The 53,931-nt window shown below is 67.3% G+C and carries 55 protein-coding genes (2 of these 55 running past the window's edge); 19 read left to right on the top strand and 36 right to left on the bottom strand.

The features are described from left to right. The 6 genes from ACNFIA_RS23095 to ACNFIA_RS23070 form a co-directional block, all read right to left on the bottom strand. Positions 1 to 881 carry the 5' portion of an NADH:flavin oxidoreductase/NADH oxidase gene (locus ACNFIA_RS23095; protein ID WP_259756749.1) on the bottom strand. 226 nt of this gene lie to the left of the window's left edge, so only the first 881 of its 1,107 coding nucleotides appear in the window; the start codon lies at positions 879 to 881; the stop codon falls past the left edge of the window. Between the two features lie 473 nt (positions 882 to 1,354). Continuing rightward, the gene (locus ACNFIA_RS23090; RefSeq protein ID WP_259756750.1) at positions 1,355 to 1,663 is read right to left on the bottom strand and encodes a ferric uptake regulator family protein; all 309 of its coding nucleotides are present in this window, start codon (positions 1,661 to 1,663) and stop codon (positions 1,355 to 1,357) included. 20 nt (positions 1,664 to 1,683) lie between these two features. Continuing rightward, positions 1,684 to 2,304 (bottom strand): hypothetical protein, encoded by a 621-nt coding sequence (locus ACNFIA_RS23085; RefSeq protein ID WP_416788998.1) that lies wholly within the window; start codon positions 2,302 to 2,304, stop codon positions 1,684 to 1,686. A 753-nt stretch (positions 2,305 to 3,057) separates the two neighbouring features. Next, positions 3,058 to 4,773 (bottom strand): single-stranded-DNA-specific exonuclease RecJ, encoded by a 1,716-nt coding sequence (recJ, locus tag ACNFIA_RS23080; RefSeq protein WP_416788996.1) that lies wholly within the window; start codon positions 4,771 to 4,773, stop codon positions 3,058 to 3,060. 157 nt (positions 4,774 to 4,930) lie between these two features. Further along, positions 4,931 to 5,470 (bottom strand): YaeQ family protein, encoded by a 540-nt coding sequence (locus ACNFIA_RS23075; RefSeq protein ID WP_259756753.1) that lies wholly within the window; start codon positions 5,468 to 5,470, stop codon positions 4,931 to 4,933. 61 nt (positions 5,471 to 5,531) lie between these two features. Next, on the bottom strand, positions 5,532 to 6,710 hold the full coding sequence (locus tag ACNFIA_RS23070) for a diguanylate cyclase (RefSeq protein ID WP_416788992.1): 1,179 nt from the start codon (positions 6,708 to 6,710) through the stop codon (positions 5,532 to 5,534). A 260-nt stretch (positions 6,711 to 6,970) separates the two neighbouring features. Between ACNFIA_RS23070 and ACNFIA_RS23065 the strand changes: the two genes are divergently transcribed. Beyond that, positions 6,971 to 8,170, top strand: coding sequence for a CaiB/BaiF CoA transferase family protein (locus ACNFIA_RS23065; RefSeq protein ID WP_416788990.1), 1,200 nt, complete (start codon positions 6,971 to 6,973; stop codon positions 8,168 to 8,170). 448 nt (positions 8,171 to 8,618) lie between these two features. On the opposite strand, the gene ACNFIA_RS23060 is transcribed toward ACNFIA_RS23065, so the two are convergent. Then, complete coding sequence (locus ACNFIA_RS23060) at positions 8,619 to 9,305, bottom strand: GntR family transcriptional regulator (protein WP_416789084.1); 687 nt, start codon at positions 9,303 to 9,305, stop codon at positions 8,619 to 8,621. A 72-nt stretch (positions 9,306 to 9,377) separates the two neighbouring features. Beyond that, positions 9,378 to 10,112, bottom strand: coding sequence for an SDR family NAD(P)-dependent oxidoreductase (locus ACNFIA_RS23055; RefSeq protein WP_259756757.1), 735 nt, complete (start codon positions 10,110 to 10,112; stop codon positions 9,378 to 9,380). A 304-nt stretch (positions 10,113 to 10,416) separates the two neighbouring features. On the opposite strand from ACNFIA_RS23055, the gene ACNFIA_RS23050 reads away from it, so the two are divergent. The 3 genes from ACNFIA_RS23050 to ACNFIA_RS23040 all read left to right on the top strand — a co-directional run bounded on the left by ACNFIA_RS23050 (position 10,417) and on the right by ACNFIA_RS23040 (position 13,967). Next, entirely contained in the window at positions 10,417 to 11,445 is a 1,029-nt protein-coding gene (locus ACNFIA_RS23050) for an ABC transporter substrate-binding protein (RefSeq protein WP_259756758.1), read from the top strand. A gap of 114 nt (positions 11,446 to 11,559) precedes the next feature. Beyond that, positions 11,560 to 12,648 carry a phosphotransferase gene (locus tag ACNFIA_RS23045; protein WP_259756759.1) on the top strand — a complete coding sequence of 363 codons (1,089 nt, stop codon included), beginning with the start codon at positions 11,560 to 11,562 and terminating at the stop codon, positions 12,646 to 12,648. Continuing rightward, complete coding sequence (locus ACNFIA_RS23040; RefSeq protein ID WP_416788987.1) at positions 12,645 to 13,967, top strand: aspartate aminotransferase family protein; 1,323 nt, start codon at positions 12,645 to 12,647, stop codon at positions 13,965 to 13,967. Before ACNFIA_RS23045 ends, ACNFIA_RS23040 begins: the two co-directional genes overlap by 4 nt. Positions 13,968 to 14,057: 90 nt before the next feature. On the opposite strand, the gene ACNFIA_RS23035 is transcribed toward ACNFIA_RS23040, so the two are convergent. The 3 genes from ACNFIA_RS23035 to ACNFIA_RS23025 form a co-directional block, all read right to left on the bottom strand. Beyond that, a complete protein-coding gene (locus ACNFIA_RS23035) occupies positions 14,058 to 14,516 on the bottom strand; it encodes a sn-glycerol-3-phosphate transporter (RefSeq protein WP_259756762.1) in 459 nt (152 codons plus the stop codon). A 14-nt stretch (positions 14,517 to 14,530) separates the two neighbouring features. Continuing rightward, positions 14,531 to 14,995, bottom strand: a complete 465-nt coding sequence (locus ACNFIA_RS23030; RefSeq protein ID WP_416788985.1) for a glycine zipper 2TM domain-containing protein — start codon at positions 14,993 to 14,995, stop codon at positions 14,531 to 14,533. 115 nt (positions 14,996 to 15,110) lie between these two features. Next, the gene (locus ACNFIA_RS23025; protein ID WP_416788983.1) at positions 15,111 to 16,040 is read right to left on the bottom strand and encodes a LysR family transcriptional regulator; all 930 of its coding nucleotides are present in this window, start codon (positions 16,038 to 16,040) and stop codon (positions 15,111 to 15,113) included. A 93-nt stretch (positions 16,041 to 16,133) separates the two neighbouring features. Between ACNFIA_RS23025 and ACNFIA_RS23020 the strand changes: the two genes are divergently transcribed. Then, positions 16,134 to 16,733 (top strand): short chain dehydrogenase, encoded by a 600-nt coding sequence (locus tag ACNFIA_RS23020; RefSeq protein WP_416788980.1) that lies wholly within the window; start codon positions 16,134 to 16,136, stop codon positions 16,731 to 16,733. A 188-nt stretch (positions 16,734 to 16,921) separates the two neighbouring features. Here the strand turns inward: ACNFIA_RS23020 and ACNFIA_RS23015 are convergent, their stop codons facing one another. Next, positions 16,922 to 17,320, bottom strand: a complete 399-nt coding sequence (locus tag ACNFIA_RS23015; RefSeq protein ID WP_259756766.1) for a DUF488 domain-containing protein — start codon at positions 17,318 to 17,320, stop codon at positions 16,922 to 16,924. A gap of 75 nt (positions 17,321 to 17,395) precedes the next feature. Between ACNFIA_RS23015 and ACNFIA_RS23010 the strand changes: the two genes are divergently transcribed. Beyond that, positions 17,396 to 18,064, top strand: coding sequence for a COG3650 family protein (locus ACNFIA_RS23010; RefSeq protein ID WP_259756767.1), 669 nt, complete (start codon positions 17,396 to 17,398; stop codon positions 18,062 to 18,064). A gap of 463 nt (positions 18,065 to 18,527) precedes the next feature. Here the strand turns inward: ACNFIA_RS23010 and ACNFIA_RS23005 are convergent, their stop codons facing one another. The 11 genes from ACNFIA_RS23005 to ACNFIA_RS22955 form a co-directional block, all read right to left on the bottom strand. Beyond that, positions 18,528 to 18,779 (bottom strand): hypothetical protein, encoded by a 252-nt coding sequence (locus tag ACNFIA_RS23005; RefSeq protein ID WP_259756768.1) that lies wholly within the window; start codon positions 18,777 to 18,779, stop codon positions 18,528 to 18,530. Beyond that, positions 18,776 to 19,480 carry an aspartate/glutamate racemase family protein gene (locus ACNFIA_RS23000; protein WP_416789082.1) on the bottom strand — a complete coding sequence of 235 codons (705 nt, stop codon included), beginning with the start codon at positions 19,478 to 19,480 and terminating at the stop codon, positions 18,776 to 18,778. The genes ACNFIA_RS23005 and ACNFIA_RS23000 overlap by 4 nt, the downstream gene beginning before the upstream one ends. Before the next feature lie 17 nt (positions 19,481 to 19,497). Further along, a complete protein-coding gene (locus tag ACNFIA_RS22995) occupies positions 19,498 to 20,598 on the bottom strand; it encodes a PLP-dependent cysteine synthase family protein (protein WP_416788977.1) in 1,101 nt (366 codons plus the stop codon). Between the two features lie 38 nt (positions 20,599 to 20,636). Next, positions 20,637 to 21,542, bottom strand: a complete 906-nt coding sequence (locus tag ACNFIA_RS22990) for a DMT family transporter (protein WP_416788975.1) — start codon at positions 21,540 to 21,542, stop codon at positions 20,637 to 20,639. A 653-nt stretch (positions 21,543 to 22,195) separates the two neighbouring features. Further along, positions 22,196 to 22,525: a Na+/H+ antiporter subunit G gene (locus ACNFIA_RS22985; RefSeq protein WP_416788972.1), complete on the bottom strand. Its 330-nt coding sequence runs from the start codon at positions 22,523 to 22,525 to the stop codon at positions 22,196 to 22,198. Then, positions 22,522 to 22,791 (bottom strand): K+/H+ antiporter subunit F, encoded by a 270-nt coding sequence (locus ACNFIA_RS22980; protein WP_259756776.1) that lies wholly within the window; start codon positions 22,789 to 22,791, stop codon positions 22,522 to 22,524. The genes ACNFIA_RS22985 and ACNFIA_RS22980 overlap by 4 nt, the downstream gene beginning before the upstream one ends. After that, positions 22,776 to 23,276 carry a Na+/H+ antiporter subunit E gene (locus tag ACNFIA_RS22975; RefSeq protein WP_416788970.1) on the bottom strand — a complete coding sequence of 167 codons (501 nt, stop codon included), beginning with the start codon at positions 23,274 to 23,276 and terminating at the stop codon, positions 22,776 to 22,778. Before ACNFIA_RS22975 ends, ACNFIA_RS22980 begins: the two co-directional genes overlap by 16 nt. After that, positions 23,273 to 24,769 carry a monovalent cation/H+ antiporter subunit D gene (locus tag ACNFIA_RS22970; RefSeq protein WP_259756780.1) on the bottom strand — a complete coding sequence of 499 codons (1,497 nt, stop codon included), beginning with the start codon at positions 24,767 to 24,769 and terminating at the stop codon, positions 23,273 to 23,275. The genes ACNFIA_RS22975 and ACNFIA_RS22970 overlap by 4 nt, the downstream gene beginning before the upstream one ends. Then, positions 24,766 to 25,110 (bottom strand): Na+/H+ antiporter subunit C, encoded by a 345-nt coding sequence (locus tag ACNFIA_RS22965; RefSeq protein WP_416788968.1) that lies wholly within the window; start codon positions 25,108 to 25,110, stop codon positions 24,766 to 24,768. Before ACNFIA_RS22965 ends, ACNFIA_RS22970 begins: the two co-directional genes overlap by 4 nt. Further along, on the bottom strand, positions 25,110 to 27,908 hold the full coding sequence (locus tag ACNFIA_RS22960) for a monovalent cation/H+ antiporter subunit A (protein ID WP_416788965.1): 2,799 nt from the start codon (positions 27,906 to 27,908) through the stop codon (positions 25,110 to 25,112). Before ACNFIA_RS22960 ends, ACNFIA_RS22965 begins: the two co-directional genes overlap by 1 nt. Positions 27,909 to 28,164: 256 nt before the next feature. Continuing rightward, positions 28,165 to 28,629, bottom strand: coding sequence for a glycine zipper 2TM domain-containing protein (locus ACNFIA_RS22955; protein ID WP_416788962.1), 465 nt, complete (start codon positions 28,627 to 28,629; stop codon positions 28,165 to 28,167). Positions 28,630 to 28,821: 192 nt separating this feature from the next. On the opposite strand from ACNFIA_RS22955, the gene ACNFIA_RS22950 reads away from it, so the two are divergent. Beyond that, positions 28,822 to 29,058 carry a hypothetical protein gene (locus ACNFIA_RS22950; protein WP_259756785.1) on the top strand — a complete coding sequence of 79 codons (237 nt, stop codon included), beginning with the start codon at positions 28,822 to 28,824 and terminating at the stop codon, positions 29,056 to 29,058. Here ACNFIA_RS22950 and ACNFIA_RS22945 read toward each other — a convergent pair. The 6 genes from ACNFIA_RS22945 to dinG form a co-directional block, all read right to left on the bottom strand. After that, positions 29,043 to 30,182 carry a glycerate kinase gene (locus tag ACNFIA_RS22945; protein WP_416788959.1) on the bottom strand — a complete coding sequence of 380 codons (1,140 nt, stop codon included), beginning with the start codon at positions 30,180 to 30,182 and terminating at the stop codon, positions 29,043 to 29,045. The two genes, ACNFIA_RS22950 and ACNFIA_RS22945, sit on opposite strands and share 16 nt — an antisense overlap. 334 nt (positions 30,183 to 30,516) lie before the next feature. Continuing rightward, complete coding sequence (pdxH, locus tag ACNFIA_RS22940) at positions 30,517 to 31,164, bottom strand: pyridoxamine 5'-phosphate oxidase (protein WP_259756788.1); 648 nt, start codon at positions 31,162 to 31,164, stop codon at positions 30,517 to 30,519. Positions 31,165 to 31,272: 108 nt separating this feature from the next. Next, positions 31,273 to 32,067, bottom strand: a complete 795-nt coding sequence (locus tag ACNFIA_RS22935) for an OmpA family protein (RefSeq protein WP_416788957.1) — start codon at positions 32,065 to 32,067, stop codon at positions 31,273 to 31,275. Between the two features lie 248 nt (positions 32,068 to 32,315). Further along, the gene (locus ACNFIA_RS22930; protein WP_416788955.1) at positions 32,316 to 33,461 is read right to left on the bottom strand and encodes a serine hydrolase domain-containing protein; all 1,146 of its coding nucleotides are present in this window, start codon (positions 33,459 to 33,461) and stop codon (positions 32,316 to 32,318) included. Positions 33,462 to 33,578: 117 nt separating this feature from the next. Beyond that, the gene (locus ACNFIA_RS22925; protein ID WP_416788953.1) at positions 33,579 to 35,858 is read right to left on the bottom strand and encodes a beta-galactosidase; all 2,280 of its coding nucleotides are present in this window, start codon (positions 35,856 to 35,858) and stop codon (positions 33,579 to 33,581) included. Between the two features lie 204 nt (positions 35,859 to 36,062). After that, positions 36,063 to 38,207: an ATP-dependent DNA helicase DinG gene (dinG, locus tag ACNFIA_RS22920; RefSeq protein WP_259756792.1), complete on the bottom strand. Its 2,145-nt coding sequence runs from the start codon at positions 38,205 to 38,207 to the stop codon at positions 36,063 to 36,065. A 122-nt stretch (positions 38,208 to 38,329) separates the two neighbouring features. Here dinG and ACNFIA_RS22915 point away from each other — a divergent pair, with 122 nt between their 5' ends. Next, entirely contained in the window at positions 38,330 to 38,794 is a 465-nt protein-coding gene (locus ACNFIA_RS22915; RefSeq protein ID WP_045209867.1) for a CopD family protein, read from the top strand. 62 nt (positions 38,795 to 38,856) lie between these two features. On the opposite strand, the gene ACNFIA_RS22910 is transcribed toward ACNFIA_RS22915, so the two are convergent. From ACNFIA_RS22910 to ACNFIA_RS22900, 3 genes are all read right to left on the bottom strand, one after another. Then, a complete protein-coding gene (locus ACNFIA_RS22910) occupies positions 38,857 to 39,621 on the bottom strand; it encodes a collagen-like protein (protein ID WP_416788949.1) in 765 nt (254 codons plus the stop codon). After that, positions 39,614 to 39,901, bottom strand: a complete 288-nt coding sequence (locus ACNFIA_RS22905) for a DUF1145 domain-containing protein (protein WP_416788947.1) — start codon at positions 39,899 to 39,901, stop codon at positions 39,614 to 39,616. Before ACNFIA_RS22905 ends, ACNFIA_RS22910 begins: the two co-directional genes overlap by 8 nt. A 120-nt stretch (positions 39,902 to 40,021) precedes the next feature. Beyond that, positions 40,022 to 40,654 carry an OmpA family protein gene (locus tag ACNFIA_RS22900; RefSeq protein WP_259756798.1) on the bottom strand — a complete coding sequence of 211 codons (633 nt, stop codon included), beginning with the start codon at positions 40,652 to 40,654 and terminating at the stop codon, positions 40,022 to 40,024. A gap of 140 nt (positions 40,655 to 40,794) precedes the next feature. Here ACNFIA_RS22900 and ACNFIA_RS22895 point away from each other — a divergent pair, with 140 nt between their 5' ends. The 3 genes from ACNFIA_RS22895 to ACNFIA_RS22885 all read left to right on the top strand — a co-directional run bounded on the left by ACNFIA_RS22895 (position 40,795) and on the right by ACNFIA_RS22885 (position 42,509). Continuing rightward, the gene (locus tag ACNFIA_RS22895) at positions 40,795 to 41,283 is read left to right on the top strand and encodes a DUF6231 family protein (RefSeq protein ID WP_416788945.1); all 489 of its coding nucleotides are present in this window, start codon (positions 40,795 to 40,797) and stop codon (positions 41,281 to 41,283) included. 2 nt (positions 41,284 to 41,285) lie between these two features. Continuing rightward, positions 41,286 to 41,759, top strand: a complete 474-nt coding sequence (locus ACNFIA_RS22890) for a YchJ family protein (protein WP_416788942.1) — start codon at positions 41,286 to 41,288, stop codon at positions 41,757 to 41,759. Between the two features lie 123 nt (positions 41,760 to 41,882). Further along, the gene (locus ACNFIA_RS22885) at positions 41,883 to 42,509 is read left to right on the top strand and encodes a trimeric intracellular cation channel family protein (RefSeq protein ID WP_236174736.1); all 627 of its coding nucleotides are present in this window, start codon (positions 41,883 to 41,885) and stop codon (positions 42,507 to 42,509) included. Here ACNFIA_RS22885 and ACNFIA_RS22880 read toward each other — a convergent pair whose 3' ends face one another. After that, positions 42,510 to 43,043, bottom strand: a complete 534-nt coding sequence (locus tag ACNFIA_RS22880) for a hypothetical protein (protein ID WP_416788940.1) — start codon at positions 43,041 to 43,043, stop codon at positions 42,510 to 42,512. 122 nt (positions 43,044 to 43,165) lie between these two features. Between ACNFIA_RS22880 and ACNFIA_RS22875 the strand changes: the two genes are divergently transcribed. The 4 genes from ACNFIA_RS22875 (at position 43,166) to ACNFIA_RS22860 (ending at position 47,325) form a co-directional block, all read left to right on the top strand. Beyond that, positions 43,166 to 43,651 carry an LEA type 2 family protein gene (locus ACNFIA_RS22875; RefSeq protein ID WP_259756806.1) on the top strand — a complete coding sequence of 162 codons (486 nt, stop codon included), beginning with the start codon at positions 43,166 to 43,168 and terminating at the stop codon, positions 43,649 to 43,651. 8 nt (positions 43,652 to 43,659) lie between these two features. Continuing rightward, positions 43,660 to 43,860: an SEC-C metal-binding domain-containing protein gene (locus ACNFIA_RS22870; RefSeq protein WP_017521040.1), complete on the top strand. Its 201-nt coding sequence runs from the start codon at positions 43,660 to 43,662 to the stop codon at positions 43,858 to 43,860. Positions 43,861 to 44,044: 184 nt separating this feature from the next. Beyond that, the gene (locus ACNFIA_RS22865) at positions 44,045 to 46,585 is read left to right on the top strand and encodes a penicillin acylase family protein (protein WP_416788937.1); all 2,541 of its coding nucleotides are present in this window, start codon (positions 44,045 to 44,047) and stop codon (positions 46,583 to 46,585) included. A 197-nt stretch (positions 46,586 to 46,782) separates the two neighbouring features. Continuing rightward, positions 46,783 to 47,325, top strand: coding sequence for an AAA family ATPase (locus ACNFIA_RS22860; RefSeq protein WP_416788934.1), 543 nt, complete (start codon positions 46,783 to 46,785; stop codon positions 47,323 to 47,325). 150 nt (positions 47,326 to 47,475) lie between these two features. Here the strand turns inward: ACNFIA_RS22860 and dcd are convergent, their stop codons facing one another. The 3 genes from dcd to apbC form a co-directional block, all read right to left on the bottom strand. Continuing rightward, positions 47,476 to 48,042, bottom strand: coding sequence for a dCTP deaminase (gene dcd, locus ACNFIA_RS22855; protein ID WP_254471607.1), 567 nt, complete (start codon positions 48,040 to 48,042; stop codon positions 47,476 to 47,478). A 96-nt stretch (positions 48,043 to 48,138) separates the two neighbouring features. Next, entirely contained in the window at positions 48,139 to 48,750 is a 612-nt protein-coding gene (locus ACNFIA_RS22850; protein ID WP_416788929.1) for a hypothetical protein, read from the bottom strand. Positions 48,751 to 48,765: 15 nt separating this feature from the next. Then, entirely contained in the window at positions 48,766 to 49,860 is a 1,095-nt protein-coding gene (gene apbC, locus ACNFIA_RS22845; protein WP_259756812.1) for an iron-sulfur cluster carrier protein ApbC, read from the bottom strand. A gap of 286 nt (positions 49,861 to 50,146) precedes the next feature. Here apbC and metG point away from each other — a divergent pair, with 286 nt between their 5' ends. The 4 genes in view from metG to ACNFIA_RS22825 are tightly spaced (at most 31 nt apart) and all read left to right on the top strand, a layout consistent with a single transcriptional unit that may run on beyond the window. Beyond that, complete coding sequence (gene metG / locus ACNFIA_RS22840; RefSeq protein ID WP_416788926.1) at positions 50,147 to 52,180, top strand: methionine--tRNA ligase; 2,034 nt, start codon at positions 50,147 to 50,149, stop codon at positions 52,178 to 52,180. Between the two features lie 31 nt (positions 52,181 to 52,211). After that, on the top strand, positions 52,212 to 53,003 hold the full coding sequence (locus ACNFIA_RS22835; RefSeq protein WP_416789080.1) for a DUF4349 domain-containing protein: 792 nt from the start codon (positions 52,212 to 52,214) through the stop codon (positions 53,001 to 53,003). A gap of 2 nt (positions 53,004 to 53,005) precedes the next feature. After that, positions 53,006 to 53,341, top strand: coding sequence for a hypothetical protein (locus ACNFIA_RS22830; RefSeq protein ID WP_259756816.1), 336 nt, complete (start codon positions 53,006 to 53,008; stop codon positions 53,339 to 53,341). Then, positions 53,341 to 53,931: the 5' portion of a glutathionylspermidine synthase family protein gene (locus ACNFIA_RS22825; protein ID WP_416788923.1), read on the top strand. 525 nt of this gene lie beyond the right edge of the window; the window shows 591 of its 1,116 coding nt (coding positions 1-591); the start codon lies at positions 53,341 to 53,343; the stop codon falls past the right edge of the window. Before ACNFIA_RS22830 ends, ACNFIA_RS22825 begins: the two co-directional genes overlap by 1 nt.

Here is a 53,931-nt window from a genome sequence, read left to right as displayed (position 1 = left end):
ACGCCCGCCTCCTTGCGCACCCGCTCGGCGAACTGCGTCTGGTAGCCCGGCCCGACGGGAATCTCGGCGTTCACCGCGGTGCCGCCGGAGGACACGTCGATCAGGTCCACGCCCAGGTCTTTCAGGCGGCGCGCCAGTTCCACGGTCTCGTCGGGGTTCCAGCCGTCCTCCACCCAGTCGGTGGCCGACAGGCGCACGAACAGCGGCAACTCCTGCGGCCACACCGCCCGCACGGCCTGAGTCACTTCCAGAAGGAAGCGGATGCGGTTCTCGAAGCAGGTGCCGTACTGGTCGCGGCGCTGGTTGGAAAGCGGCGAGAGGAACTGGTGCAACAGGTAGCCGTGGGCCGCATGGACCTCGGCGATCTTGAAGCCGGCGGCCAGCGCGCGCTCGGCGCCTCGCACGAACTGCTGCTTGATGGTCGCCATCTGCTCTTCGCTCAGGGCGATGGGCACGGTGTGCTGCGGGTCGAAGGCGATGGCCGAAGGCGCCACGGGCGTCCAGCCGCCCTCGCTGATCGGTACCGAGCCGTGCTTGCCCAGCCAGGGCGCCCAGGTGCTGGCCTTGCGCCCGGCGTGGGCCAGCTGGACCCCGGCCACCGCGCCCTGGGATTCGATGAAGCGGGTGATCCGCCGCAGCGGCTCGACCTGCTCGTCATTCCAGATGCCCAGGTCCTCGGCGCTGATCCGCCCTTCCGGCGCGACCGCCGTCGCCTCGACGATCACCAGGCCGGCGCCGCCGACGGCGCGGCTGCCCAGGTGCACCAGGTGCCAGTCGTTGGCCAGGCCGTCCTGGGCGGAGTACTGGCACATGGGGGAAACGGCGATGCGGTTGGACAGGGTCAGTTGGCGCAGGGTCAGGGGCTCGAACAACTGGCTCATGGTGGCACTCCCTTGGTTCTTCAGAACGTGTCATTTCAACTGTAGACCGGGATCGCCTAAGGATAGGTTCCGATGATCGATGGCAGCCGTCGCTGACTGACGGAGCGGCCTGAAGGCGGCCACGGGCATGGCCCGTTCCTACAGGGAGAATCGGCGCAGCTGCTCCTGTAGGAGCGGAGCTTCTCCGCGAAATCCCGGCGTAGCCGGGACAGGCGACCGAGCCCCAAATCGGCCTACCGGCCGGATCGCGGATGAATTCGCTCCTACATCAATTCTTGCTTCGGAGCGGGACGGCAGCGCGCCTTGCGCGCGGTCACGGGCATGGCCCGTTCCTACAGGGAGAGTCCGCGCTGCTTTTGTAGGAGCGGAGCTTCTCCGCGAAATCCCGGCGCAGCCGGGACAGGCGACCGAGCGCCAAGCCGGCCTGCCGGTCGGATCGCGGATGAATCCGCTCCTACGGGGATTTTGTCCCCTTAGTGCAGCTCGCTCGACTCGCCCATCACCGCTGCCGCGCCCGCCGCCAGGCTGTAGCGCTTGCTGCGGTCGCGCTCGAGCAGGCCGGACAGGTGCAGCCGGCGCAGCGTCTGGCTGACGCAACTGAGGGAGATGGGCAGCCCCGGTTCCTCCAGGTAGGCGTGCAACTCGACCGCGGTGGCCTTGCCGCAGATGACCAGCGCATCGAGGATGGTCAGCCGCGGCAGGCTGCTGCGCAGGCCGGCATGTTCCAGCAGTTGGCGGGCCGGGCGCGGCAGACGCGGCTGTACCGGCGCAGTGGCTTTCATCGCAACGCGTGGTGAAGCCCTCATTTGCGCACCTCGAAAGACAGCGTTGAAACGTGGATCACGCTGTCGTAGCGCTTGCCCTCGACACTGGCGCCGCCATTGACCTGCGCGGAAACCTCCAGCACGTAGCGCGCCGGGAACGGCGTGACCAGGGTGACCGTGCCGTCCGCCGCCGGTTTCAGGCTGCGGGTCCATTGCTCGGAGGTGTACACGTTGACCTGCGAGGCCGGCACCACGGTGCCTTTCCAGTACAGGGCGAAGGTGTTGCCGCCGGGCGTGGTAGGCACCAGTTCCAGATCATTCTGCGGCCGGGTTTCGCTTCGCCCTTCGCGCGCCTGATAGAGGGTCAGGGTACTGCCCTGCTCGCGCTGGGCGGCGACGCGCAGGTCGCCCGGCGGTGCATCCTCGATGGCGAAGGAATCGACGCCGGCCTTCATCGGCGCGGTCTTGCCGTCGCCCAACACAACGCGAGGATTCTGCAGCTGAGCCACCGGCAGATGCTCGCCGGGTTGCAGGTCGCTGAAATAGCTTTTCGCCCCCTGGCCGGCACTGCGCTCCAGCCACAGGTAATCCGCGCCGGCCACGGGCGAAACACTCAGCGCCAGGGCCAGCAGCACTGGCTGGCGAAGGGAAAGGTTCATGCGGGGTTCTCCTGTCTGGGCGCCGCTCGCCTCCGTTGCGAAACGGGCGCCTTCACATAACAAGACGGATGAGCCGTGGAAAATACGCAGCGAAAGTGTGTAAAGAAATCGAAAAGGCCACCCAGCGCGCCCCGAGCCATTGCTCTGCCACGGGAGACGGCCGGTATCCGATTTCATCCGTCCTGGCACCGCGGACACCGGTGCAACGGGTGTCCGCGCTCCGCCGGCTTGGTCTAGCGGGACGCTTTTTCTTTTGTCCCCGTTGCGCGGCTCAAATTCCCCTGGCCACGCAATCCCGCATCAACGCCTGCTTCGTGGCCACCGCTGGCTGGCGCTGCCCAGCGGTAGGAGCAACTGTCGTTCTCTGAAAGTTCGTGCCGGGGCCTGCCCTCTCCCCCGCCCTCTCCCTGAAGGGAGAGGGAGTTGTCCGTGCCGGCTGACGCCGTGGATTCCTCCTGCACCGATCCGGCCCCTCTCCCTTCGGAGGGGGCGCGTAGCCAGGGCGGCGGAGAGGACAGGCCCCGGCAGGAGCGGGCCCTGCGCGCGCTCACGGGCATGGCCCCCTCATGACGCGTATACCGGCGTAGGAGCGGACTCTGTCCGCGATGGTGTCCAGCGCGATGCGGGCTATCACGAACGGAGCCCACTGCCTACGCAGCAGCCCCATGTAGGAGCGAGCTTGCTCGCGAACCCGCCCAGACAATGGAGCAAACCGGCGAGTTCGTTCGCGAGCAAGCTCGCTCCTGCAAAGGCTCAGCGCGGCGCGATATGCGCCACCATCAACTGCACGCTTTCGTTACCGCGGAACTCGTTGACATCCAGCTTGTAGGCCACCTCCGCCCAGCGCACGGTGGGGTTCGGCCAGATGTCGCGGTCGATGTTGAAGGCGATGGCGTCGAGCTGCAGCGAACCGCATTCGGTCTTGAGCACCAGTTTCAGGTGACGCTCGCCGACCACCCGCTGCTGGACGATCTGGAAGATGCCGTGGAACAGCGGCTCGGGGAAATGCTGCCCCCAGGGACCGGCCTGGCGCAGGGCGCGGGCCAGTTCCAGGTGGAATTCCTCGGCGCCCAGCTGGCCGTCGGACAGCAGGCGGCCGGTGAGGTCGTCTTCGTCCAGCTGGCGGCGCACTTCGGCATCGAACGCGGCGGCGAAGGCGCCGAAGTGCTCCTGCGGCAGCGACAGGCCCGCGGCCATCGCGTGGCCGCCGAACTTGCTGATCAACCCCGGGTGGCGCGCGGCCACGGCGTCCAGCGCATCGCGAATATGGAAGCCCGGCACCGAACGCGCCGAGCCCTTGAGGGTACCGTCACCGGCGTCGGCGAAGGCGATGGTCGGGCGGTGGTAACGCTCCTTCAGGCGCGAGGCGAGGATACCGATGACGCCCTGGTGCCATTCCGGGTCGAACAGGCACAGGCCGAAAGGCATCTCTTCCACCGGCAGTTCCTTGAGCTGCGCCAGCGCTTCGCGCTGCATGCCCTGCTCGATGGCCTTGCGGTCCTGGTTGAGCTGGTCGAGCTGCACCGCCATGTCGCGGGCGAGGCTTTCGTCCTCGCAGAGCAGCAGCTCGATCCCCAGGGACATGTCGTCCAACCGCCCGGCGGCGTTCAGGCGCGGGCCGAGGATGAAGCCCAGGTCGGTGGAGGTGATCCGCCGGCAATCGCGCCCGGCCACTTCCAGCAGCGCGCGAAGGCCGGGACGGGCGCGGCCGGCGCGGATGCGCGCAAGGCCCTGGTGCACCAGGATGCGGTTGTTGGCATCCAGCGGCACCACGTCGGCGACGCTGCCCAGGGAGACCAGGTCGAGCAGTTCGGCAAGGTTGGGCTCGGCGATGCCGCGTGCGGCGAACCAGCCGCGTTCCCGCAGGCGGGCGCGCAGGGCGAGCATGACGTAGAAGATCACCCCGACGCCGGCCATGGCCTTGCTGGGGAACTCGCAACCGGGCTGGTTCGGGTTGACGATGGCGTCCGCCGCGGGCAGTTCGGGCCCCGGCAGGTGGTGGTCGGTGACCAGCACGCGCAGGCCGGCGGCCTTGGCGGCAGCGACGCCGTCGATGCTGGAGATGCCGTTGTCCACGGTCACCAACAGTTCCGGGCGCTTCTCCAGCGCCACGGCGACGATTTCCGGGGTCAGGCCGTAGCCGTACTCGAAGCGGTTGGGCACCAGGTAATCGACCCAGGCCGCACCGAGCATGCGCAGCGCCAGCACGCCGACGCTGCTGGCGGTGGCGCCGTCGGCATCGAAGTCGCCGACGTAGAGAATCCGCTGGCCCTTCTCCAGCGCATCGACCAGCAGTTCCACCGCCGCGTCCACACCCTTGAGCTGCTGGTACGGAATCAGCCGCGCCAGGCCCTTGTCCAGCTCGGCGGCGCTCTGCACGCCTCGGGCGGCGTAGAGACGGGTCAGCAGCGGCGGCAGGTCGCCCAGGTCGGGCAGGGTTTGCGGGAGGGGGCGGGATTCGATGCGCATCAGGCTTCCAACTATTCCTTTCTCGACTCTTGTCTCGCGCCTTGCGAGCTAGAGCACGGCAAGGCGGAAGTAGGCACGGGCGGCGGAGTTTACTTTAGTAAATGAGCACGCCCGGGCCTACTTCCAACGCAGCCGGGCCGACGCGCAGCTAGCGCGATTAACGTTCGCCCATCAGCCACTCGACTTGCAGCTCATGCTGGCCGCGCTCGTCGGTGACGAAAATGGTCCCTTCGCTGATCATCACGGTCCAGTTGATCGAGCGCGGCAGGTCGCGGGAGATTTCCTCCAGCGGCTCCTGGGGCAAGGCGACGACGTTGAGATTCTTCAGATGGCGCACGCTGTCGAGCACCTTGGTGGTCCACACGCGCAGGTTGCCGTAGGCGACGAGGGTCAGCTTTTCGCAGCGCCGCGAGCACCAGGTCAGGCGCTCGGCGTCGGGCTGGCCGACTTCGATCCAGTGCAGCACCCGGTCGTCCAGGCTCTTTTCCCAGAGCGAGGGCTCCTCCACGTCCGACAGGCCACGGCCGAAGGCCAGTTGCTCGTTGTACCAGATGACGTAGGCGAGCAGGCGCACCGCCAGGCGTTCCTCGGTTTCCGAAGGATGGCGGGCAACGGTGAAGCGCAGGGTCTCGTAGACCCCGCGGTCGAGGTCGGTCAGGCTGATATCGGCTTTGTAGGGCGTGGCGGACAGGGCCATGGGCATTCCCGGCGAATTTTCGAAGGCGGCAAGTCTACCGCGAAAGCACCTGCGCCGTGGCTCAACTACGTGGACGCCGGTCGGCTCCAGGCTCCGGCGCGGCCAGTTCGATGCGGTTGCGGCCCTTGGCCTTGGCGGCGTAGAGCGCCTGGTCGGCCAGCGACAGCAGGCGCAGCAGGTCATGCCCGGCCTCGCGCGTGGTGGCGATACCAATGCTGACGCTGAGCTGGCCCTCGGCCATGAACGGCAGCTCGGCGAACTCGCGGCGCACCCGTTCGGCCACCTGGCAGGCACCCTCGGTGTCGGCGGCGACCAGCAGGCAGGCGAACTCTTCGCCGCCGATGCGGGCGAACTGGTCGTGCTTGCGCATCCGCGAGGCGATGATGCGGCTGAACTCCACCAGCACGCGGTCGCCGGCGGGATGGCCGAAGGAGTCGTTGAGGCGCTTGAAGTTGTCCAGGTCGCAGAGCAGCAGCGAGGCCTGTTCGCCACGCTCGGCGCATAGGCGCAGCAGGCGCTCGCCGGTTTCCATGAAGGCGCGGCGGTTGCCCACGCCGGTCAGCGGGTCGCTCAGGGCAGCGCTGCGGAACTGCAGCTCGGCGCGCTCCTTGACCATCGCCAGGGTGGCGAAGGCGATACCGATGGCGAAGAGCATCGTCTCGAAGACCAGGAAGGTGAAGAAGGTCGAGCCCTCGCCATTGTTCGCCACGCTGGCGAACGGCATGCCGCGGTCCACCACCAGCCGCACGCCGTAGACCAGCGTGTGGAAGGCCAGCAGTATCAGGGTCGGGCGCAGCTCCACTTCCAGCTGGCGGCGGCTGCGCCAGAGTTCGGAGAGCGACGCCAGGCAATAGAGGATGGTGATCGCGGTGCTGACCAGCACCCGCGCGGCGAGGGACTCGTAGAACGCCGGGACCAGGCAGAGCACCGCCCACAAGGCGGCGCCGGCCGCGATCAGCGGCCAGTTCGCCACGCGGCCGGCGAAGACCCGCATGGAGGTCCAGGTCATCGCCGCACACAGGTGCAGGATGACGTTGCCGACCAGGATGGCCACCCAGTCGACGCCGATGCCGCGCAAGGTTCCCAGGAACGTACCGAGGGCGCCCAGCAGCAGCGCAGCGCTCATGCAGCCCAGGGTCGGTTCGCGTCGGCCGCTGTGCCAGGCAAAGGCCATCAGCACACCGACCAGGGTCAGGACGTAAAGGTCGACGACCACCAGCGTCGGCAGGTTCAACGTCATGCAGCCCCCTCGCCACCCACCTGCGCGCATTCGTCGGGGAATGCCGCCAGGCCTGCGGGCTGTCTGCAAATGGGCGAGCGCATCACGGTGTACCTGTCCGAAAACCGGAGAGCTGGAATAAGAAACGTCCTTGAATGTCGCTACTCTACGCGCGCCAAAGGTCGGCGCAAAGCACCGCTGCCGGACGTCTGCTCGGCGGCCTGTTCGAAGCGGCGCACACGCGTTAGAGTCCGGCGATTACCTTCTGATCGGACAGACCGATGAACAGCACCGCCAAACCCCTCGCCGGCCTCAAGGTCATCGAACTGGGCACCCTCATCGCCGGCCCCTTCGCCTCGCGCCTGTGCGCGGAATTCGGCGCCGAGGTCATCAAGGTCGAATCGCCCGATGGCGGCGACCCGCTGCGCAAGTGGCGCAAGCTCTACGAGGGCACCTCGCTGTGGTGGTTCGTACAGGCGCGCAACAAGCGGTCGCTGACCTTGAACCTCAAGCACGAGTCCGGCCGCGAGGTACTCAAGAAGTTGCTGGCCGAGGCCGACATCCTGATCGAGAACTTCCGCCCCGGCGTGCTGGAGAAGCTCGGCCTGGGCTGGGACGTGATCCACGCGCTGAACCCGAAGCTGGTGATGGTGCGCCTGTCCGGCTTCGGCCAGAGCGGCCCCTACAAGGACCAGCCGGGCTTCGGCGCGGTGGGCGAGTCGATGGGCGGGCTGCGCTACATCACCGGTTTCGAGGACCGCCCGCCGGTGCGCACCGGGATTTCCATCGGCGACTCCATCGCGGCGCTGTGGGGGGTGATCGGCGCGCTGATGGCACTGCGTCACCGCGAGGTGAACGGCGGCGCCGGGCAGGTGGTGGACGTGGCGCTCTACGAAGCGGTGTTCGCCATGATGGAGTCGATGGTGCCGGAGTTCGACGTGTTCGGCTTCATCCGCGAACGCTCCGGCAACATCATGCCCGGCATCACGCCCTCCTCGGTGCACACCACGGCCGACGGCAAGCACGTGCAGATCGCCGCCAATGGCGATGCCATCTTCCGCCGCTTCATGACCGCCATCGGCCGCCTCGACCTTGCCGAAGACCCGACCCTGGCCAGCAACGACGGCCGCGATGCCCGCCGCGACGAGCTGTACGGCATCATCGACCGCTGGGCGCGCTCCGAATCGCTGGACGCCGTGCTGAAGGTGCTCAACGACGCCGAGGTGCCGGCCAGCCGCATCTTCTCCGCCGAGGACATGTTCGCCGACCCGCAATTCCTCGCGCGGGAGATGTTCCTCTCGGCCAAGTTGCCCGACGGCAAGCCGTTCCGCATGCCCGGCATCGTCCCCAAACTCTCCGAGACGCCCGGCAGCGCCGAGTGGATCGGGCCCAAGCTGGGCGAACATACGGACGAGCTGCTGTCCGGGTTGGGGTACGACGCAGCGGCCATCGCGGCGCTGCGCAAGGATGGCGCGGTCTGAGATTTTGCTTTTCGTAGGAGCGAGCTTGCTCGCGAACACTCTCGTCGGCCAACTCGGTACGATGCGGTTCGCGAGCAAGCTCGCTCCTACAGACACCCCTGACTTCGGCGCCGAACCTGTAGGAGCGGGCCATGCCCGCGATCACGGGCATGGCCCGTTCCTGCAGGGAGCAATCAGCGCCCAGGGCGCACAGCGCGCCAATCGTTATCCGCCGCGAGTCCATCAGCGGCGACCCGCTCAGGGGCATCCGCCCTGCGGTGCAGCTCTTCGTAGGAGCGGAGCTTCTCCGCGAAATCCCGGCGCAGCCGGGACAAGAGCCACCAGCCTGACGGCCGGATCGCGGATAAGATCCGCTCCTACAGCCCCCCTGACTTCGGCGCCGACACTGTAGGAGCGGGCCATGCCCGCGATCACGGGCGTGGCCCGTTCCTACAGGGAGCAATCCGCCTCAGCCGGCTTCCTGCGCCGGTACTTCGCTCTGGGCGATGAATTCCAGCATCTTCTCGCTGCCGTCCAGCAGGTCGGCATGGATCGCTTCGCGAGCCGCGGCGCCGTTGCGTTCGCGCAGGGCGTGCAGGACGTCCCAGTGGTGCTCGATGGCCATGCGTTCGTTGAAGTCGGCGTAGGCCTGGGCGATCAGCGGGCCGGTGCGCATCCACAGGCTGTCGAGGAAGGCGCGCAGCAGCGGCATGCCGGCGATGTCGGCCAGGGCGAAGTGGAAGGCCTGGTTGAGCTTGAGCGCCAGCACCAGATCCTGGGCATGAATCGCGGCGAGGTTGTCGCGGATGTTGGCTTCCAGTTCGTCCAGCTGCGCGTCGCTGGCGCGCTCGGCGGCGGTCTGCGCAGCGAGGCCTTCGAGCGCCACGCGGATGCTGCGAATCTCCAGGTACTGCTCGCGGGTGAGCAGCGGCACGCGGATGTCCCGCGGAGTCTTGAGCACCAGCGCCTGTTCCTTGGCCAACTGCAGGATGGCGTCGCGCACGGGGGTGACGCTGGTGCCCAGTTGCTGGGCCAGGTCACGGATGCGCAAACGGTCGTCCGGCTTGAAGCGACCGGTGATCAACGCCTCGCGCAGCAACGCATAGACGCCGCTGCCAAGGTAGGAGTGATTCAGGCCATCGATCGGGTAGTTCATCGCGTTGTCGTCCGGTGCTGCGGCATTGCCGGCGCGCATGATGCGGATTGCGCGCGGGAGATGCCAGCGCGGTCACACATGCTGGCCGCCGTTGACGTGGATTTCCGCACCATTCACGTAGGACGCGCCGCTGGTGCAGAGGAAGTGGATCAGCGAGGCGACCTCCTCCGGCTTGCCCAGGCGGTGCAGGGGAATGTCGCGCTCGACGATCTGCTCGGTGCCCGAGGACAGGATCGCCGTGTCGATCTCCCCCGGCGCGATGGCGTTGACGCGCACACCGTGCGGCCCGAAATCATGGGCCATCTCGCGGGTGAGTGCCGCCAGCGCCGCCTTCGAGCAGGCGTAGGCGGCGCCGGCGAACGGATGCACGCGGGAGCCGGCGATGGAGGTGACGTTGATCACCGAGCCCCGGGCCGCCTTCAGCTCCTCGAACAGTCCGCGCGCCAGCAGCGCGGTGGAGAACAGGTTGACGTTGAACACCTTGAGCCAGGTGGCGTAGTCACTGCTCAGCACCCCCAGCCGCTCGCCCTCCGGGCCCTTGGGCGAGATGCCGGCGTTGTTCACCAGCGCGTGCAGGCTGCCGCCCAGCTTCTCGCGGATCATCGGCAGGCTGGCCTGGACGCTGTCGATGTCTTCCAGGTCCAGGTGGATGTGGTTGATCAGCCCTTCGGCCCAAGGGCATTCGGCGCTCCAGTCCTGGCGCGAGGCGGTGAAGACGCGCCAGCCGGCGGCGTTGAAATGCTTCACCGTGGCGTGGCCGATGCCGCGGCTGGCGCCGGTGAGCAGCAGGGTTCGGGTCTGGTTCATGGGGCATCCCTCTCAAGTCTGAACGCGCGATCGGTGAACATCCGTGAAGCGATGGCGCCCATAAAAACATGATGCATCATATTTTGGAAGGTGCTTTAATCGATCCGCCTGGTCCTGACCGGCTGTCCGAACAACAACAAGAAACGGAGCACCCCTGATGATCGACTTCACCCGTTCCGCCCGTTCCTCTCCCTGATGTCCGAGGGCGTACCCGCCGGTCTGCCAGCTTGGCCCGGCGCAGCGCCCCACTCTTGAAGCTGCCCTCTTATTCATGGGCCGGATTGGCCCGCTCAGGAGTCATCGCATGTTCAAGAAAGCCGTAGCACTGATGATGCTGGCCGGCGGCGCCGCCCAGCTGCATGCCGAAACACTCACCGTGGTGTCCTTCGGTGGAGACAACAAGGTGGCCCAGGAAAAGGCCTTCTACAAACCCTTCGAGCAGCAGGCGAAGGTCACCGTCCAGGGCGCCGAGTACAACGGCGAGATGGCCAAGATCAAGGTCATGGCCGACACCGGCAAGACCAGCTGGGACGTGGTCGAGGTGGAGTCCCCGGAATTGATGCGCGGTTGCAGCGAAGGCCTGTTCGAACAGCTCGACTGGTCGAAGCTGGGCAAGCGCGAGGACTTCCTCGACGCCGCCGTGAGCGATTGCGGCGTGGGCATTTTCATTTGGTCCACGGTGCTGACCTACGACGCCAAGAAGCTCGCCAGCGCGCCCACCGGCTGGGCCGACTTCTGGGACGTGAAGAAGTACCCGGGCAAGCGCGGCCTGCGCCGTGGCGCCAAGTTCACCCTTGAATTCGCCCTGGAAGCCGACGGCGTGAAGCAGGCCGACCTGTACAAGGTGCTGGGCACCAAGGAAGGCGTGGACCGCGCGTTCAAGAAGCTCGACGAGATCAAGCCGTACATCCAGTGGTGGGAAGCCGGCGCGCAACCGCTGCAGTGGCTGGCGGCCGGTGACGTGGTGATGACCAGCGCCTACAACGGCCGCGTCGCCACCGCGCAGAAGGAAGGCCGCGACTTCACCATCCAGTGGAATGGCAGCATCTATGACCTGGACCACTGGGCCATCGTCAAGGGCAGCCCGAAGAAGGACCTCTCCGAGCAGTTCATCGCCCTGGCCAACAAGCCCGAGCACCAGAAGGTCTTCGCCGAGAACATTCCCTATGGCCCGACCAACAGGAACACCATTCCGCTGATCGACCCGGCCATCGCGCCAAAGCTGCCCACCGCGCCGCAGAACCTTGCGAACGCACGCGCCATGGACACCGAGTTCTGGATCGACCACGGCGAGGAACTGGAACAACGCTTCAACGCCTGGGCGAGCAAGTAAGCCCGGCGCTCCTGCCCGGCGCCGCGCCGGGCGGGAGCAACCCTCGCCCGACCACCGCTCTACTGTTGCACCGCTGGAACTGTTGGACCCGCTGAACCCGTTGGAGAAGTACCCGTGCCCCTCAATACCGCTCCCGTCCACGATCACCTGCTGGAAGCGGCCCCCGCCCAGGTGAGCGACGCCCAGGCCGCTGCCATCGCCGAGGAATACTTCGGCCAGCGCGGCACGCTGCACCGCCTGGCCGGTGAACGCGACCTGAACTTCCACATCGCCCACGGCCATGGCGAGGACCGCCTGCTGAAGCTCTCCCACCCGCTGGAAGATCCGCAGGTGGTGGACTTTCAGACCCGCGCTCTGCTGCGCGTCGAAGCCCGGGACCCGACCCTGGCGGTGCAGCGCGTCTACCCTGCGCTGGACGGCGAACACCAGATTCCCCTGGTCGTCGACGGCCAGCCGATGATTGCCCGGCTGTTCTCCTTCGTCGATGGCGTCCCGCTGCACCGCGTGCCGCGACGCAGCCGCGCCCTGCGCGAGCACCTGGGCGACAGCCTGGCTCGCCTCGGCCTGGCCCTCAAAGGCTTCGAGCACCCGGCCACCGCCGGCCACGAATTGCTCTGGGACCTCAAGCACGCCTCGCGGCTGCGCAACCTGCTGCCCTACCTTGAAGATCGCGACCAGCGTGCGCTGGTCGAGCGCTTCCTCGACAACTTCGAGCGCCACGCCCTGCCCCGCCAGGGCTCGCTGCGCGCCCAGGTCATCCACAACGACCTCAACCCGCACAACGTCATCGTCGATGCGCGGCACCCGGACCAGGTGCGCAACATCCTCGACTTCGGCGACATGGTGCATGCCCCGCTGATCAACGACTTGGGAGTCGCCGCCGCCTACCAGGTGGGCGAACGGGACGCGCCACTGGCCACCGCGTGCGAGATGATTGCCGCGTACCACCGGCGCTGCCCCTTGCTGGCCGAGGAACAGGAAATCCTTGCCGACCTGATTGCCACGCGGCTGATCATGACCCTGAGCATCACCGCCTGGCGCGCCAGCCTGCATCCCGAGAACCGCGACTACATCCTGCGCAACACCCGCCACGCCTGGCAGGCCCTGCAAGGCCTGGCCGGCCTTACCCGGGAACAGGCGCAGGAGCAGATCGCCACCGCCTGCGCCCCGCACCCTGCGCATCACCAGGAGCCCCGCCCATGACCATGCCCAATGGCTTCAGCGCCGCCGACGCCGAGCGCCTGAGCGAACAGGAACGCCATCTGATCGAGCGCCGCGCGCGCCTGCTCGGCCCGGCCTACCGGCTGTTCTACGAGCGCCCGCTGCACACCGTGCGCGGCGAAGGCGTATGGCTCTACGACAACCAGGGCAACCGCTACCTGGACGCCTACAACAACGTCGCCTCCATCGGCCACTGCCACCCGCGCGTGGTGCAGGCCATCGCCAGCCAGGCGGCCGTGTTGAACACCCACACGCGTTACTTGCAGGAAGGCATCCTCGACTACGCCGAGGACCTGCTCGGCACCTTCCCCGCCGGCCTGGACCAGGTGATGTTCACCTGCACCGGCAGCGAAGCCAACGACCTCGCCCTGCGCATCGCCCACCAGTACACCGGCGGCACCGGGGTGATCATCACCCGCTTCGCCTACCACGGCGTCACCGGCAGCATTGCCGAGCTGTCGCCGTCCCTCGGCGCGGGCATCACCCTCCCCGCACACGCGCGCACCGTGATTGCGCCAGACGCTTACCGGCTGGGTGCGGAAAACGTCGGCAAGCTGTTCGCCGACGACGTGCGCGCCGCCATCGCCGACCTGCGCGCCCACGGCATCAAGCCCGCCGCCCTGCTGCTCGACGGCATCTTCGCCAGCGACGGCGTGCTGGCCGGCCCCGCCGGCTTCCTCGCCGAAGCGGTGAAGGTCGCCCAGGAGGAAGGCCTGCTCTACATCGCCGACGAAGTGCAAAGCGGCTTCGCCCGCACCGGCGATGCCATGTGGGGCTTCCAGCGCCACGGCGTGCAGCCCGACCTGGTCACCCTGGGCAAGCCCATGGGCAACGGCCAGCCCATCGCCGGCGTGGTGGTACGCCCGCCAATCCTCGAACGCTTCGGCCGCGAGGTGCGCTACTTCAACACCTTCGGCGGCAACCCGGTGTCCTGCGCGGCGGCCCAGGCGGTGCTCGACGTGATCCGCGATGAACAGTTGCAGGAACGCTCCCGGCGCATCGGCGCCTTCCTGGCCGACGGCATCCGCCATCTGGCCGAGCGCCATGAACTGATCGGCGACGTGCGCGGCGCGGGGCTGTTCCTGGGCGTCGAGCTGGTCACCGACCGCGGGGCGAAAACGCCGGCCGCCGAGCAGACGCGCCGGGTGGTCAACGGCATGCGCGAGCGCGGCGTGTTGATCAGCGCGGCGGGGCCGCTGGAGAACATCCTGAAGATTCGCCCGCTGCTGGCCTTCGAACAGGAGCATGCCGAGCTGTTCATCGACTGCCTGGACAAGGCGCTGGCGGACGTCGCGAGCTGAAGCGGAGCACGGCGCAGGATACGCACGGGCGCGGCCCTGGCCCTGCAGTCCGCGCGTATCCTTTTTGCCGTCATGCCGGGGCGCGGCAGGTCAGAAACGCACCCCGACGTTGACCATCGCGGCAGAGGTACCCAGCACCACCAACTCGGTACCCACCGGACCCAGGTGCGCACCGACCGAAGGAATGATCGCCGGCGCCACGCCGTAGCGGTTCAGCGGGATCTTGTCGCGATACTCACCGTGATAGCCCTGCAGCGCGCCGCCGGTGACCTTGGCGTAGAACGGCGTGCCTTCCCAGTCGAAGCGCTTGCCGGCGTAGACATAGTTGGAACGCTGGCTGAAGGAGTTCCTGAAGGTCGCACCACCGAACACGATGCCATCGGCGCGGTTGCGCTCCAGGCCGATCAGGTTCTGGTGGTTGTTGTGATCCGGGTCGTTGCTCCAGTGGGTGGTGTACACGCTGGTCTGCAGGTACCAGAAGCCCCCCTCCTCGGCCATGGCGGTGCCACAGCCGAGCAGGGCCAGTGCAGCGATCAGCAGGCGGCGCATCCTGTGTGCCCCCTTCATATCGTCACGCGGCTGTTGCCGTTGACGGACATGATGCGAACGCGATCACCCACGCGGAACTGCTGGTTCGCGTCCACCGCCTGGACGTAGGCCCGGGTGCTGCCGTCGTCCTCGCGGACGACGATCTCGACGCCCTGGGTACGGGTCACGCCTTCTTCCACCGCCGAACCGGCCATGCCGCCGGCGACACCGCCGAGAATCGTGGTGATGGCCTGGCCACGGCCGCCGCCGATGGAGCTGCCGGCGATGCCGCCGACCGCCGCCCCGGCCAGGGTGCCGATGGGCGTCTTGGTGCCCTCGATCTGCACCGGGCGCAGGGATTCGATGGTGCCCATGCGGACATTCTGCACGGCGCGGGCATCGGCACGGGAGTAGGACGAGCCCGACAGGTCGGAGGCGCAGCCGCTCAGCAGAGCGGCACTGGTGAACAAAGCAGTCAGCAGCAGCGTGGAACGGTTCATGGTGATTACCTCGAGAGGCTTTCAGAAAAGGATGGCGAAAGTCTACAGAGGCCCCCCTGAACTCCCACTGAACTCTCCCTGAACCAACGCTGAATGAAGCTGAACGAGACCCTCGTCAACTTTCCAGGGCGACCAACTGCATCCGGCTCCGCTCGAACCAGCGCAGCAGGTAGTCCGCCAGCAGTTGCGTGCGACGTGGCAAGCGGCTCTGGTACGGGTGGATGAGAAACACCGGCTGGGTCCGGGTCTGGTAGTCGCGCAGCAGCCAGACCAGACTGCCTTCAGCCAATTCCTGCTGAATCATGTAGGACGGCAGTCGGCTGATTCCTGCACCTGCCAGTGCCGCTTTCTTCAGCAAGGTGTAGTGGTTGCTCGCCAGCAGCCCGTTCACCGTCACCCGGAACAGCTCGTGGTGGCGCTGGTACAGCCAGACATCGCTGTCCTGGTAGTGCGTGTTCTGCAGGCAGGAATGCCCGGCCAGGTCCGCCGGCGCCTCCGGCACGCCGTGCTCGGCAAGGTAATCGGGCGTCGCGCAGGTCAGCTCCTGCAGGGCAAAGAGCGGTCGTGCCACCAGGCGCTCGTCCACCGCCAGGTTGCCGGAGCGGATCGCCAGGTCGAAACCGTCGGCCACCAGGTCGCGGCGCTCGTTGGACAGGTCCAGTTCCAGGCGAATCTCCGGGTACCGGCGGGAAAACTCCATCAGCCAGGCGTCGAAAAAAGTCTCGCCCAGGGACACCGGCATGCTCAGCCGCACCTTGCCCTGCGCCTCCTCCTGCAACGCCAGCACCGCCCGCCGCGCCCGCGCGGCCTGGGCATTGAGCGCCTGGGCCTCGGGCAGCAGCGCGGCGCCCGCGGCCGTCAGCGACAGGCGCCGCGTGGTGCGGTGCACCAGCGTCGTGCCCAGCGCCTGTTCAAGCGCGGAGATCCGCTTGGACAGCTGGCCCTTGCTGCACCCGAGCTTCTCCGCCGCGCGGGTGAAGCTGCCACACTCCAGCAGGACGGCGAAGGCGGAGAGGTCTTGCAGATCGCTGGCGATTGTTTCCATATGAAAACCAAAGGTTATCGATTGGCAGGATTATCTGAACAGGAGACCACTCTACTCTGAAGCCGTCTTCAGCCACATCCCTTCGGAGCCTTCATGAAAATCATCCTGATCGGTGCCAGCGGCACCCTCGGCCAGGCCGTCGCCAACGAACTGGGCCCGCGCCACGAGATCCTGCGCGTCGGCCGCAGCAGCGGCGACTATCGCGTGGACATCACCGACAGCGCCTCGATCCGCGCGCTGTTCGAGCAGGTCGGCGGTTTCGATGCGCTGATCAGCGCGGCCGGCAAGGTGCACTTCGGCGCACTGGCGGAAATGGGCGAGACGGAAATGGCCGTTGGTCTCAAGGACAAGCTGATGGGCCAGGTGAACCTGGTGCTGATCGGCAGCCAATACGCCAACGATGGTGCGTCCTTCACCCTCACCAGCGGCATCCTCAGCGAGCAGCCCATAGTGCTGGGCAGCTCGGCCAGCCTGGTCAACGGCGCGCTGGAAGGCTTCGTGCGCAGCGCCGCCCTGGAACTGCCGCGCGGCCAGCGGATCAACGCGGTCAGCCCGAACGTGCTGGTGGAGTCGATGGAGGGCTATGCGCCGTTCTTCCGCGGCTTCAAGCCGGTGCCGGCCGCCGACGCCGCCCTGGGCTTCGCCCGTAGCGTGGAAGGCAAGCAGAGCGGGCAGGTGTACAAGATCTGGTGAGGGCCGCTCCAGGGAAACCCCGACGCTCGGACTCCCTCTCCCTAACCCTCTCCCTGAAGGGAGAGGGGTCTGTTCAGCTTCAAGCGAAACACCGTGCTGAACAGTGCCGATCGGCTCCCTCTCCCTTCAGGGCGGGGGCGAGGGAGGAGCCTGGGCACGGCGCTAAGGGAGAGGGCACAGCGAGTCAGCTATTCGCTCTTGCCAGCATAGCACACCGGCGAACTCCCCTCGCCCTGCTTCTCCAGCTCGTCTTCCAGAAACTCGGCCAGCACCCGGGCGTTGTTGTGCTCCTCATCCTTGGCCGCATACAGCAGCGTCAGCGTGCCCTGCCGCGCGAGGTCGAGCAGGCCCATCCAGTGCTCCGGGTGGGCGTTCAGTTCGCCGTGGTACGCCTGGCGGAAGTCCTCGAACAGACTCGGGTCATGGTGGAAGCGCTGGCGCAGTTCGCTGGACGGCGATGCCTCCTTGGCCCACCGCGCCAGGTGCAGGTTTTCCTTGCGGATGCCGCGCGGCCACAGGCGATCCACCAGCACCCGCTGGCCGTCTTCCTGCGCCGGCGGCTCGTAGGCGCGCTTGCAACGAATCATCCGAAATCCTCCTCCTCGGCTTGAGGTGGCCGGCTTCGCTGGGTAACGTGGGCGCACTTTCGAGGAGCCCGTTCCATGCGATCCAGCCGTTTCATTCTGTTCAGCCTGCTGCCCCTGTTCGCCGCCTGCCAGGTGTGGACGCCGAACAAGACCGATCTTAACGCCTCCACCCGCCTGCAGGGCGAGCTGAGCCGCCAGGACGGCAAGCTGGTGTTCCGCAGCTGCACCGAGCAGCGCCGCTTCAGCATCGAGGATACCGGCAACACCGGCCTGCCCCGCGATGCGCTGGAGATGTTCAACGACGGCGCCACGTCGCTGTACGCCGACCTGCGCGGCAGCTTCAGCGGCAGCAGCGCCCAGGGCACCGACGGCAAGCTGGAGGTGGCCAAGGTCTATCGCCTGCAGAACGAAGGCGCCGGCTGCGACGACCCGAACTTCAAGCGCGCGGTGGTCCGCGCCCACGGCAACGAGCCGGGTTGGAGCGTGCTGGTCAACGGCCAGGGCATGCTGATCGAACAGCCGGGCAAGCAACCGCTGGTGCTGCCCTACATCGCCGAAGGCGTGCCCGACGGCAGCACCAGCTATTCCAGCGAAGCCAACGGCGAGAAGGTCGAGCTGTGGGTCGCCCCGGCACGCTGCCAGGACGGCATGAGCGGCGCGCTGAGCAACCTCTCCGCCGAGCTGCGCCTGGACGACAAGGTGATGCGCGGCTGCGCCTATCCGGGCGGCTCCAGCGGCGACTGATCGACACCGCACAGGTCCCGCTGACAACGCAGGAGCGGACTCCGTCCGCGATAGGCCCGCGTCGCGCCGGGGCCTGCCCTCTCACCTGCCCTGGCTGCGCGCCCCGCTCCGAAGGGAGAGGGCGCCATCCGAACCGGCTGACACTTCGGCCCCAAACCACACCGGACGGTCCCCTCTCCCTTCTGGGAGAGGGTTAGGGTGAGGGCGGGATTAGCCGGTACGGGCTTCAGAGAAAGACAGTTGTTCCTACCTGGATAGCCCTGCGCGGGCTTCGGCCCTTTCCCCCCGCCCTGGCTGCGCGCCCCGCTCCGAAGGGAGAGGGAGCCATCCAGGCCGGCTGACACTTCGGCCCCACACCACACCGGACGGTCCCCTCTCCCTTCAGGGAGAGGGTTAGGGAGAGGGAAGAACCCAGCCACGAACTTTCGAGAGAAAAACAGTTGCCCCTACGCGGCGGGAAGACTCAGACCAGCAGCCCCGCCGCCATCAGGCGCGCCTTGAGCACGGCAAATTCCCCGTCATATTCCCAGTAGGCCAGCCGACCGTCGCTGGCGGTCACCAGCACGTACTTTTCGCTGATCGACTGGATGCGCTCGATGCGCACCAGCTTCTCGACGAAGTCCGGGTCCGACACCTGCTCGATGACCTCGCGGTTCTGCTCGTCGTAGCCGTGCATGATGAACGCGGCGCGTACCTTCAGGCTGATGAAGCTCATGCGGGTTCTCCGTGAATGGCAGCGTCGGCCGCCTGCAGGGCATGGAGCGCCGTGGTGTCGAACAGCGGCACCGAGGCGTCCTGCGGGCCAACCAGCAGGGAAATCTCCGTGCAGCCCAGAATCACCGCCTCGGCGCCCTGCTCCACCAGCGCGCCGATGATGCGCCGGTACTCGTCCCGCGATTCATCGCGGATCCGCCCCAGGCACAGCTCCTCGTAGATGATCCGGTGCACGACCCCGCGGTCGGCCTCGCTGGGCGTCAGCACCTTGAGCCCGAAACGGTCCGCCAGGCGGTCCTTGTAGAATGCCTGCTCCATGGTGAAGCGCGTGCCCAGCAGACCGACCGTGGAGACGCCCGCCGCGCGGATCGCCTCGGCGGTGGGGTCGGCGATGTGCAGCAGCGGGATATCCACCGCCGCCTCGATGGCCGGCGCCACCTTGTGCATGGTGTTGGTACAGAGCACGAGGAAATCCGCCCCGGCCGCCTTCAGCGAACGCGCCGCGTCCGCCAGCACGCGGCCGGCAGCGTCCCAGTCGCCGGCGTGCTGCAGGCGCTCGATCTCGTGGAAGTCCACGCTGTACAGCGCGACCTTCGCCGAATGCAGGCCGCCCAGGCGTTCCTTGATGCGTTCGTTGATCTGCCGGTAGTAGGGAATGGTCGATTCCCAGCTCATGCCGCCGATCAGGCCGATGGTTTTCAGGGTTACCGCCACAGGCTTCACTCCAGTCCGATGCAGGGCAGATCGCCGGGCAGCGCCACGCCGTGCTCGGCGCACTGGCGCACGGCCTCGATCAGCGGATCGAGGTCGAAGCCCTGGGATATCAGCCACAGCGGGTTGTAGTAGGTGGTTTCGTAGCGCTCGCCGCTGTCGCAGAGAATCGCCACCACCGAGCCGCTTTCGCGCCGCGCGGCCATCCGCTGCGCCACCAGCAGCGCGCCGATCAGGTTGGTGCCGCTGGAGCCGCCGACCCGCCGACCCAGGCGCTGGGCCAGGTAGTGCATGGCGGCGAGCGACAGGTCGTCCGGCACCTTGCAGCAGGCATCGAGCACGCTGGGCAGGAAGGACGCCTCCACCCGCGGCCGGCCGATGCCCTCGATGCGCGAGCCGTAGCTCAGGGTCAGATCGCGATCGCCGGTCTTGTAGGACTCGAAGAACACCGAGCGCTCGGCATCGGCGCAGAGCACGTGGGTGTCATGCCGACGGTAGCGGGCGAAGCGCCCCAGGGTCGCCAGGGTGCCGCCGGTGCCGGGGCTTGAGACCAGCCAGGCCGGCTCGGGGAAGCGCTCGTGGCGCATCTGCTGGAAGATCGACTCGGCGATGTTGTTGTTCGCCCGCCAGTCGGTGGCGCGCTCGGCGTAGGTGAACTGATCCATGAAGTGGCCGCCGGTTTCCTTCGCCAGCCGCTCGGACTCGGCGTAGATCTGCGTCGGGTCTTCCACCAGGTGCGCCTGGCCACCGTAGAAGGCGATCTGCGCGATCTTCTCCTTCGAGGTGCTGGCAGGCACCACGGCAATGAACGGCAGGCCGACCAGGCGGGCGAAGTACGCCTCGGAGATCGCCGTCGACCCGCTGGACGCCTCGATCACCGGCGCCCCCGGCTTCAGCCAGCCGTTGCACAGCGCATAGAGGAACAGCGAGCGCGCCAGCCGGTGCTTGAGGCTGCCGGTGGGGTGGCTCGACTCGTCCTTGAAGTACAGGTCCACGCCCGGCAGGCCGGGCATGTCCAGGGGGATCAGGTGGGTATCGGCGCTGCGCTGGAAATCCGCTTCGATGATGCGGATCGCCTCGCGGGTCCAGTTGCGTTCCTGGGCAGCCATCGTGTCGTTCTCCTGGCAGGGCATGCGGTTCAATGGGTTCAGTCCAGCACACCGGCGGGCGATGTGGGCGGCGCGCTGCGCCACTGGCTCAAGGCGACACCGGCGAACACCAGGCCCGCAGCCAGCGCCTGCTGGCCGCTGAGCACCTCGCCCAGCAGCAGCGCGGCGAAGATGAGGGTGAACACCGGGATCAGGTTGATGAAGCCGGTCGCCTGGCTCGCCGGCAGGCGGCTGACGCCGAAGTTGTACAGACCGTAGGCGCCGACCGTCACCACGCTGCCCAGGTAGGCCAGGGCGAACCAACCGGTCGGGCCGGGCGCCGCCGGCACGCCGGAGGTGGCCAACGCCAGCGGCAGGAAGAACACCGAGCCGATGAACGCCTGCATGGCCGTGAGCATGAAGGGCGAATAGCGCGCCGACAGGTGCTTGAGCAACAGGGTGTAGCCGGTGGCGCAGAGCATTGCCAGCAGCTCGTAGAAATTGCCCAGTAGTGGGTTGGGCGCGTGGCGGTCCGGCTCGCTGCCCAGGGTCAGCCAGAGCGAGCCGAGCACCGCCAGGGCAAAGCCCAGCCAGGTGTTGCGGGCGATCGTCTCCTGCAGCAGGAAGAAGGCGCCAACCGCCACCAGCAGAGGCAGCAACGCGGTGATCATCCCCGCCTGGGCGGCGCTGGTGTGCTGCAGCGCGAGGGACTCGAAGATGAAATACAGGCACGGCTCGCAGGCGGCCAGCGCCAGCAGCCACCGCCAGTCGCCCGGACGGTAGTCGATGCGCCCGCGCCAGCGCCAGGCGGCGAGGAAGATCAGGCTGCCCAGCGCCATGCGGGCGAAGATCACCCACATGGCCGGCAGTTCCTGGAAGGCGAACTTCAGCGCGATGAACGAACTGCCCCACAGCGCCATGGCCAGCACCAGGCACGCGAGGGCGAACGGCCGGGATTGCTGCACGGGACGCTCCAGTGAAAAGGTCCCCGGAGTATAGGAGGCGCGCCCTGGCGGCCGACAGGTACAGAATCACAGGGAAACTGTATGGGCTTGTGGCTTTTGTGTAGGAGCGAGCTTGCTCGCGAACAAACCCACCGGCGGCTCCTGCGCTGGGGCGATTCGCGAGCAAGCTCGCTCCTAAGAAGAGCCAATGCCTCGCCCTCCCCTGGCTTTTAAACACTTCCAGGGAAATATCCGCGCACGCCGAACGCCCCGTTCAGGAGACCGAGTGGAATTGGAGTTTTAGGGGTTGAGCGACATGGATGTCGCGAGAGCCACGATGGGCCAGGGACGGCCCGTCGTGGCGTGCCCCGGAAACTTCGATTCAACGAGGGAATTTTTCGCCTAAGCGAAAAACCGGATGTCCGGGGCAAGACCTTTGCCTTCTTTGGGTCATTTGCCAAAGAAGGTCGCCCGAGGGGGCGAAACAAGAAGGCGGGGCGTACGCCGAAGCGGCGCGGGAACACCCAAGTCAGAGCAGTCAAACAGGATAAACACTCGAGCACGAACAGGGCGCCGATCCTGCCGGCAGATCGCGGGCATGGCCCGCTCCTACAATGGCGTGCAGCCTGGTATTCCCTGGTGGGACCAGATCCGCCCGCGGACAAGGTCCAAAATCATTCCCAAGGCTTACCCTTGGTCCCCCGCTCCACCGGCACCCGCTGCTGCATCGCCGCCTTCGCCAGCAGGTGCGCGCTCACCGGCGCGGTGATGAAGAGGAACACGGTGATCAGCACCTCATGCAGGCTGACGCCCTCGCCGCGCGTACTGAAGTACAGCAGCGACGCCAGCACCACCCCACCCACGCCCAGGGTGGAGGCCTTGGTCGGGGCATGCAGGCGCGTGTAGAAGTCCGGCAGGCGGTACAGGCCGATGGCGCCGAGCAGCGCGAACAGGCTGCCGGCCAGCAACAGCAGGCAGACCAGCGCTTCGATCAGAACAGTCATTCGATGATGTCTCCGCGCAGGAGGAACTTGCACAGGGCCACGGTGCTGACGAAGCCCATCACCGCGATCAGCAGCGCCGCCTCGAAGTACAGGCCGCTGCCCTTCCAGATGCCGAACAGCACGATCAGCGCGATGGCCTCCACCGACAGGGTGTCCAGCGCGAGGATGCGGTCCGCCACCGACGGCCCGCGAATCAGCCGCGCTACGGTAAGCAGCACGGCGATGCCCAGCAGTGCCAGGCAGATCGGGATCACGAGGCCGAGCACGGGAACACCTCCTTGAGCGGCGCCTCGTAGCGCGCCTTGATGTCCGCCACCAGCGCCTGCGGGTCCGGCACGTCGATGCCATGGACCAGCAGCGTGCGGCGGTCGGCGGAGAGGTCGGCGGAACAGGTGCCCGGGGTCAGGGTAATGACGCTGGCGAGGATGCTGATGGCAAGGTCGTCGGTCAGATCCAGGGGAATCTCGACGAACCCCGGCTGCAGGTTCGCCTTCGGCCCCAGCACCAGCTTGGCCACCTGCAGGTTGGCCACCACGATGTCGTAGAGCACCAGGCCGATGAAGCGCAGCAGCAGCCCAGGCCGCTGGATACGCGGCGCGGCCAGCAGCAGGTTGCGGCACAGCAGCGGAATCGCCAGGCCGAGGAAGGCGCCGAGCAGCCAGTGGCCGAGGGAGAAATCGTTGACCAGCAGCAGCCAGCTCACCAGCAGCACGCCGCTGAGCAACGGATGTGGAAGGATGCGCCGGATCATGCGCCACCTCCCAGCAGGATCGCCTGGCGATACAGCCCGGCGTCCAGCAATTGCGCCGCCGTGGCCTGTGCATAGGTGAGCAGCGGTCGCGCGGCGACCACCATCAGCGGCGCGCTGGCCAGCAGGCCGACCGTCGCCAGCAGCTTCACCGGCTCGCGCTCGGCGCTGCCCAGTACGGTATTGCCGGTGCGCCAGAACAGCGTGCTGCCGGCGCGGCTCAGGGCGACGATGGTCACCAGCCCGCTGATCAGCACCACGCTCCACAGCGCGATGGCTTCGCTGCCGCCACTCACCGAACGCAGCAGCATCAGCTTGCCGAGGAAGCCCGACAACGGTGGCAACCCGGCAACCGCGATGGCGCCGAAGAAGAACGCGCCGCCCAGCAGATGCGGTTGCAGCAACGCCGGCCCCTGTACCAGTCGGCCGCCCTTGTCGCCGCGCTGGCGGGCGATCAGGTCGGCCAGCAGGAACAGGCCGCCGGCCACCCAGATGCTGTGCAAAAGGTAGTAGAGCGCAGCGGCCAGCGCCTCCGGCGTGCCCAGGGCAACGGCCGCCAGCAGCGTACCGGCGGACACGACGACCAGGTAGGACAACAGCCCTTGCAGCGTGGTCGCGGCCAGGGCGCCCAGCGCACCGGCGACGATCCCGGCCAGCGCCAGCGGCCACAGCCAGGCTTGCGCGAGGTTCGCCAGCTCGCCGGCCTGCTCGCCGAAGATCAGCGTGTAGACGCGCAGGATCGAATAGATGCCGACCTTTGTCATGATCGAGAACAGCGCCGCCACCGGCGCACTGGCCTCGGCGTAGGCCTTGGGCAGCCAGAAATACAGCGGCAGCAGCGCCGCCTTCAGGCCGAACACCACCAGCAGCAACAGCGCCGCGGCGCGCACCAGCGGCGCCTGTTCGGCGCTCAGTTGCGCGACGCGCTCGGCCATGTGCGCCATGTTCAGGGTGCCGGTGATGCCGTAGAGCGTGCCCACCGCGATGAGGAAGAACGCCGACCCGACCAGGTTGAGCACCACGTAGTGCACGCCCGCGCGCACCCGCCCTGCCCCGCCGCCATGCAGCAGCAGCGCGTAGGAGGCGATCAGCAGGATTTCGAAGAACACGAACAGGTTGAACAGGTCGCCGGTGAGGAACGCCCCGTTCAGGCCCAGCAGCTGGAACTGGAACAACGCGTGGAAGCGCTTGCCGCGCCGGTCGTCGCCGCGCACGGCGTAGATCAGCGACAGGCTGGCGAGCAACGCGGTCGCCGCGATCAGCAAGGCGCTGAGACGGTCCAGCACCAGGATGATGCCGAACGGCGGCTGCCAGTTGCCCAGCGCGTAGAACTGCACCACGCCGCTGTCGGCCTGTTGCAGGAGCACGGCCGAGAGCGGCAGCAGCGCCAGGGTCGCGAGCAGCGACAGGCCACGCTGCAGGCGCTCGCCCACGAGCAGCAATGCGCAGCCGGCGAACAGCGGCAGCAGGACGGGCAGGATCAGCCAATGGTTCATCGGCCCTCCTCCCCATTCTTGTCATCGAGAGTGCCATCGACATGGTCACCGCCGGTTTCCGCCAGCCCGCGCAGCGCCAGCACGATGACGAAGGCGGTCATGGCGAAGCCGATGACGATGGCGGTCAGCACCAGCGCCTGGGGAATCGGGTCGCCGGCATTGGCGACCTGGCCGATCACCGCCGGGTCGCCGGCCAGCCGGCCCATAGCGAAGAGGAACAGATTGACCGCGTAGGACAGCAGGGTCAGCCCCAGCACCACCGGGAAGGTGCGCGCCCGCAGCAGCATGTAGACGCCGCTGGCGGTCAGCAGGCCGAGGGCGATGGCGAACAGCGCTTCCATCAATGCGCCTCCTTGGACAACAGCGGCTCCGGCGGCGCCGTGAGCGAACCGAGACCGGACAGAATCAGCAGCGTCGCGCCGACCACGGTGAAGTACACGCCCAGGTCGAAGAGCATCGCCGTGGCCAGCTCGATGTCGCCCACCAGCGGGATATGGAAGTGACCGAACGCCGAGGTGAGGAACGGGAAGCCGAAGCACCAGGCGCCCAGGCCGGTCAGCCCGGCGATCAGCACGCCGAGGCCGGCGAGGCGGCTGTAGTCCAGCGGCAGGCGCGTGCTCACCCAGCGGCTGCCGCAGGCGATGTACTGGAGGATCAGCGCCACCGAGGTGATCAGCCCTGCGATGAAGCCGCCGCCCGGCAGGTTGTGCCCGCGCAGGAAGATGAACACCGACACCAGCAGCGCCAGCGGGAGCAACAGGCGCGACAACGTGGCGAGAATCGGCGGGAAGCGGTCGGTCGCCCAGGCGCGGCCTTCGTCGTCACGATCGCGGCGCAACAGGCGCAGGCCGTCGAGCAGCGCGAAGATGCCCACCGCGGCAATCGCCAGCACGGTGATCTCGCCGAGGGTATCGAAGCCCCGGAAGTCCACCAGGATCACGTTCACCACGTTGTGCCCGCCACCACCGGCGACGCTGTTCTCCAGGTAATAGCCGGCAATGCTGTCATACGGGCGCGTGAGCACGGCGTAGGTCAGCAGCGTGACCATCACCCCGGCGCCGATGGCGACCGCGAAATCGCGCAGGCGGCGCAGGCTGCTGGAGGTCTTCGGCGTGCGCGCCGGCAGGTAGTACAGCGCCAGCATCAGCAGGACCATGGTCACCACTTCCACCGACAGCTGCGTCAGCGCCAGGTCCGGCGCGGCGAAGCGGGCGAAGGCCAGCGCCACCAGCAAGCCGGCGATGCTCAGGATCACCAGCGCGGTCAGGCGCTGGCGATGGAACCAGACGGTGAGCGGCCCGGCGATGGCCAGCAGCACCAGGCCCAGGGCCGTAATGCCGTCCAGCGGCGTCTGCGCCCGGTCACCTTCGACCGTGGGCAGCGACGCCAGACCGGCAAACACCACCACCACGGCAGCCAGCACCAGCAGCATGGCGTAGCGCTGCAGCGAGCCGTTCTCCAGGTAGCCGGTCACCTGCGCGGCGCAGCGCACCACGCGCTGTACCTGCTGTTCGAACACCTGCTTGGCGTCCATCGCCGGCAGCCCGGCGTACCAGTCGAACAGCGGCTTGCGCAGTACATACAGCAGCACGCCGCCGGCGGTGGCGACGAAGCTCATGATCAGCGGCGCATTGACGCCGTGCCAGATCGCCAGGCTGTACTCGGGCAACGCGCCATTCAGGCTCGATGCGGCGGCCCCGGCCAACAGCGGGCCGACCGTGAGCGACGGCAGCACGCCCACCAGCAGGCAGATCAGCACAAGGATTTCCACCGGCACTTTCATGTAGCGCGGCGGCTCGTGCGGATGCGGGTTCGGCAGGTTGATCGGTTCGCCGTTGAAGAACACGTCGTGGATGAAGCGCACCGAGTAGCTCACCGAGAACAGCGCGCCGACGGTGGCCAGCGCCGGGATCACCCAGTTGAAGCTGCCCATCATGTTCTGCGCCAGGGTCTCGCCGAAGAACATCTCCTTGCTGAGGAAGCCATTGAGCAGCGGCACGCCGGCCATGGACGCCGACGCGACCATCGCCAGCACGGCGGTGTGCGGCATGTACTTCCACATGCCGTTGATGCGCCGCATGTCGCGACTGCCGGTCTCGTGGTCGATGATCCCGGCGGCCATGAACAGCGAGGCCTTGAAGGTCGCGTGGTTGATGATGTGGAAGATCGCCGCGACGTTGGCCATGGGCGAATCCAGGCCGAACAGCAGGGTGATCAGCCCCAGGTGGCTGATGGTCGAGTAGGCCAGCAGGCCCTTGAGGTCGTTCTGGAACAGCGCCATGAAGGCGCCCATCAGCAGGGTCGCCAGGCCGGTGAGGCTGACCAGGTAGAACCACAGGTCATTGCCCGAGAGCAGCGGGTAGAGCCGCGCCAGCAGGAACACGCCGGCCTTCACCATGGTCGCCGAGTGCAGGTAGGCCGACACCGGCGTCGGCGCCGCCATCGCATGGGGCAGCCAGAAGTGGAACGGAAACTGTGCCGACTTGGTGAACACGCCCAGCAGCACCAGGCACAGCGCCAGCGGGAACAGCGGGCTGGCCTGCAGCACCTCGCGGGCGCCGAGCACCGTGGAAAGCTCGAAGCTGCCGACCACGTGGCCGATCAGCAGGATGCCGGCCAGCAGCGCCAGGCCGCCGCCACCGGTGACCGCCAGGGACATGCGCGCCCCCTTGCGGGCATCCGAGCGATGGCCCCAGAAGCCGATCAGCAGGAACGACGACAGGCTGGTCAGCTCCCAGAACACCAGCATCAGCAGCAGGTTTTCGCTGAGCACCACGCCGAGCATGGCGCCCATGAACAGCAGCAGGAAGGCGAAGAAGCGCCCCGCGGGCTCCTTCTCCGACAGGTAATAGCGGGCGTAGAGGATGACCAGCAAGCCGATGCCGAGGATCAGCAGGGCGAACAGAAAGCCCAGGCCGTCCAGGCGCAGGCTGAGATTCAGGCCCAGCTCCGGCAGCCACTCCAGGCGCTGTACCTGGGGCGCGGCGCCCAACACCGAGCGCTGGCCCAGCAGCAGGATCAACCCGGCGAGCGGCACCAGGCCCGTAGCGGCGGCGCAGGCGGTGCGCCCGAAACGCTCGGCCAGCAGCGGCAGCAATACCCCGAAGAAAGGCAGCGCGATGATCAGCGCCAACGTCATGACCCACTCCTTTTCACCGCCGAACGGCAAGCCAGCACACCACCCCGCGCCCGAGCGGCCGGTGTAGGAAAACGACGATTATCCATATCTATCGATTTCACGTCATGGATTGAATTATTACGAAAATGAACGTTTGGGCCGCGCCGGCCGTGCGCTGCGGCGAAATTTACGATCCCCCAAACGATAGCGCGCGACAGTCGATGTGACTGTCGCGCGCTGGGTTTCGCTGGCTGCCGCGAACGGCAGCCGGTACCGGTCAGTGGCTGACGCGGCTGGTGCCGTTGACGGTCAGGATGCGCACGCGCTCGCCGACACGGAACACGGCGCCTTCGTCGACCTGCTGAACGTAGGCGCGGGTGCTGCCGTCGTCTTCGCGAACGGTGATTTCCACGCCCTGGGTACGGGTCAGGCCTTCTTCGGTGGCCGCACCGAGCAGGCCGCCGGCCACGGCGCCGATGATCGCAGTGACATAGCTGCCCTTGCCGCCACCGATGGCGCTGCCGCCGATACCGCCGACCGCGGCGCCGGCCACCGAGCCGATGGGAGTCTTGGTGCCTTCGATTTTCACCGGGCGCAGGGCCTGGATGGTGCCCATGCGAACGTTCTGCACGGTGCGTGCTTCTTCACGGGTGTAGGTGTCACCGGTCAGGCTGGACTGGCAACCGCCGAGGGCCATGGCCAGGGCGGCGAAAGTCACGGCGATGAGGGCAGTTTTACGCATTAGGGAACCTCCAAGTAGGGCTACGACTATTAGACTCCGACGGCAACCCACCTGTCACGCCAGGTCTTGAAACAGCTGATCTCGATTCAGCTTTCGTACAGTTTGTGCCAACGGCGCCGAAAACGCCTGCTCTGGCTCAGTTTTTCCGGCATTAGTATCGATTACGCTGGCGCGCCTGGCAGGAGCACCCCCATGGATTATTTCATCATCGTCGTCACCACCGCCGCCGGTCTGTACTTCCACTGGTGGATCTACTGGCGCATCCGCCGCTGGATGGACCGCGACCTGGCCCTGTCGCTGGCCGGCGACGATCCGCACAAGCGCAGCTACCTGCTCGAACGCCTCGCCGACGCCAAGCGCCAGAAGGTGAAGCGCCGCGACCTGCCCGACTGGCTGCAACGCGCTGCCGACGACTACCGCGCCGCCTGAGCCAGCGACCAGAACCGCGCCAGCGCCTCGGCGCGGTGTTCCAGCTCCTGCGCCGCCCGGGCGCAGGCGTCGGCCAGGGTGATCGGCCCGGGCGCCAGGCTGAACGCCGCCTCGATGCCCGCCTCGCGCAATTGCGCCAGGCCTTCGCCGACGCTGCCCGCCAGTGCGATCACCGGCACGCCCGCGCGGCGGGCGACATGGGCCACGCCCACCGGCGTCTTGCCGTGCAGGCTCTGGCCGTCCAGCCGCCCCTCGCCGGTGATGACCAGCGACGCACCGGCCAACGCCGACTCCAGCGCCGACAGTTCGGCAATCAGCTCGATGCCGGGACGGAAGCGCGCCTTGAGAAAAGCCCGACAAGCGAAGCCCAGGCCACCGGCGGCGCCGACACCGGGGAACAGGCTGTGATCCTGCCCCAGCGCGAGTGCGGCGTTTTCGGCAAGGCGCTTGAGCGCCGCGTCCAGTTGCCGGACCTGTGCCGGGCTCGCCCCCTTCTGTGGGCCGAAGACCGCCGAAGCGCCGTGGGGACCGCAGAGGGGATTGTTGACGTCGGCCGCGACTTCGATCTCGACCGTTGCCAGTCGCGGGTCGAGGTTCGACAGGTCGATACGCGCCAGTTCGGCCAGCCGAGCACCGCCTGCGCCCAGCTCGTTGCCCTGGCCATCCACGAAACTCGCGCCCAGCGCCTGCAACAAGCCCAGGCCGCCGTCATTGGTGGCGCTGCCACCCAGGCCGATGATGATCTTCCTCGCGCCGGCATCCAGCGCTTCACGAATCAGCTCGCCGGTGCCGCGGCTGGTGGTGCGGGTGGCGTCGCGCTGGGCCTCGGGCACCCAGTGCAGGCCGCTGGCGGCGGCCATCTCGATCACCGCCGTGGCGTCGTCCAACCAGCCCCAGTGGGCCTTCACCGGCTGCCCCAGCGGGCCACAGACCTCCCGCTCGCGGCGCTCGCCCGGCCGCGCCGCCAGCACCGCGTCCACGGTGCCTTCGCCGCCGTCGGCCATGGGCCGCAGCAGGGTTTCGTCGCCGGGCCGCGCGCGCAGCCAGCCACGGGAAATGGCCTCGGCGACGGCGGGGGCGGAGAGGCTTTCCTTGAAGGAGTCGGGGGCGATGACGACTTTCATGGGAACGGGTCCGTTGTGCGGGAGGATGGAGGCATCCTACACCGCAGCACGGTTTTCCCGACGTGCGTAGGAGCGGACTTTGTCCGCGATGGGTGTGACTCGCGCCGGAAACCATCGCGGACAGAGACGTCTCCCCCAGGATAATTCAGAGCTCGGACCAGCCCTCACCCTAACCCTCTCCCGCGGGAGAGGGGACCGTTCGGTGCAGGATGAAACCGCGGCGTCAGCCGGGACGATCTGCTCCCTCTCCCTGCGGGAGAGGGCTGGGGTGAGGGGAAACACAGGCACGGACTTACCCTGTTGGTCCTACACCACGCTAACCTGCGGAATAGGATCAGGGCGCCAGGCGCTCCAGCACCCAGGCGCCGTTCTCGACGCGGAAGTTCAGGCGATCGTGCAGCCGGCTCGGGCGGCCCTGCCAGAACTCGACGCGATGGGGCAGCAGGCGATACCCGCCCCAGAACTCCGGGCAGCTCGGCGCGCTGTCGGCGAAGCGCTTCTCGGTTTCGGCGAGCAATTGCTCCAGCTCGCCACGGCCGTCGATCACCCGGCTCTGCGGCGAAGCCCAGGCGCCCAGGCGGCTTCCCAGCGGACGCACGCGGTAATAGGCGGCGGACTCTTCGACCGAGACTTTCTCGACGCGCCCTTCGATGCGCACCTGGCGCTCCAGGGCCGGCCAGAAGAAGGTCATGGCCGCGCGCGGGTTTTCCCCGAGCTGCTGGCCCTTGGCACTCTGGTAGTTGCTGAAGAAGGTGAAGCCGCGCTCGTCGAGGCCCTTGAGCAGGAGCACGCGGCAGTGTGGCTGGCCGTCGGCGTCCACGGTGGCGAGCGTCATGGCGTTGGGTTCGACCGGCAGTTGCTCGGTCTTCAGCGCATCCTCGAACCACTGGTTGAAGAGGCTGAACGGTTCGGCGGGCGCCTGGGCTTCGGTCAGTCCGTCACGGGTGTATTCGCGGCGCATATCGGCCAGGGTCTGAGCCATCGGAAATCTCCTGCAGAAGAAGTCCTTAAGCTTATCCAGACTTGCGCCTTTGCGCTTGATCCACGACAAGCGTCATTCCGCGCGGAACGACGCTCGGCGTGCGCCGGATCAGTTGGCCTGGGCGAGCGCCAGCAGGCTGGTGCGCTGGGTCACCAGCACTTCGACACGGCGGTTCAGTGCGCGGCCTTCGGCGCTGGCGTTGTCGGCGCGCGGCAGGCTGGAACCGACGCCTTTGAGGCGCAGGCGATCGGCGCCCAGGCCGCTGAGGCGGAAGATCGAGGACACCGCCTGGGCACGCTGCAGGCTGACCTTGTCGTTGGTCGCCTTGTCGCCCGAGCTGTCGCTGTGGCCGAGCACCAGCACGCCGCTTTCCGGGTCGTTCTGCAGCATCTTCGCCACGTTGCCCAGCGGCGCCAGGGTCACTGGCAGCAGCAGTTCAGGACGCTTGGGGTTGAACGAGCCTTCCACCGGCGCGATCAGCACCAGGGCGTTTTCGCGGCGCTCGACGGTGAATTTGCTGCCGGCCACCGCATCGCGCAGGGACTTCTCGTGCTGGTCCAGCCACTCCTTGGTGACCTTGGCGCTCTGCGGCTTGGCGGCGGTGTCGGCGCCGGGCTTGCTCTCGCTCACGCCGAACGGCCACCACCAGTGGCCACCGGGCTGCTGGCTGCCGGCATCGGCGACCTTGGGCGCGTCAACGGCTTGCTTCGCCGGTGCGGGGGCTGCGGCAGTGGCTGCCTGATCGCCACCGAAGGGCCACCACCCGTGACGGGAACCGTCAGCCGCCGCGGCGCTGTCCGGCGCCTTTGCCTGATCCTGGGACTGGAACTGGCTGCAGGCGGAAAGGCCGACGCACAGCGCAAGGGTGGAGACTTTCAGCGTACGGGAGAACAGCAGGTTCATGGGGTCGATTCCATAAAGTTGGAACATGAAGGAAGGCCAGGCGCGGCCGGCGAGCGGCGGCCCCCTGACTTCAGCAATCGGCTTAAGAGTTGTACATAACTTACTCAGTTGGAACGAGATTTTAATCCCGAACTGACGAGCGGCGCATGCCTGCGCGCAGGAGAACGCCGTCACAGCTCGCAAGCGCGACGGCAAAAGCGGACGACCTTAAGAAGGTGCGGCGGGAGGAAGGTTCCTCCCGCTCGTCGCTACAGGCAGTCGCCGGCCAGGCGTGCCAGGCGCTGGGCGCGCGGGTCCATCAGCACATACGGGCCAAGGGTGTTGACGACGAAACCGAAGGCCAGCTCGCGTTCGGGGTCGGCGAAACCGATGGAGCCACCCGCCCCGGGATGCCCGAAGGCCTGCGGGCCGAGGCCGTAGGTGGCGTTGGCCACAGTCGGCTGGTCAAGCATGCAACCCAGACCGAAGCGCGTACAGGTCAACAATGCTCGATCCTCACCAACGGCATGTTCGCGGGTCAGTTCGGCCAGCAGCGCGTCGTCCAGCAACCTGCCCTGCAGCAGGCCGCTGTAGAAACCGGCCAGCGAACGCGCATTGCCATGGCCGTTGGCCGCCGGCTGCGACATGCGCCGCCATTCCGGCTTGTTGGTGCTGGTGAGCACCGACGGCGGGTTGGTGAAGGCGCGGGTGGATAGCGCCGCGGCGTCGGTCATCATGGTGCGCAGCAGGCGTTGTGCGGCGGCGTCGCCCAGGTTGCCCTTGCCGCGGGCGATATGGGCCACGCGAGGGAACTCGGCGTCGTCCAGGCCGATGTGGAAGTCCAGGCCCAGCGGCCGGGCGGTGCGCGCCACGATGGCAGCGCCCGGCTCGCGGCCGTCGACGCGGCGGATCACCTCGCCGATCAGCCAGCCGTAGGTGATGGGCGCGTAGCCGTGCTCGGCGCCCGGCGTCCACCAGGGCGTTTCGGCGGCCAGCGCGGCGGTCATGGTCGTCCAGTCGTACAGCGCCTCGGGCGCCAGCGGCTCGCGAATTGCCGGCAGGCCGGCGCGATGGCTGAGCAGTTGGCGCACGGTGATGCCTTGCTTGCCGGCCTGCTCGAACTCCGGCCAGTAGCGCGCGACCGGGGCGTCGAGCTCCAGCCGGCCTTCACCCACCAGTTGCAGCGCGGCGACGGCGGCGAAGGTCTTGGTGCAGGAGAACAGGTTGAGCAGCGTGTCGGCCTGCCAGTCCTGCCCTGGTTCCTTGCCTGCGCTGCCGGCCCAGAGATCGACCACGGTCTCGCCGCCGACCTGGATGCACAGTGCCGCACCGCGCTCCTGCGGGTCCTCGAACAGCGCGCTGAACGCATCGGCAACGGGGGTGAAGCGCGGATCGCAGTGGCCGTTCAGGGTCATCTCAAGCTCCGAAAAAGCACAAGGGCGGGTGGCGTCATTCTTCCAGCGCACCCCGCCCCTGGGAACCCTGCCGAAGGCAGGGTGTGGTCTCACGAATGTCGGATCATCGCGGCGCCGCTACTGCGACGCCTGCTCTTCCTCACCGCCGTCATCGCTGGCGGGCGCCGGTTTCGGCGCGGGCTCCGGCGCCACCTTGGCAGCGGCGCGGGCCTGCTCGTCGATGCCCTTGAGCGTCTGCTGGTTGGCCCTGCGCACGGCATCGACGAAGCCGCCGAACGGCAGGTCGGTGATGCCGACCAGGCCGATATGGCCGTTCTCGCCATCGAGCAGGCGGCCGGTCGCCGGCTGATCGAGGTACTGGAACCAGTGGGCACCGACGATATTCGGCGCCTTCGCCGCCTCGGCGAGGAAGCGCTGGTAGGCCTCGCCGCGCTGCTGCTCGTTGTACACCTCGGCCACGCCGCCCCAGAACGGCCCGCGGTCGCGGGAGCCGAAGTGGAACTCGGTGATCAGCACGGGCTTGTCCAGGCTGCGCACGTAGTCGGCATCGAAGCCCTGCTGCGGCAGCGGCACGTAGAGGTTGAAGCTGAGGATGTCGCAGTACTGCGCACAGGAGGCCAGGGCCTCCGGCGTGCTGACGGCGAAGCGCGGGCCGAGCAGCAGGTGGTTGGGCGCGTGCCACTGCAGCGAGTCCTTCAGCGTCTTGAAGTACTGGTCGGCATACAGGCGCAGGAAGGCGCTGTAGTCCTGGGCGATGGCCGGGTGCGCCTCGCTCGGCAGGGGCGCCTGGTAACCCGGCGCATCGAGGTCTTCCCAGGAACCCAATTGCACGCCCCAGGCGTCAGCGAGGTGCTCGTGCTCCTGGTACTTGTCCTTGAGCTGCTTGATGAAGGCGCGCTTGGCCGGGCTGTCGGTGGACAGCTTGAGCGTGCCGAAGGCCAGGGCGAAGTGCGCCTGGGCATCATCGCCGCGACCGGCCCAGGCCAGCTCGTTGTCGGCGTAGTAGCCCAGCAGCCAGGCATCCTCGCGGTGGTCGCGGGCGGCGATGGCGATGGCGCGCTCGGCAGCCATGGCGAAGCGCGGGTCGAACGGGTCGGGCATGGCGCCCCACCAGTCGTAGCCGGTGCTCACCGTGGCGTAATCGCCGCTGATGGACAGCGGCACGCTGTAGGGCAGGCGCGGATCGTCGGCGAAAGCCGGATCGCTCCAGTCGCCCAGGGTATTGAAGCCCCAGGAGCCGAGGCGCTGCACGGTGCGCTCGCGCCACGCGGCAGCGGCGGCGTCGCCGCTGAGGCCGCCGTCGGCGCGGAAGCGGTTGGCGGCGTAGAAGTCGAACCAGCGGCCATTGCCGAAGGCGCGGCCCTGCTGGGCGCCCACGCCGCTGCGGTCGTCACGCTGGCCGTAGAAGGCGGCCAGCGGCTCGCCTTCTTTGGGCAGGCTGGCGAACATGTATTCGCGGCCTTCCACGTAGGTCTGGCTGCTGTCGGCGTTCACCGCGTTGACGCCCAGGGACCAGAACGAGTGGCCCTCGGGCGTCACCAGCCACCAGCGGCCGTTGCGTTTTTCCGTGCGGAAGAAACCGGTGCCCTCGAAGGCCGGGCCGTCCAGCAGGCCGCCGAAGGCGTCCCGGCCGGGGGCGGGCTGCCACTTCTTGAGTTGCTCGCCTTCGGCTTTCCAGGCGCTGGCCAGTTGCTCGGCGCTCTTCACCTTCTCCGGCCAATCACTGCGGGTGGACTGGCCGAAGCCGTCGACGATGCCGGTGTAGGCCTTGCGGTATTCGTCGTTGCCGGCGCGGGTGCCGAAGCGGCCGACGAGGATGTCCTGCGCCGCCTTGGGCGAGGTCAGGAACAGTTTCACCGCGCCGACTTGGCTGCGGTTCAGCTCGCCGGTGACCTTACTGGCCAGCAGCAGGCGCTGGCCGTCCTGGGTCACGGGCATCGGTACGCCGGCGCGCATGCCGAAGTCTTCCGGGGCGATGGCGTGCAGCGGGATCACCAGGGTCTGCGCCGGGCCTGGCGGCAGGGCGATGCTGGCGCGCAGGCCGGGGGCGCCGGCGACGCCTTCGATCTCCACTTCCAGGGTGATGGCCCAGTCCATGGCGTTCTGGATGCGCAGGCTGACGCTGTCGGCCTGGGACCAGTCCCAGCTGCCGTTGGACGGCGCCAGGCGCAGGGTCGGTTGCGGCGCCGGGTTGAAGTTCACCCGGCGCAGGATCTCGCCCTCGGGCGTGGCCTCGGCGGTGGCACTGGGCAGGTCGGCGTTCTGCGTGGTCACCGTGACCACGGCCATCGGCTTGACGAAATTGAACAGGGTTTCATTGCCGCCAGCCGACCAGGCCGGGGCACTGGCGATGGCCAGGCTGAGCAGCAGAGGCAGATGCCAACGCGGAGCGATCATTTATCCTTGTCCTCACTACGCACCGCCAGCAGGCGGGCGCTGAATTCAACCAGGAAGCATTTTCCGCTCCGAACTCGAGGATCTTGCGAGCTAGAGCAGAACAAGGCGGAAGCTGGCCCGGAAGCGGAGTTTACACGCAGTAAATGAGCACTCCGGGCCAGCTTCCAACGCAGTTATGCCGACGCGCAGCTGATCGAACTCCGATCAAGCTATTTCACGGCGGAAAGGCGGGAGCGCGTTAAGAATGGCCTTGCCGTAGCGCTGCGTCACCACACGGCGATCGAGCAGCGTAATGGTGCCGCGGTCCTGCTCGGTGCGCAGCAGGCGGCCGCAGGCCTGCACCAGGCGCAGCGAAGCGTCGGGCACGGCGATCTCCATGAACGGATTGCCGCCGCGCGCCTCGATCCATTCCGACAGCGCCGCCTCCACCGGGTCATCCGGCACGGCGAAGGGAATCTTGGCGATTACCACGTGCTCGCAATACGCACCGGGCAGGTCCACGCCTTCGGCGAAGCTGGCCAGGCCGAACAGCACGCTCGGTTCGCCATCGTCCACCCGCGCGCGGTGCTTGTTCAGGGTTTCCTGCTTGGACAGGTTGCCCTGGATCAGCACGCGCTTGCGCCAGTCGCGTTCCAGGCCGTCGAAGACTTCCTGCATCTGCTTGCGCGAGGCGAAGAGGATCAGCGAGCCGCGCGAACCTTCGACCATCGCCGGCAGCTCGCGGATGATCGCCGCGGTATGGGCGGCGGCGTCGCGCGGGTCGGCCTTGAGGTCCGGCACGCGCAGCACGCCGGCATCGGCATGGTGGAACGGGCTCGGCACCACGGCGGTGACGGCGGCGCGCGGCAGGCCGGCGCGCATGCGGTAGCGGTCGAAGGTGCCCAGCGCGGTGAGCGTCGCGGAGGTCACCAGCACGCCGTAGGCCACGTTCCACAGGTTGCGGCGCAGGGTCTCGGCGGCGAGGATCGGGCTGGCGTTGGCCTCGATGTCGTAAAAGGTTCCGCTCTCGGCGAGGGTCAGCCAGCGCGCCATGGGCGGGCTGTCTTCCGGGTCCTCGCTGGTGAAGGCGGTCCACAGCTCCCAGTTGCCCTGGGCACGGGACAGCAGGCTGCCGAACAGCGGGTACCACTCTTCGGCCTGGTGGCTGGCGATGCCGACGCTGCCCTCCCCGTCCATGGCTTCCTTGAGCAACTCGGTCAGGCGGGTGAAGAGGTCGGTGAGCTTGGCGAACCCTTTCTTCAGTTCAATGCCCATCTCGCGGATGTGCTCGGGAACCACCCCACCCTCGAAGCGATGGCGCGGCCGCTCGCGGCCTTCCATGTCCTCGCCGGCACGGAAGTCGCCGACTTCCTCGCAGGCGGTGAACATGAACTGCTGATGCGTGCGCAGCTCGCGGGCGAGTTCCGGCACCTGTTCGATCAGGCGGCCAAGGTCGCCCGGCAGCGGGTTCTGCGCCAGCAGCTTGGTCAGGTTCTTTTCCACCTGGCCCAGCCAGTCTGCGGTGGCGCGCAGGCGGGTGAAATGGGCGAAGTGGCCGATGGCCTTGTCCGGCAGGTGATGGCCTTCGTCGAACACATAGATGGTGTCGCGCGGGTCCGGCAGGATCGCGCCGCCGCCCAGGGCCAGGTCGGCCAGCACCAGGTCATGGTTGGTGACGATCACGTCGACCTTGGTCATGCCCTCGCGCGCCTTGTAGAAGGCGCACTGCTGGAAGTTCGGGCAATGGCGGTTGGTGCACTGGCTGTGATCGGTGGTGACCTGGGCCCACTGTGCATCCTCGATGGCCTCCGGCCAGGAGTCGCGGTCGCCGTCCCAGCGGTTGCCCGCCAGGCGCTCGATCATCTGGTTGAACAGCTTGGTGGAGGTTTCGTCCACGTCGATGCGGAAACCTTCCTCCTCGAACAGCTGGGCAGTGGCGCTCTGCGCCTGGCCTTCCTGTAGCAGGTGGTCGAGCTTGGACAGGCACATGTAGCGCCCGCGCCCCTTGGCCAGTGCGAAACTGAACGACAGGCCGGAATTGCGCAGCAGGTCGGGCAGGTCCTTGTGGACGATCTGCTCCTGCAGGGCGACGGTGGCGGTGGCCACCACCAGGCGCTTGCCGGCGGCCTTGGCGCAGGCGATGGCGGCAAGGCTGTAGGCGACGGTCTTGCCGGTGCCGGTGCCGGCTTCCACGGCGACCACGGCGGCATCGCCCAGGCGATGGCCTTCCTCATCGCTGGCGATGGTCCCCAGGACCTTGGCGACTTCGGCGATCATCAGGCGCTGGCCGTAGCGCGGCTTGAGTTCCTTGGCCTCGAGGAAGCGCGAGTAGGCGCCCTGGATCGTGGCCTTGAGTTCGGTGCTGAGCATGGACTTCCCGGGCCCCGGAGCGTGCCGAAAGGACACATCCGGATGCTGGATAAATTTTCAGTGGTTCGAATCGGCCGCTATGATAGCGCGCTTGACTTCAATCGCCAGCGGAGATCGTCCGAATGACACCCTTTGCCTTCGTCTATGCCCTGCACGTCCTGGCCGCCCTGGTCTGGGTCGGCGGCATGTTCTTCGCCTGGATGGTGCTGCGCCCGGCCGCCGTCGCCGCGCTGGAAGCCCCGCCGCGGCTGAAGCTGTGGCTGGAAGTGTTCCCGCGCTTCTTCCGCTGGGTGTGGGCGGCGGTGATCCTGCTGCCGGTCACCGGCGTGGGCATGCTGCACCTGAGCTTCAACGGCATGGCCGGCGCACCGCGCTACGTGCAGGTGATGATGGGGCTGTACGTGGCGATGCTCGCGCTGTTCCTGCGTATCCAGGCGCTGCAACTGCCGGAGCTGCGCCGCGCAGTGGGCGCCGAGGACTGGCCGGCCGGCGGCGCCGCGCTGGGCAAGATCCGCAAGACCGTGGGTCTGAACCTGCTGATCGGCATGGCGCTGGTGGCGTTCGTCGCCGCGCGCCCGCACTGGTAAGACCCGCACCGCAAAAAAAAGCCCGCCCGGTTGCCGGGCGGGCTTTTTTCACGCACCGCGACTCAGAAGCGCTTCACTTCCAGGCGGCCATCGCTGCCCTTGGCACCTTCCGCACCGCCCTGACCTTCCGCGCCGGGCTTCTCGCCCGCCACCGAATAGAACCAGCAGCCCTTCTCGCTGCTACGCGGTCCGGCCTTGCCGGGCTTGCCGCCGGCACCGCCGGCTCCGCCTTCCAGGCGCACCTTGACCGTGGCCACATCGAACCGCTCGGGCACTTCCAGGCGCACCACGCCGCCGGCTGCGCCGGTCTGGCCGTTGCCGCCGTTCTGGCCGTCACCGGCGGATTTTCCGCTGCCCCACAGGCAACCGGAGGTCTGCGCACTGCCGCCGTCCAGGCCGTCATAACCCGGAGCGCCGACACCGCCGCGCACGTCGATCAGCAGGTTTTCCACCTGCACGTCCTGCAGCCGCAGCACCAGGTTGCGGCCACCGCTGGCGGGCTTTTCGAAGCTGCCGGAGCTGCCTTGCGCGGCGATCACGCTGCCGTCGGCCAGATGGCCGTGCTGCACGTCGATCTGCAGCGCCTCGTTGCCGGGGAACACGCCGATGCGCGCGTTCTTCGCCAGGTCCAGCTCGCCGATCTTCAGTTCCTTGACCCGCGACGGAATCAGCAGCGCGCCTTCCGGGCCGACGCTGATGCGGTCCAGGCTCAGGCTGTCGCCCTTCACCGGCAGACGCAACACGGTGTTGGCTTCCACCGACACGCTGCCGGCGGCAAAGCAGGCCAGCGGGGCGCACAGCGCCAGGCCCAGCAGCGACTTACGCATGGGTATCTCCTTCTACGGGGGCAGGGGCCGAGGGCGGCAGGGTAGCGAAGTGGAAGACGCCGAACAGCAGGATCTGCAGGCGGTCCATGCCCGGATGCGGGCGACCCTGCAGACGCTTGCGCAGCGCCACGACCTCGACGATGTGAATCAGCAGGATCAGCGCACCCGCCGCGTTGAGCAGCAGGGCGAAGGGATGTGCGAAGGGTTGGATCAGATTGGCCAGCACCGCCATCCAGAACAACAGGGCAATCACCTTGCCCAGCCCCAACAACGCTTTCATGTAGTGCCCCCGTGTTTTTCTTTGCCGGGGAACATACGCCTCTGCCCCCGGCTATGCCAGTGGCAACCGGGAATGACAAAGGGGGCCACGAAGGCCCCCTCTGCACAGGTCACCCCGGACTTACTGGCGGGTGATCTTGATTTCCACGCGACGGTTCTCGGCGCGGCCTTCCTTGGTCTTGTTGTCCGCCACCGGCTGGCTTTCGCCATAACCGACGACCGACTTGATGCTGCTGGCAGGCACGCCGGCATCGACCAGGTAGTTGGACACGGCGTTCGCACGGCGCTCGGACAGTTTCTGGTTGTAGGCGTCGGTACCGATGCTGTCGGTATGGCCGCCAATGTTCAGCTCGGTAGTCGCGGCTTCGCCTTTGAGGCGGGTAGCGATGGTGTCGAGCTTGTCCTTGTCCTGCGCATCGATCTTCGACGAGTCGAAGGCGAAGTGCAGGTCACGCACCACGATGGTCTCTTCCTTGGGCAGCGGGGCCGGAGCAGGCTCAGGAGCCGGCGCAGGCGGCGGAACCTCGGCCACTTGTTCGGCGGCACCATGCACCCAGCAGTAGGACGCCCCCAGTACACCGCCAATCAGGGCTCCCCAACCCGCCCAGGCGCTGCTTTCGATGGAACCCAAACCTGCGCCACCGACACCGCCCACCACGGCACAGGTCGGCCAGTCGGACTTCTGCAACCCTGCGCAACCGGTGAGCAACGTGCTTACCAGCAGCAGGGGTAAAGCGGTCCTTGTGATGCTCATAAAGTTATGTCTCCTCTAATGATCGGGTCTTGACCGACAATTACCGAGTAAAGACGTGACTGACAGAATGCGCCAGCACTAGGCCATATGGGTGTCACACGCTAGTCTTCGTTCATTATTTTTTGCCTTCGACGAGCCCCATGATTTCGACACGCACGCCACAACAAGCCCTGGCCGCCCTGCTCGCCCGTTACGCACCGCAGCGCCTGCTGCTGGTGGGCGCCAGCCAGCTCCCGGCGGTGGACGCCTTCCTCGCGGTGCATCCGGATTGTGAGCTGTTTCACGCCGACGCCGGCGCCCTGCCGGCGGAACTGGCCGGCCAGCGCTACGACCTCGCGCTGCTGGCCGACTGCCTGGAGCACCTGCCGCGCCGCGAAGCGCAGCAACTGGTGGGCGGCATCCGCAACCTCAACAGCAGCCGCGTGGCGGTGCTGGTCGACCTCGACGCCGCCCAGGCGCAGGATGCGGACTTCTACGCCCTGGCCATGCAGGCCAGCGAACGCTTCCAGCGCGACGCGCAGGTGATCACGCTGTTCACCTACGATCTGCACGAATACAAACAGGTCCCGGACTGGCTCAACGCGAAGTTCTGGGCCAACCCGCAAAACTTCGGCAAGTACTGGTGGTGACCATGATCGAACCGACCTGCCCGTGCGGCAGCGGCCGGCCGTTGCCCGACTGCTGCGGGCGCTTCCACGCCGGCGTCGCCGCGCCCACCGCCGAGGCACTGATGCGCTCGCGCTACAGCGCCTACGCGCTGGGCCTGGTGGATTACCTGAAGGACACCACCCTGCCCGCCCAGCAGCAAGGCCTGGACCTGGACGCGATCCGCACCTGGAGCCTGGGCAGCACCTGGCTGGGCCTGGAGGTGGAAAGCCACGAAGTGCTCGGCGGCCAGCCCGAGCATGCGCGGGTGACCTTCGTCGCGCGCTGGCATGACGCCGGCGGCGAGCACAGCCATCGCGAATGCTCCGGATTCGTCCAGCGCGACGGCCGCTGGTACTTCCTCGACCCCACCGTGCCGATGAAGCTGGGGCGCAACGACCCGTGCCCCTGCGGCGCCGGTGGCAAGCTGAAGAAGTGCTGCGGTCCCTGGATTGAGTAGGACAGCCTCGAGTGAGGCGCCGACTCGCAGCACTTGGGGGCGTTCGGTGTCTGGGCTAGAATCCGCGCTTTTTTCCGGTGCGGCGGTACTTCGCCGTACCGGCTACTCCTGCCGGACCTCGCCATGCTGCTGACCGTTCTCTACATCATCGCCATCACCGCCGAAGCCATGACCGGCGCGCTGTCCGCCGGCCGGCGCAGCATGGACCTGTTCGGCGTGGTGCTGGTGGCCTGCGTCACCGCCCTGGGCGGCGGTTCGGTGCGCGACATGCTCCTGGGCCACTACCCGCTGACCTGGGTGCGCCACCCGGAATACCTGGCGCTCACCGCCGGCGCCGCGCTGGTCACGGTATTCATCGCCCCGCTCATGCGCCACCTGCGCTCGATGTTCCTCGCGCTGGACGCCGTGGGCCTGGTGGCTTTCACCCTGATCGGCTGCCAGGTCAGCCTGGAGATGGGCCACAGCCTGCTGATCGCCGCGGTCAGCGGCGTGATCACCGGGGTCTTCGGCGGCATCCTGCGGGACATCTTCTGCAACGACGTGCCGCTGATCTTCCGCCGCGAGCTGTACGCCAGCGTGTCCTTCGCCAGCGCCTGGTGCTACCTGATCTGCCTGCAGATCGACCTGCCCAAGGAGCAGGCGATGCTGATCACCCTGTTCGCCGGCTTCCTGTTCCGTATGCTGGCGATCCGCTTCCGCTGGGAAATGCCCAAGTTCGTCTACCAGGACGACCCGCACCAGGGCGACTGATCACTCCGCGAGTTTCAGGTGGCTGGTATCCGGCGCGGGCTTCGCGGGCTCGGGCTTGGCCTGGCCCATGTCGCTGCCCACCGGAGCGACGCTGAACTGGCTGAGGTCCACCCGCGGCGCCTGGGCCTCAGGTTTTTCGTCCTGCAGGTCGGCGCCCACCGGCGCGAGGCCGAAGTCCGGCGCATCCACCTCGGCGAACGCCGCCATGTAGCCGTCACGCGGCGCCACGTTCAGGCGTCCCGGCGTAGCCGGCGGCGCGGGTTCGGCCGGCGGCGGCGGGGCCAGCTCGATTTCCTCGATCGGCGCGTCCATGTCGACCACGTCGACGACGGCGCCGGCACGCTCGATCACACTGCGGTACTTTTCCGCCGCCTCCGCATCGAGGTTGTTCTTGATCACCATGCGGCGGCCGGAGAACAGCAGCTCGATGCGCTGGGCGTCGGCCTGGAACAGCCTGGCCAGGTTGGCTTTCACCGTGTCGAGCTGAGCACCGGGAACGGTTCGTCCCGAGAAGGCAATCTCATAGCGACTCATCTTCACTCTCCTGGGTTAACCCGCCGGTTACATTCGGCCAGTATGGTGCAGCTTCTTTTAACGTAACAACAACTTGCGGCCGAGCAGGTGCTTGGTACACTGGGGCGTCTTGAGGGGTAGACATGAATTATCAGGCGCAAATGATAAGAATTTTCAGCCTGTTCTGGCTGTTCAGCCTCGTCTCCGGCTGCGGCTGGATGTCAGGCAATTTCGAGCAACCCGACGTGAAGCTGCAGAAAGTCGACGTCGTGAAAGCTCGCTTGCTGGAGCAGGAGTTCGTCCTGCATTTCCGCATCGACAACCCGAACGACTTCAGCCTTCCGGTTCGCGGCCTGGCCTACAAGGTCAAGCTGAACGATATCGACCTGGCCGAGGGCGAGTCGAATAACTGGTTCACGGTGCCGGCCAATGGTTACGAGACCTTCGAAGTCCCGGTGACCACCAACCTGTGGCGGCACATGAAGTACATCGTCAAGCTGCTGGAAAATCCCGACAAGCCGATCCGCTATCGCCTCGACGGTGAAGTGAAGACAGGCCTGCTGTTCGGACAGAGCGTGCACATCGCCCGCAATGGCGAGATAATTCCCGGCGATTTCATCCCCGAGTGAGCGTCACCATGAGCCAGGAACCCCACGTACACGGTCCGAACTGCAACCACGACCACGATCATGACCACCACCATGACCACGGTCACGTGCACGGCCCGCACTGCAACCACAGCCACGAGCCGGTGCGCAACCCGCTCAAGGACGTGGGCCGCAACGATCCTTGCCCCTGCGGCAGCGGCAGCAAGTACAAGAAGTGCCACGGCGCCTGACCCAGGCTTGCGGCACCGCGAAGAAGGCCCGCCGAGCGCGGGCCTTCTGCTGTCCGGCCCAGTTGTTCGTCGGCTGCTGAAAATCCCGCCGCGCGTAGCTTGCACAGCAATCCTCGGCTCACTAACGTAGCGCCCTTCAAGCGACCACCTTTTCCAGCGACATCTTGTGCAGGAGCACATCCCCATGGCCCCGCGAGCCTTCCGCCGGCTTCCCAGCTTCGGCCTTGCCGCCACCCTCAGCGCCGCTGTCAGCCTCACCGGTTGCCAGGGCTGGCTCAATGACCGCTACGCAGGCAGCCTGCCGCCGACCTACGGCGTGCAGCCGATCAAGGGCCTGGCGGACAACGTGTCGATCCGCCGCAACAGCCTGGGGATGCCGCTGATCGAGACCAGCACCTTCCACGATGCGCTGTTCACCCTGGGCTATGTGCACGCCACCGACCGCATCAGCCAGATGGTCGGCCTGCGCCTCATGGCCCAAGGGCGCCTGTCCGAGATGGTCGGCCCCGGCGCGCTGGAAACCGACCGCTTCATGCGCACGGTGAACCTGAAGAAGGCCGCCGATGCACTCTATGCCGGCGCCTCGCCGCGTCTGAAGCGCTTCTTCGAGACCTACGCGCGCGGCGTCAACGCCTACCTGTACCGCTACCGCGACAAGCTGCCGATGGACCTAGCCGAGTCCGGCTACCGTCCCGAGTACTGGAAACCGGAAGACTCCGCGCTGGTCTTCAGCCTGCTGAACTTCGGCCTGGCGGTGAACCTGCAGGAAGAGATCGCCTCCCTGGTGCTCGCGCAAAAAGTGGGCGCCGACAAGCTGCCCTGGCTGACGCCGATCTACCCGGACGAAGCGCTGCCCTTCGAGGAAGCCGAGAAGCTCAAGGGCCTGCGCCTGGACGGCAGGATCGCCGGCCTCGACGCCCTGGACCGCGCCGCCGGCCAGGTCGCCTCGCTGCAGATGATGGGCGTCGCCGCGTCCAACAACTGGGCCATCGCCCCGCAGCGCACGCGCAGCGGCAAGAGCATCCTGGCCAATGACACCCATCTGCCGCTGTCCATGCCCTCGGTGTGGAACTACGTGCAGATCCGCTCGCCCAAATACAACGCCGCGGGCGTCTCCATCGCCGGCGTGCCGGGCGTGGTCGCCGGCTTCAACGGCAAGCTGGCCTGGGGCATGACCATGGTCATGGGCGACAACCAGGACCTCTTCCTCGAACAGGTGAAGCGCCAGGGCAACAAGCTCTACTACCTCGCCGACGGCCAGTGGAAACCGGCCATCGAGCGCAACGAGACCTTCTTCATCAAGGGCCGGAGCCCGGTCCGCGAGGTGATCTACGAAACCCGCCACGGCCCGCTGCTCAACAGCGCGCTGGGCGAGCGCAAGCACGACCTGCAGCCGCTGCCGCTGTCCAGCGGCTACGGCATCGCCTACCAGAGCATCCAGGGCGAGACCGACCGCACCCTCGACGCCTTCTTCGACCTGTCCCGGGCGAAGAACGTCGAGCAGGCCTTCGACGCCACCCGCGACGTGCGCGCGATGGCGCTGAACATCGTGTTCGCCGACGAGAAGCACATCGGCTGGCAGGTCACCGGACGCTTCCCCAACCGCAAGGAAGGCCGCGGCCTGCTGCCCTCCCCCGGCTGGGACGGCCGCTACGACTGGGACGGCTACGCCGACCCGATCCTGCACCCCTCCGACCAGGACCCGGCGCAGGGCTGGCTGGGCACCGCCAACCACCGCAGCGTACAGCCGGGCTACGGCGCGCAGCTGTCCAGTTCCTGGTACTACCCCGAGCGCTACGAGCGCATCGCCCAGCTCGCCGGCGCCAGCAAGAGCCACGACTACCGCAGCATGATCGCCATGCAGTACGACCAGACCACGCCGTTCGCCGGCAAGCTGCAGGCGATGCTGGACGCACCGGGCATGGCGCAGCCGCTGAAGAAGGCCATCGACGCCCTGCCCGCCGACCAGCGCGCCCGTGCCCGCGAGGCGCTGGACCGGATCATGGCATTCGACGGCAAGCTCTCGGCCACCTCCGGCGACGCCGCGCTGTACGAAGCCTTCCTGCAGGAAAGCACCAAGCAGATCTTCCTGGACGAACTGGGCCCGGAAGACAGCCCATCGTGGAAGGCCTTCGTCGAGACCGCCAACCTGTCCTACTCGGCCCAGGCCGACCACCTGCTGGGCCGCGACGACAGCCCGTTCTGGGATGACACCCGCACCCCGCAGAAGGAAGACAAGCCGGCGATCCTCGCCCGCAGCCTGGCCGCCGCCACCGCCTTCTGCGAGCAGAAGCTGGGCAGCGACCGCCGCGCCTGGCAGTGGGGCAAGCTGCACACCTACGAGTGGCTCAGCGACAGCACCAAGATGGCGCCGAACCTCAGCGCCGGCGACCGCGCCAGCCTGGGCGCGATCAAGGGCTACCTGGACCGCGGCCCCTATCCGGCCGGCGGCGACCACAGCACGTTGAACGTCTCGGCCTACCACTGGGGCCAGGACTTCAATACCTGGCTGATCCCGGCCATGCGCATCGTCGTCGACTTCGGGCAGAGCGAACCGATGATCGGCCTCAACAGCAGCGGCCAGTCCGGCAACCCGGCCAGCCCGCACTACGCCGACGGCATCGACGCCTGGCTGAAGGGCAACTACATGAGTTTCCCCTTCCAGTCGCAGAACCTGGAGAAGGTCTACGGCGTGAAACGCCTGACGCTGGTGCCGGAAAAGTGATGATCTGAAAAATATTTCGCCGGGGTTGGGAACTTGCTTCCCGCCCCGGAATCAGATTTGTCGACTTACTCCATGATCATATTCAGGCACCCTCTGGGTGCCTTTCTTTTTTCCCGCTCCGCACCCGCTGCACCACCCCTCGCACGAACTCTCCCCCGGACGGTACTCCCGCATCCTTCTACCCAGGAGTCTTCGCCATGTCCGAATCCCTTATCGTCCTCACTGGCGGCCCTGGCGCCGGCAAGAGCACCTTGCTCCACCACCTGCGCCAGCATCACGGCCTCAATGTCGTCCCGGAAGGCGGCCGCGCCATCATTCGCGAGCAAGTCGCCCGTGGCGGCGACGCCCTGCCGTGGGCCAACCGGGAGGCTTTCTGCCAGGCGATGTTCGAGCACGCGCTGGCGACGCGCGAGACGGCGCTCGACGCCGGTGGCGTGTGGCTGTTCGATCGGGGCTTGCCGGATGTGCTGGGCTACGCGCGGCTCTGCGGACTGGCGCCCCCGGAACGCCTGGAATGCGCGGCGCGGGAGCAGCGCTATGGGGCTATCGTCTTTCTCGCCCCCGCCTGGGAAGCTATCTACCGCAACGACACCGAACGCAGGCAGGACTTCGCCGAGGCGCAACGCACCGCGGCGGTGATGGCCGAGGTGTACGAAGAGCTGGGCTACCGCGTGCTGGAGCTACCTCTGGGCAGCCTGGAGGAGCGCACGACGTTCATCCTGGCGCGGAGCCACGTGTAGGAGCGAGCTTGCTCGCGAACGGCGCTTGCCGGTGAGCACTGTGCCGTTGCGTTCGCGAGCAAGCTCGCTCCCACAGAAACCGACGGTTGCCGCGGACGACGGGCAATAAAAAACCGGGCCTTGGCCCGGTTTTCCACAGCAGCAGCGCGATCAGGCCTTGGGCAGGGTGACGCCGGTCTGGCCCTGGTACTTGCCGCCGCGATCGCGGTACGACACTTCGCAGGCCTCGTCCGACTGCAGGAACAGCATCTGCGCCACGCCTTCGTTGGCGTAGATTTTCGCCGGCAGGTTGGTGGTGTTGGAGAATTCCAGCGTCACGTGGCCTTCCCACTCCGGTTCCAGCGGGGTCACGTTGACGATGATGCCGCAGCGCGCGTAGGTGCTCTTGCCCAGGCAGATGGTCAGCACGTCGCGCGGGATGCGGAAGTATTCGACGGTGCGGGCCAGGGCGAAGGAGTTCGGCGGGATGATGCAGACGTCGCTGTTGATGTCCACGAAGCTCTTCTCGTCGAAGTTCTTCGGGTCCACCACGGCGGAGTGGATATTGGTGAACACCTTGAATTCGGCGGCGCAGCGCACGTCGTAGCCGTAGCTGGAAACGCCGTAGGAAATCACCCGGCTGTCATCGGCACCACGAATCTGGCGCTCGACGAACGGCTCGATCATGCCGTGTTCCTGAGCCATGCGGCGAATCCACTTGTCCGATTTGATGCTCATGGCGGGTGTCCTGTGCGGCGGTTGAAAAAAGAAGGCGAATCTTACCGGGGCCGGCCCTTTCGGGCAAAGGGCCGGCGGTCACACGCTGGCGCCCGCTCAGGGATGCCAGCTCGTGCGCAGCCTGCGCTGGTCCACCGAGAAACGCAGCCAGTCCTCGGCATAGCCGTCGGCGCAGTCGCACTCCGCACCGGGCACGGCCTCGCGCACCAGGCGCAGGTCGACGCCCGCGGGCGACTGGCGCAGCACCAGGCTGGCTGTTTTCAGCAGGCCTTCCACGGCGCCCGGGTCGCCCAGGCGCTTGTCCAGCACCTGCAGGGTGGCGAGGTCGAGCAGCAGCGCATCCACCACCGGCAGGCCGGGACGGTTGTCACGCACCAGGAGCAGCAGGCCGAGCCCGTTGCCCATGTCCAGCAGCGGCACCGGGTCGCAGGCGCTCGGCGGGCTGCCGAGCAGGCCGGTGGAGTGGTAGAGGGCTGGCGGTAGCGGCAGCGCCACGCGGGAGCCATCGGCGCGGCGCGCCTGCACGGCCATGTCGTCTTCGAAGGCATCGCCCGAGGCGGAGCGGAAGTCCAGGGTCACCGGCTGGCCGCCGATCACGCACTGGGCCTGCCAGTTGGCGCCCTCGTCTTCGCCCCGGGCAGCGGAGCCAGCAAGGCCCAGGCAAGCCGCCAGCAGCCAGCCGGCGGCGCGTTTCGCATCCTTGCGCATGGTGCTCCCTGCGGTTCAGTCGTCGCTGATGGAGATGTTCGGCAGGTCCGGCGCAGCCTTCTCGCTCAGGGCGATGCGGGCGCCGACGCAGCGCGCCATTTCCTGGTAGATCATCGCCAGCTGGCTTTCCGGGTCGGCGATCACGGTGGGCTTGCCGCCGTCGGCCTGCATGCGGATGGCCATGGACAGCGGCAGCGACGCCAGCAGCTCGACGCCGTACTGCGCGGCCAGCTTCTCGCCGCCGCCTTCGCCGAACAGGTGCTCGGCATGGCCACAGTTGGAGCAGATGTGCACGGCCATGTTCTCCACCACGCCCAGCACGGGGATGTTGACCTTGCGGAACATCTCCACGCCCTTCTTGGCGTCCAGCAGGGCCAGGTCCTGCGGGGTGGTGACGATCACCGAGCCGGCCACAGGGACTTTCTGCGCCAGGGTCAGCTGGATGTCGCCGGTGCCCGGCGGCATGTCGATGACCAGGTAGTCCAGGTCGTTCCAGGCGGTCTGGGTGATCAGTTGCAGCAGCGCGCCGGATACCATCGGGCCGCGCCAGACCACCGGGGTGTTGTCGTCGGTGAGGAAGGCCATGGACATGACTTCCACGCCGTGAGCCTGCAGCGGGACGAACCACTTCTGCTCGCGGATCTGCGGCCGGGTGCCCTCGGGGATGCCGAACATGATGCCCTGGCTCGGCCCATAGATGTCGGCGTCGAGGATGCCGACCTTGGCGCCCTCGCGGGCCAGCGCCAGCGCGAGGTTGGCGGCGGTGGTGGACTTGCCCACGCCGCCCTTGCCGGAGGCCACGGCGATGATGTTCTTGACGTTGCTCATGCCCGGCACCTGGGCCTGGGCCTTGTGTGCCGCGATGTGGATCTCCACCTTGACCTGGGCGGAGTCGACGCCGTCCAGCGCTTCCAGCGCCATCTGCACGGTCTGCGCCAGGCCGTTCTTGAACAGGCCGGCGGCGTAGCCCAGCTCCAGGGTCAGCGCGACGCGCCCGCCCTGGATGTCCAGCTCGCGCAGGTAGCCGGCGTCCAGCAGGTTCTGGCCGGTGTGGGGGTCGTTGATCTGGCGGAGAAGGTTTTCCACCGTGGCTCGGTTGGCGGCGCCCATGGGTACTCCCGATGAAAGACTGAGCAGAATGGGCGGGTATCTTACGCCTGTCGCCGCGGCCTTGCTCGGGTCATCGGGGGTAGGCCGGGTTCGCGAGCAAGCTCGCTCCTACGAAGAGCGCCAACTCTGCATGAACCTGTAGGAGCGAGCTTGCTCGCGAACAGCCCGAGCGCCTGATGCTCAAAGGTGAATTTGCCCCTACAGCCAAGCGGCCCACGGATGAAAATTTCCCCCCGCCCCTATATAGTTGCCGATTCCCTCGTTTTAACCGGAACGGCCGATCATCATGTCCGAAGCCCGCAAGATCCTCGTCACCAGCGCCCTGCCCTACGCCAATGGTTCGATCCACCTGGGTCACATGCTGGAGTACATCCAGACCGACATCTGGGTGCGCTTCCAGAAGATGCGTGGCAACCAGGCGGTGTACGTGTGCGCGGACGATGCCCACGGCTCGGCCATCATGCTGCGCGCCGAGCGCGAAGGCATCACCTCCGAGCAGCTGATCGACGGCGTGCGCGCCGAGCACATGGCCGACTTCGCCGACTTCATGGTGGACTTCGACAACTACCACTCGACCCACTCGGACGAGAACCGCGAGCTGTCCTCGGCCATCTACCTGAAGCTGCGCGAGGCCGGCCACATCGCCACCCGCCCGGTGACCCAGTACTTCGACCCGGAAAAGCAGATGTTCCTGGCCGACCGCTTCATCAAGGGCACCTGCCCGAAGTGCGGCACCGCCGACCAGTACGGCGACAACTGCGAAGCCTGCGGCGCGACCTACTCGCCCACCGAGCTGAAGGACCCGAAATCGGCGATTTCCGGCGCCACCCCGGTGCTCAAGGAGTCGCTGCACTACTTCTTCAAGCTGCCTGACTTCCAGGAAATGCTGCAGCAGTGGACCCGCAGCGGCACCCTGCAGGACTCGGTGGCCAACAAGCTCGCCGAGTGGCTGGATGCCGGCCTGCAGGAATGGGACATCTCCCGCGACGCGCCCTACTTCGGCTTCGAGATCCCGGATGCGCCGGGCAAGTATTTCTACGTCTGGCTGGACGCGCCGATCGGCTACATGGCCAGCTTCAAGAACCTCTGCGCGCGCCGTCCGGAGCTGGACTTCGACGCCTACTGGCAGCAGGGCTCCGACGCCGAGCTGTACCACTTCATCGGCAAGGACATCGTGAACTTCCACGCGCTGTTCTGGCCGGCCATGCTCGAAGGCGCCGGCTACCGCAAGCCGACCGCGCTGAACGTGCACGGCTACCTGACCGTCAACGGCCAGAAGATGTCCAAGTCCCGCGGCACCTTCGTCAAGGCGCGCACCTACCTGGACCACCTGGACCCGGAATACCTGCGCTACTACTACGCGGCCAAGCTGGGCCGCGGCGTGGACGACCTCGACCTGAACCTCGAGGACTTCGTGCAGAAGGTCAACTCCGACCTGGTCGGCAAGGTGGTCAACATCGCCAGCCGTTGCGCCGGTTTCATCCACAAGGGCAACAACGGCCTGCTGGTGGACGCCAACCCCGCGCCGGAACTGGTCGAAGCCTTCCGCAGCGCCGCGCCGAGCATCGCCGCCGCCTACGAAGCCCGTGACTTCGGCCGCGCCATGCGCGAGATCATGGCCCTGGCCGACCAGGCCAACGCCTGGATCGCCGACAAGGCGCCCTGGTCGCTGAACAAACAGGAAGGCAAGCAGGACGAAGTCCAGGCCATCTGCGCCCTGGGCGTGAACCTGTTCCGCCAGCTGGTGATCTTCCTCAAGCCCGTGCTGCCGAAGCTGGCCCAGGCCGCCGAAGCCTTCCTCAACGTCGCCCCGCTGAAATGGGCCGACCACGAGCAGCTGCTGGCCAACCACCAACTGAACCCGTTCAACCCGCTGATGACCCGTATCGAGCCCGCGAAAATCGAAGCCATGATCGAAGCCTCCAAGGAAGACCTCGCCGCCGCCAACCAGCCCAAGGGCAATGGCGAACTGACCAAGGACCCGCTGGCCGCGGAAATCAACTTCGACGCCTTCGCCGCCGTCGACCTGCGCATCGCGCTGATCGAGAAGTGCGAGTTCGTCGAGGGCGCCGACAAGCTGCTGCGCCTGTCCCTGGACATCGGCGACGAGAAGCGCAACGTGTTCTCGGGCATCAAGAGCGCCTACCCGGACCCGAGCAAGCTCGAAGGCCGCCTGACCCTGTACGTGGCCAACCTGGCCCCGCGCAAGATGAAGTTCGGCGTCTCCGAAGGCATGGTCCTGGCTGCCGGCCCCGGCGGCGAAGAGATCTACCTGCTCAGCCCGGACAGCGGCGCCAAGCCGGGCCAGCGCGTCAAGTAAGCATCGCACGGCAAGGAGGCCAACGATGAAACTGCACCACTGGGCAGCGCTTGCCCTGAGCGCCGCCCTCGCCGGCTGCGGCGCTCCCTCGGAGCACGGTGCCGGTTCCGGCGCCGCTTTCCAGGGGGAAGCGGCGAAAGCCGGATCCTTCCTCGCCTATGAACACCAGGTCGGCATCCGCCTCGCCAGCGAGCGCATCGATGCGCAACTGGCCGCCTCCCGCGACGCCTGCACCCAGGACCGCTTCGGCCCGTGCGAGCTGATCGCTATCGAGCAGAGCGGCGATAGCCAGAGGCGCAACGCACAGCTGGTGGTGCGCATCGTTCCGGACGGCGTGGAAAAACTCGTTGCCCTCGCCGCCGCCGGCGGACAGCTGCAACGCCGCAGCACCCGCGCCGAGGACCTCGCCCAGGCCGTCAGCGACACCCAGCAGCTGCGCGACCGGCTGGAGCGCGAGTACCAGACCCTGCAGGGTTTCCAGGGCCGCAAGGACATGAGCGTCAGCGACCTGCTGGCCCTGGCCAAGGCCACCGCCGAGGTCGAGCAGCAACTGCACACCGCCCGCCAGGACGCGGCCCAGCAGCAACGACGCATCGCCACCAACCTGCTGACCCTGGACTTCTCCAGCGACCACCAACCCACCGGACGCTGGTCGCGCATTGGCGAAGCCTTCGGCCATTCACTGGACGAACTCACCGACGGCACCGTCAACGCCATCCAGGTGGCCGCCTTCGGCCTGCCGCTGCTGGTAGTACTGCTGATCGCCGCCCTGATCCTGCGCTGGCTCTGGCGCAAACTCGGCACCCGACGCGCCGCGAACTGACCATGAAGAAATCCAACATCGTCTTCACCACCCTGCTCACCGGCGGGTTGCTCTACAACGTGCTGCACCACAATCCGGTGTACCGCGACCTCTATGCCAACCGCGAGGACTGCCTGAAGGACTGGGGCAACACGCCCAACGCCTGCGAGCCGGAATCGTCCAGCAGCAGCGGTGGCGGCAGCAGCTACACCAGCAGCAGCTCCGGGCGCTATCGCGGGCCGAGCTACGAGGACGGCTCGCGGCCGCAGACCGCGCAGAACTACCAGGTGCAGTCACGCCAGCTGGTCACCCGGGGCGGTTTCGGCCACTCGGGCGCGCGCTTCTCCGGGGGTGGCTGATGCGGCGCCTGGCCATGACGCCGCGCCCCGACTGGCGCGAGCGCTGCGAGGCGGTCGGCTTCACCTTCCACAGCATCGACGGTCTGTACTGGGACGAGTCGGTGGCCTACGAATTCAGCCTCGAGCAGATCGAGACGCTGGAGGCCGCCAGCGAAGACCTGCACCAGCGCTACCTGGAATGCGTGGAATGGGTGATCCGCACCGGTCACTTCGAACCCTTCCACCTGCCGCCGGGCGCCCGCGAGGCGATCATCCGTTCGTGGCAGCGCCAGGACCCGAGCCTCTACGGCCGCTTCGACTTCGCCTGGAACGGCGAAGGCCAGCCGAAAATGCTCGAGTACAACGCCGATACCCCCACCGGCCTGCTGGAAGCCAGCGTGGTGCAATGGCAATGGCTGAACGACGTGAACCCCGCCGCCGACCAGTTCAACTCGCTGCACGAGAAGCTGATCGCCCGCTGGAAGGCCATCGCGCCGGACGGCCTGCTGCACTTCACCGCCATCGACGGCCACGAGGAAGACACCGGCAACGCCCTCTACCTGCTGGACACTGCGCACCAGGCCGGGCTGCCGACGCGCTACCTGCCGGTG

It is taken from the genome of Pseudomonas sp. NY15437 (assembly GCF_048068435.1).
Taxonomy (GTDB): Bacteria; Pseudomonadota; Gammaproteobacteria; order Pseudomonadales; family Pseudomonadaceae; genus Pseudomonas; species Pseudomonas nitroreducens_B.
The sequence above is the reverse complement of the archived record's forward strand: the minus strand, read 5'-3'. Positions and strand labels throughout refer to the sequence as shown.

Coding starts and splice junctions, on each gene's coding strand:
- ACNFIA_RS22965 (WP_416788968.1), bottom strand. CDS start 25,110: ATGGAAGCGCTGTTCGCCATCGCCCTCGGCCTGCTGACCGCCAGCGGC.
- recJ (WP_416788996.1), bottom strand. CDS start 4,773: ATGCGCATCGAATCCCGCCCCCTCCCGCAAACCCTGCCCGACCTGGGC.
- ACNFIA_RS23030 (WP_416788985.1), bottom strand. CDS start 14,995: ATGAACCGTTCCACGCTGCTGCTGACTGCTTTGTTCACCAGTGCCGCT.
- ACNFIA_RS22930 (WP_416788955.1), bottom strand. CDS start 33,461: ATGACCCTGAACGGCCACTGCGATCCGCGCTTCACCCCCGTTGCCGAT.
- pdxH (WP_259756788.1), bottom strand. CDS start 31,164: ATGGCTCAGACCCTGGCCGATATGCGCCGCGAATACACCCGTGACGGA.
- ACNFIA_RS23010 (WP_259756767.1), top strand. CDS start 17,396: ATGCGATCCAGCCGTTTCATTCTGTTCAGCCTGCTGCCCCTGTTCGCC.
- ACNFIA_RS23050 (WP_259756758.1), top strand. CDS start 10,417: ATGTTCAAGAAAGCCGTAGCACTGATGATGCTGGCCGGCGGCGCCGCC.
- ACNFIA_RS23055 (WP_259756757.1), bottom strand. CDS start 10,112: ATGAACCAGACCCGAACCCTGCTGCTCACCGGCGCCAGCCGCGGCATC.
- ACNFIA_RS23025 (WP_416788983.1), bottom strand. CDS start 16,040: ATGGAAACAATCGCCAGCGATCTGCAAGACCTCTCCGCCTTCGCCGTC.
- ACNFIA_RS22860 (WP_416788934.1), top strand. CDS start 46,783: ATGTCCGAATCCCTTATCGTCCTCACTGGCGGCCCTGGCGCCGGCAAG.
- ACNFIA_RS23065 (WP_416788990.1), top strand. CDS start 6,971: ATGAACAGCACCGCCAAACCCCTCGCCGGCCTCAAGGTCATCGAACTG.
- ACNFIA_RS22875 (WP_259756806.1), top strand. CDS start 43,166: ATGAATTATCAGGCGCAAATGATAAGAATTTTCAGCCTGTTCTGGCTG.
- ACNFIA_RS22925 (WP_416788953.1), bottom strand. CDS start 35,858: ATGATCGCTCCGCGTTGGCATCTGCCTCTGCTGCTCAGCCTGGCCATC.
- ACNFIA_RS23085 (WP_416788998.1), bottom strand. CDS start 2,304: ATGAACCTTTCCCTTCGCCAGCCAGTGCTGCTGGCCCTGGCGCTGAGT.
- ACNFIA_RS22970 (WP_259756780.1), bottom strand. CDS start 24,769: ATGAACCATTGGCTGATCCTGCCCGTCCTGCTGCCGCTGTTCGCCGGC.
- ACNFIA_RS23020 (WP_416788980.1), top strand. CDS start 16,134: ATGAAAATCATCCTGATCGGTGCCAGCGGCACCCTCGGCCAGGCCGTC.
- metG (WP_416788926.1), top strand. CDS start 50,147: ATGTCCGAAGCCCGCAAGATCCTCGTCACCAGCGCCCTGCCCTACGCC.
- ACNFIA_RS23005 (WP_259756768.1), bottom strand. CDS start 18,779: ATGAGCTTCATCAGCCTGAAGGTACGCGCCGCGTTCATCATGCACGGC.
- apbC (WP_259756812.1), bottom strand. CDS start 49,860: ATGGGCGCCGCCAACCGAGCCACGGTGGAAAACCTTCTCCGCCAGATC.
- ACNFIA_RS22895 (WP_416788945.1), top strand. CDS start 40,795: ATGATTTCGACACGCACGCCACAACAAGCCCTGGCCGCCCTGCTCGCC.
- ACNFIA_RS23075 (WP_259756753.1), bottom strand. CDS start 5,470: ATGGCCCTGTCCGCCACGCCCTACAAAGCCGATATCAGCCTGACCGAC.
- ACNFIA_RS22975 (WP_416788970.1), bottom strand. CDS start 23,276: ATGATCCGGCGCATCCTTCCACATCCGTTGCTCAGCGGCGTGCTGCTG.
- ACNFIA_RS22945 (WP_416788959.1), bottom strand. CDS start 30,182: ATGAAAGTCGTCATCGCCCCCGACTCCTTCAAGGAAAGCCTCTCCGCC.
- ACNFIA_RS23040 (WP_416788987.1), top strand. CDS start 12,645: ATGACCATGCCCAATGGCTTCAGCGCCGCCGACGCCGAGCGCCTGAGC.
- ACNFIA_RS22885 (WP_236174736.1), top strand. CDS start 41,883: ATGCTGCTGACCGTTCTCTACATCATCGCCATCACCGCCGAAGCCATG.
- ACNFIA_RS22865 (WP_416788937.1), top strand. CDS start 44,045: ATGGCCCCGCGAGCCTTCCGCCGGCTTCCCAGCTTCGGCCTTGCCGCC.
- ACNFIA_RS22950 (WP_259756785.1), top strand. CDS start 28,822: ATGGATTATTTCATCATCGTCGTCACCACCGCCGCCGGTCTGTACTTC.
- ACNFIA_RS23090 (WP_259756750.1), bottom strand. CDS start 1,663: ATGAAAGCCACTGCGCCGGTACAGCCGCGTCTGCCGCGCCCGGCCCGC.
- ACNFIA_RS22955 (WP_416788962.1), bottom strand. CDS start 28,629: ATGCGTAAAACTGCCCTCATCGCCGTGACTTTCGCCGCCCTGGCCATG.
- dcd (WP_254471607.1), bottom strand. CDS start 48,042: ATGAGCATCAAATCGGACAAGTGGATTCGCCGCATGGCTCAGGAACAC.
- ACNFIA_RS23035 (WP_259756762.1), bottom strand. CDS start 14,516: ATGCGCCGCCTGCTGATCGCTGCACTGGCCCTGCTCGGCTGTGGCACC.
- ACNFIA_RS22910 (WP_416788949.1), bottom strand. CDS start 39,621: ATGCGTAAGTCGCTGCTGGGCCTGGCGCTGTGCGCCCCGCTGGCCTGC.
- ACNFIA_RS22880 (WP_416788940.1), bottom strand. CDS start 43,043: ATGAGTCGCTATGAGATTGCCTTCTCGGGACGAACCGTTCCCGGTGCT.
- dinG (WP_259756792.1), bottom strand. CDS start 38,207: ATGCTCAGCACCGAACTCAAGGCCACGATCCAGGGCGCCTACTCGCGC.
- ACNFIA_RS22900 (WP_259756798.1), bottom strand. CDS start 40,654: ATGAGCATCACAAGGACCGCTTTACCCCTGCTGCTGGTAAGCACGTTG.
- ACNFIA_RS22995 (WP_416788977.1), bottom strand. CDS start 20,598: ATGGCTGCCCAGGAACGCAACTGGACCCGCGAGGCGATCCGCATCATC.
- ACNFIA_RS23060 (WP_416789084.1), bottom strand. CDS start 9,305: ATGAACTACCCGATCGATGGCCTGAATCACTCCTACCTTGGCAGCGGC.
- ACNFIA_RS22935 (WP_416788957.1), bottom strand. CDS start 32,067: ATGAACCTGCTGTTCTCCCGTACGCTGAAAGTCTCCACCCTTGCGCTG.
- ACNFIA_RS22890 (WP_416788942.1), top strand. CDS start 41,286: ATGATCGAACCGACCTGCCCGTGCGGCAGCGGCCGGCCGTTGCCCGAC.
- ACNFIA_RS23070 (WP_416788992.1), bottom strand. CDS start 6,710: ATGACGTTGAACCTGCCGACGCTGGTGGTCGTCGACCTTTACGTCCTG.
- ACNFIA_RS22830 (WP_259756816.1), top strand. CDS start 53,006: ATGAAGAAATCCAACATCGTCTTCACCACCCTGCTCACCGGCGGGTTG.
- ACNFIA_RS22905 (WP_416788947.1), bottom strand. CDS start 39,901: ATGAAAGCGTTGTTGGGGCTGGGCAAGGTGATTGCCCTGTTGTTCTGG.
- ACNFIA_RS22985 (WP_416788972.1), bottom strand. CDS start 22,525: ATGACTGTTCTGATCGAAGCGCTGGTCTGCCTGCTGTTGCTGGCCGGC.
- ACNFIA_RS23015 (WP_259756766.1), bottom strand. CDS start 17,320: ATGATTCGTTGCAAGCGCGCCTACGAGCCGCCGGCGCAGGAAGACGGC.
- ACNFIA_RS22850 (WP_416788929.1), bottom strand. CDS start 48,750: ATGCGCAAGGATGCGAAACGCGCCGCCGGCTGGCTGCTGGCGGCTTGC.
- ACNFIA_RS22915 (WP_045209867.1), top strand. CDS start 38,330: ATGACACCCTTTGCCTTCGTCTATGCCCTGCACGTCCTGGCCGCCCTG.
- ACNFIA_RS22960 (WP_416788965.1), bottom strand. CDS start 27,908: ATGACGTTGGCGCTGATCATCGCGCTGCCTTTCTTCGGGGTATTGCTG.
- ACNFIA_RS22870 (WP_017521040.1), top strand. CDS start 43,660: ATGAGCCAGGAACCCCACGTACACGGTCCGAACTGCAACCACGACCAC.